This window comes from Shinella sp. WSJ-2, from assembly GCF_003432075.1.
In the GTDB taxonomy this organism is placed as follows: domain Bacteria; phylum Pseudomonadota; class Alphaproteobacteria; order Rhizobiales; family Rhizobiaceae; genus Shinella.
Genome location: NZ_QWBU01000012.1, coordinates 55,350 through 113,020, shown reverse-complemented (window position 1 = coordinate 113,020; position 57,671 = coordinate 55,350). Strand labels below are relative to the sequence as shown.

The window sequence follows — 57,671 nt, the reverse complement described above, 5'->3', positions numbered from 1 at the left end:
GTGAATTGCGCATAGACACGGACAGCGACGAGATTGGAGCGATGGCGATGTACGAATGCCTTTTGCGCGTTGATCTAATGTCCCTGCTCGACATCCTGAATTTTCCGGAAGACGGCTATCGTCGGCTGCTCGTCTCAAAGAAGATGATCGGTCTGGTTGTCGATTAGCGTGGGGAGATAGCGCGTTGGCAAAGGCTGAACCGACAAAGCGATTGCACGCACTAATCGACTATCTCGACACTGTGCAATTCCGCCGCTGTCCTACCGGGGTTGGGCTGAAGACCGCGATCCGTGCCCGGGATTTAGGCCTTGTGGAATTTGATGACGATGAGGCCGACCGCTGGACGTATCGTCTGACCGATAAAGGTGCCGAGTATCGCGGCGCTCTGGCGGCAAGCTCTTCGCGATCCACCGGAATTGTGCGGCTGCACGGCTGGCAGAAGACGCCAAGCTGAAGGTCTGGCAGGAGAGTGCCAAGCGTCGGTGCATCGCTGCCAAGCAGGCCTTCGTAGGACAGCCATTCGCATTCCGGAACAGACATGGTTCCTATTATGTTCCGCGTGGAATTGGAGTCAACCGCTTGAAAATCGTACTCGACTGCGTACACTGAAAACCGTCGCCAATGGGATGGCGCAGTCCAAAGGTACCCCTTGCACCCGGTTCTTCAGAGCCGGGTTCTTTTTTGCGCGCTCGATTAGCGATGTCGCATATAGGAAAATTTGTCGCGGCGAGAACAAATCATGGACTTGTCGCACGGAGCGCGTATCGTGCATCTAACGGCAGCTTTTTCTGGTCAGGGCGCTGCCTCTGGAGTTTGACACCTTCGCCCGATGCGAGGTTCGGCAGTGCGGCTCAACTCAATCATTATGTTCGAAGAAAACGAAGAGTGGATCGTTGTCCTTGTTGAAGGCGGCGAACAGATGCGTCGTTCGTTTAAAAACGAGCGCTTTGCGCGCAACTGGTATGATGGGCAGCGAGCGCGCCTCGGACTTTCGATTGTGGATGACGCTTGACCAAAAGTGGCGGCTTCCTATCTTCGCTTCAGGAAGCCCCCTCCAAGGTTTCCGGGGATGAGGGCGCGCAATTGCTGGAGCGGTTGCGCGCCTTTTTCGTACGCTAGCGCACGTGTTGATCCTGTAATGTACAGGCGTTCGCCTCTTGTCGCCGTTTACAGGCGCACTATCTCAGCTTTGTCGCGGTTGTGTTCCCCCAGAATCTCCTTCCGCGACATGAGCCGGGGTGGTGAGTTGCAACACGCCCCGGCTTTCGCATTTTCTGATTGGACAAAGAAAAACCCGGCACCTTTCGGGAACCGGGTTTTTTCTGTGATTAGTAATCGCTCTCAGTCAAATAGTGAGAACCGTTGACGAAGCCTATTCAAGTTTTCCATGTGGTCTGTCGCCATTTCACGAAAACCTTTCTTCAGCATCGTCATGATGTCGTGATGGTATCCGTTTAGAAAATCGTTGCGCGCTTCCTTATCTGCGTACATTTGATCGATGATGTTATGCATTTACGGGTGTTTTACTCTCTCGTGGTGTGAGCTTTCTTTTCTTGTGTCTAATTTTTTGCGGTGTGTAGTCTACTTCTATCGTTTCGCCTCTCTCCTGTAATTTTTGCAGCGCCTTTGCTTGGCATTCCGCGATGTATTTCATTGCATTTTCAATGGCTTTGTACCGGTTCTCCAGCACGAGACCGTTGCCGTACCAGCCGTCTATTCCTTGCGTGTGACCCATTATTTCGGACCGGACGCTGTCTTGTGCATGTGAGTTGCGTAGGGCGTCTTCAAAGTAGTGTCGGAATGAATTCCACGACCTATCAATCTGCACCGCCTTCAGCATGCGGTTGACTTCGCCGCGCGCTTCTTCGTCACCCTTGTCATGCCGGCATTCGGGGAAGCCTTCAGGATGGCGTTTCATCGCCTCTAATGCTGGTCCCCAAAGTGGCAGCGCGCGGGGGCGATTGTCATTTTTCAAAGCCGCCCTGAAGCGGTTAGGGCGCAAGATGATGTGCGGGTACTCGTGATCGAGGAAAATGTCCTCCGCTGCCAGACCGAGCAATTCGGTCATACCGGCACCAGTGCACAGTGTTAGGTCCATCAAGTCGCGCGTAACTTGGTAGCGCGGCTGTAGCTGGTTCACGACAAGCATTTGCTCGTCTGTGAAGGGCTTTGTGCTCTTCTCGTGCTTGGGTTTGGCTTTGATCGTGACCTTATGAAAAGGGTCTTCGTCAATGTTGTAGACCTTATGGAGAAGGTCAACGACGATCATGGAGACCTGATACAGCTTCATTCGAGCCGTTTCGATGGTCATTTCCTTCTTGTCAGCCCGTTCCACCAGCCAGTTCATGAAGTTGTTGGCGTGTGCTCTGGTGATGGTCCGGATGTCGAGATCACCAACGCGATTGATGAAATCGAGCATGGATAGTTCCCAACGGCGCTTTTTCCGCTCACGCGCATGGGGTTTCAGGTCCAAGAACTTTGCACGGTTTTCTGCCGCGTACCGTTCGGTTGCTTCTGACACCAGAATGCCATTGGGGTCGGTCGCGCCATAAACTGCCGCGATGACCTCTTTCGGTGGATCGGGGAAATCTTTGATGAAGCCGTGCGCTTTCATGACCATCAGCACCGAGTCTTCGAACTCAGCGTGGAGGAAGTCCTTGCTGGAAACGTGAGGCAAGCCAAGGTCGGTCTGCACCTTCGCGACAGCCTTCGGTTCCTTCGTTTCCATCAGATCGGCAGGCGACAGGCGGCGATCCGAGCGGAACAACAAATCGTATTTGTTACGGATGGGTTCGACGCGTTTCACCGCTTCAGCAAGATCATCTGTGCCGAGAGAAAGCCAGATTTGCGTACAGCCAACCTGATCGATGCGGGATTTTGGTACGGCTTTGAGAAAATACCACATGTGACCTTCAGCACATTTACGCATGTGCAAATTTTTCACCTTAACATTTGCCATTTCGTCTTCGTCCAATATTGAATTTTGCATGATTAATGACGGCTGTTTGCCGGTCCTCGAAAGTTTATTCGTGATGGGGATTTGATGGGTCGCCACGGCAGCGCCAAAAAAGCGCGGCTTGAAAAGGCGAACTAATGCTTGTACAAGCACAAAAATCCGAATATTCTTTAGCAGAGCCATCGTCAAGCAATATTTTCGCTCCGGCGTGTAAAAAACCGTTTCTCCAAAGTTTGAAATCAAATCAAATTCTGCATTTTGCGATTTTTTCCACAATTTGTTCTCAAAACAAGTTTTCACTTTCGGAAGTAATCTGATGCTTAGTTTGCGCTCTTTAGCGCGAAATTTAGCACGAAAACCCCTATTTTGCATGTATCTCGTTGAAAAGGCTGAGAAAATTGGCACGTATCGCTCTCATAGATATTGAACGATCACTGTAAATGCGAACGGCCAGGCTGCCGGCATTATTCTTTGTTTTTCGGCGCCCATTTCAGGGTGGGGTGAATTCCCCCTGCATAACGGTCCCCTTTGGCCTGCAAGCATTGACCCCGAAGAGGGGGGAGGCGATTGTCCGGCCATGCCTTTCCGCTTCATCCACACCGCAGACCTGCATCTCGATTCGCCGCTTTCGTCGCTGGCCCTGCGCAATGCCGAGCTCGGCGACCTCGTGCGCGGCGCGACACGCAAGGCGCTCTCGCGCATCGTCGATCTCGCCATCGGCGAGGCGGTGGATGCCGTCCTGATCGCCGGCGATCTTTATGACGGCGCGCAGACCTCGATGGCCACCGCGCTCTTTCTGATGGGCGAGATGCGGCGGCTGGACGCGGCCGGCATCCGCGTCTTTCTCATTCGCGGCAACCACGATGCGCAGTCGCAGATCACCCGCGAGCTGACCTTTCCGCCCAACGTGCATCTCTTCGACGGACGCGGCAAACCGGCCAAGGCCGGTGCGCTGGCAAACGGCCGGGAAATCCACGTGCATGGCGTCAGCTTCGCCCAGCCGCACGCGCCCACCTCGCTGCTGCCGACGTTTCGCGCACCCGTCGCGGATGCCGTGAATATCGGCATGCTGCATACGAGCCTTGCCGGCGGCAGCCGCCATGATCCCTATGCGCCGACAAGCGTCGCGGAGCTTGCCGCCCACGGCTTCGATTATTGGGCGCTCGGCCACATCCACCAGCGCCGCGTCCATCAGGAGCGGCCTTGGATCGTCATGCCCGGCAACCCCCAGGGTCGCGATATCAATGAAGGCGGCGGCAAAGGCGTGACGCTCGCCACGATCGGCGAGGATGGCGTCATCACCTGCGAGGAGCGTCCCGTAGCCGTCGCCGTGTTTGAGCGGCTATCCGTCGATCTCTCCGGTATTGATGACTGGTCGGGCATGCTCGATTGCACGGAAGCCGTGCTCGCCAAGGCCCGCGAGGCCGCAAACGGTGCCCATCTCGTCGCGCGTCTCGCCATGACGGGAGCCACCCCGCTCGCCTGGCGTTTGCGACGCGATGAAGACCTGCTGCTCGGTGAGGTGCAGAACATCGCGGCTTCGCTGGGCGAATGCTGGATCGAGGCCGTCGAACTTGCCGTGTCCGCGCCGCTCGTCGAGGCCGGTATCGATGCCGGACCGGTCACGGAACTCGCCCGGCTGATTCGGGAGGATGTCGTTTCGACACACGCCTATCGCGCGGAGCTGCGCGAGACGCTGGCGGACATGCTGCGCCAGTTGCCCAAGGAGGCGCGCAGCCTGCTGGCAGGAGATGAAGCGGCGGAAGAGGCCTTGCTCTCCGAGCTCGCGCTGGAGGGATCGGATGCCGTGTTGGCACGCCTTAGCGGCGAAGGCGAGAGGGCCTGATGCGTCTCGACCGTCTCGATCTCACCCGCTACGGCAAGTTCACCGAGCGCAGACTTGATTTTGGCGCCGCGCAACCCGGCAAGCCGGATTTCCACCTCGTTTACGGCCCCAACGAGGCCGGCAAGTCGACGCTGTTTTCCGCCTATCTGGATGTGCTCTTCGGCATCGAGCGCACCAGCGCCTACGGCTTCCTGCACCCCTATCCCCTGATGCGTGTCGGCGGTCGCTTCTCCATTGGCGCGGAGCATCACGAGGCCTATCGCCTGAAGCGCAATCAGGCCTCGCTCGTCACCGCCGATGACCGGCCCTTGCCGGATACGCTTTTCGGCGCCGTGCTGGGCGGCATGGACCGCAATGCCTATCGCACGATGTTCTCGCTCGACGACGAGAGCATCGAAAAAGGCGGCGAGGATATTCTGAAGAGCGAGGGCGAACTCGGCGCCATGCTCTTCTCCGCCAGCTCCGGCCTCTCCGACATGGCGTCCAGCCTTGCCGCGCTGAAGGCCCAGGCCGATGAATTCTACCGCCCCTCCGGTCGCCGGCATGGGCTCTCCACCTTAAAAGCGGAAATCGAGGCGCTTGCCGCCGAACGCAAGGCGCTCGATATCGCGGCGCGCGACTACGGCATTCTCGTGCGTGAGCGGGACGCCGCCGCCGAACGCCATGATACGGCGACGGCCGCCCGGGCCGCGGTGCGCGCGTCCCTCCAGCAGGCCGAACGCTATCTCACCGCGCTGCCGTCCCTTGCACGCCTGCGGGCACTGCGCACGGAGTTGGGTACTTTCGACCTCGGTGAAACGCCGCCTACGGCGTGGCGAGGGCTGGTGGGCGAGCTTGCCCGCGAGGAGGCGGAGATCGCAGCACGCGCGGCGCGGGTGTCCGGCGAGCGCGAGCGCTGCATGGCGGAACGGGCAGGGCTTGCGCAAGACGATGCGGTCTTTGCCGTTGAGGCAGATTTCGCCGCGCTCTCCGGCTCCGCACTGGAGGCGCGGTTCCGCACGGCGACGCTCGATCTCGCTTCCCGCATTGCCGACCGCGACAGGCTCGTCGCGATGATCGCGGCAAATATCCAGGCTCTCGATCTTCCTGCGCAGACGGACCCCGCCGATATCCTGCTGCCCGCCGGTCTTGCCGAGCGGCTGACCGGGCTGCTTTCCCGCCGCGCAGCACTTGCCGAGCGGCGCGAGATTGCCCGGCGCGAGTTGAAGGACGCTGAGGAGGCGCGGGAGGCTGTTCGCCAAAAGGTGGTAGCCTTTGCCGGGGCAGAGGCTGATAGCGACGACGAAACGCAAGCCGCGCTCTCCGGCGCCCTGCGTGCCGCCCGCTCCGGCGATCTTCCGGCCCGCCTGCGCGAAAGCCGCCGCCTCGTCGCGCTGGCACGGCGGGACGCTGACATCGCAAGGACGCGCCTTGCACCATGGTCCGGCACGGATGCTGCGTTGGAAGGCATGACCGCGCCGACCGCATCGGTGCTTGAGGACCTGCGCCGGCGTCAGGAAGCTGCGGCGGAGGCGCTTCGTCGGCATAGTGAGCAGGTTGTGACGGCCGAGCGCGAGGCCATGTCAGCCAAGACCATGCTGGCCGCGCTGGTGACGGCGACGGGGGCGACGGGCGACGAGCATGCCGGCCAACTCCGGGACCTGCGCGATGCGGCCTGGCAGGCCCATCTCGCCCGTCTCGACCGTGAGACGGCGGCTGCCTTCGAGGCGCGTATGCAGGACGACGACCGCGCTCGCGAGGCACGGATGCGCAATGCCGACCGCCTCTCCGAAATCCGTCTGCTGGAGCGCTCCGTCGCAGAAGGGAGCGCGCGGCTCGATCTTCTTATGCGCGAAACGGCGCGGCTCGCGCAGGCCTTGGCGGATGTCGAGGCAGAGGTTGCCGCCCGTGTCGAAAGCATGGGTCTTCCGGCTGAGTATACATTGCAGGACCTTTCCAGCTGGCTGGAGCGGTGTGCGCTCGCGCTGGAAAAGGCCGCTGCTCTGGAGCGCCAGATGGTCGAAGCCGGGCTCATCGAGAATGAGGCCCGCGATGTCGCGGCCCGGCTTGCGCAATTCCTGCCGGACGGCGTGGCGCAGGGCACGAGCTTCGAGGAAATGCTGTTCCTCGCAGAAGACCGGCAGGATGCCCTGAAGGTGGCGCAGACGCAGCGGCTCGCCGCAACTGACCGGCTGGCCCGAGCGACGGCGGATGTCGAGGCGCGAGGCAGGGCAGCGGAGGAGGCGGCAGCCGCCGACGCCGCATGGCTGGAGACATGGCATCAGGCAATCGCCGGCACCTGGCTCGCGACGCGCGCCGCTCCCGCGGAGCCCGAGCGCATCGGCGCTCTGCTGCCCGGATTGCAGACTCTCGCACAGAATGTCGAGCGCCGCGCCGAATTGGATCACCGCATCGCGGCGATGCAACGGGATCAACAGGACTACGGCGATCACGCAAGGCGTCTCGCCGCTGCGCTCGCCCAGCCTTTCGACGCGGATGATCCGCTCGCCTCCGTTGCCGCCGTCGGTCGCCGGCTCGCCGAGGCGAAGACGGTACGTGACAAGGCCAAGACCATCGAAGACACGGTGGTCAGGCTGGATGAGGAGGAGAGGGCACTCGACGAGCGCCGTGCCGTGCTGACCGCGCGGCTGGGCGAAGTCTTCGCGTTCCTAGGCTGTGACAGCCTCGCGGAAGCCGAAGTCCTGCTCGAAGCCCATCGGCAGCGCGACGAACTTCGCGGCCGCATCGCCGACGTCGGGCGCGACCTCGTCCAGCAGATGCGTGTCGCCACCATCGACGAGGCCGAGGCGCTTCTGACTGTTGTCGACGAAGCCGAGCTTGTGGCGGAAAAGGTCGATCTCGCAACGCGGCTCGATGGTCTCGACAAGGAGGTTGAAGGGCAGCATGTTGCGCGGGCGCGGGCCGAGGAAGCCATGGCAAAGGTCGCCAGTAGCGATGCGGCGGCGGTGCTTGAGGAGCGACGGCGCACGGCCTTGGTGGATCTGGCGGAAAAATCGCGGCGCTACATGGCGACACGCGCGGGCATTCTGGCGGCTGAACAGGCCTTGCGTCTCTACCGCGAGCGCCACCGCAGCGCCATGATGGAGCGGGCGTCGAAGACATTTCGCGACATCACCGGCGGCGAATATGCCGGCCTTTCGACGATGCTGGAGAAAGAAGGCGAATTCCTCGTCGCCAATGCGGCCTCCGGCGCCTCCAAACTGGCAAAGGATCTCTCGAAGGGCACGCGCTTCCAGCTCTATCTCGCCCTACGTGTCGCGGGGTATCACGAGATTGCCGCCAGCCGCGAGATCGTGCCCTTCATCGCCGACGATATCATGGAGACCTTCGACGACGGCCGTGCCCTCAATGCGCTCAGGGTGATGGGAGGCATGGCGACGGGCGGACAGGTGATCTACCTCACGCACCACCAGCATCTCTGCGATCTCGCGCGCGAGGCCTGCCCCGAGGTCACGATCCATCATCTCTGAGGGCTGAAACGTTAGACACGGCAAGGAAGCATTAACCGCTGAACTTGACTTGGCAGGGCGTAAATGGTTCTTGGCGCACCATCGGCATTGCTGCGAACCCTGCTTCGCGCCGTGCTCCGCCTTCGAAGAAACGGATGGGAATGACTGGTAGAACCGGCAAAGAGGCGAGGATGTGGGAGCGGGGTTTTGCACCCCTCAGCTTCCTCGTGCTGCTCTTCACCGTGTTTCTCTCGCAGTTTCCTCTGCCAGGAGATGCTCCGCGCCATCCACAGCGTACGGCCGCCGAGGGCGGTGTCGCGCCATCGCCGCTCTCGGCGGCCGGCGACGAGTTGTGGTTCCCGGCCAATGGTCATGCCGAACGGCGGATTGCCAAGGCGAAGACCGGTCCGCCGGAAGGCGAGGGCGCCGGCAAGGCGCTCACTCCCGGTGTCGGCCTGCTGCTTTACCCTTTCGAAGTCGCCTCGAATGTGGCCGCAGTCGTTGTCGATGACAGCGCGCCGGCCGCGGATCATCCCGCATCCTTCCGCAGCCGTGCGCCCCCGGCCTTTGCTGCCTGAGGCCTTGTGGCGCTGACGTGCTGCGCCATTCTTTTGAAATTCCGATCCCATGGAGGGCGCCGGCTTGTGGTCGCGCCTTTCCCGCAGTTGAAATGGAACAACCCCATGAAAACCTCCAAATGGGCATTGTTTGTCTCCGCCGCCATCATCCTCTTCGGGATGCTCGCGGCCGTGCCGAACGTGCTGACGCCTGAGCAGCAGGCGAAATACGGGCGTTATCTGCCCGCCAACCCCGTCACCCTCGGCCTCGACCTGAAGGGCGGCTCGCACCTCGTGCTCGAAGTGGATTCCGCGGCACTGCGCAAGGCGCGCATGGATTCGCTGTTGAACGACACGCGCGCCATCCTGCGCACCGCCGGCGAGCGTGCCTCGGCCGCCCGCCTCAACGGCGCGACCCTGACGATCACGCTGCCTGACCAGGCGGCCCTCGACAAGGTTCTGCCGGAAGTGCGCAAGCTCGCCGCGCCGACCTCGACGCTCGGTTTCGGCGGCGGCTCCTCGGATATCGACGTCACCAACACCGATCTCGTGATCAATGTCACGCTGACGGAAGCCGGCATCAACGAGCGCATGTCGGCCGCCGTCGAGCAGAGCCTTGAAATCATCCGTCGCCGCGTCGACCAGGTCGGCGTTGCCGAACCGCTCATCCAGCGCGTCGGCGGCGACCGTATCCTCGTGCAGCTGCCGGGCCTTCAGGACCCGACGCGTCTGCGCCAGCTGCTCGGTTCGACCGCGCAGATGAGCTTCCACATGGTCGACCAGACCGTGGACCCGAACGGCGTCGCCCCGCGCGGCGTGCTCATCCTGCCCGGCGCCAACGACAACAACAAATATGCTGTCGAAGAGCGCGTCGCGATCTCCGGCGACCGTCTGGCCGACGCCAAGGCCGGCTTCGACCAGCGCACGAGCGAGCCGATCGTCTCGTTCAGCTTCGATTCGACCGGTGCGCGCCAGTTCGCGGAAATTACGCAAGCCAATGTCGGCAAGCCTTTCGCCATCGTACTCGACGGCAAGGTGTTGACCGCGCCCGTCATCCGCGAGCCGATCATCGGCGGCCAGGGCCAGATCTCAGGCAACTTCAACCCGCAGGAAGCGACCGTCCTTTCGGCGCTCTTGCGCTCCGGCGCCCTGCCGGCGCCGCTCACCATCATCGAAGAGCGCACCGTCGGCCCGAACCTCGGCTCGGACTCGATCCGCATGGGCCTCTATACCGGTCTTGCCGGCCTAGCCGCCGTCGTGGTGCTGATGCAGGTGCTCTACGGCTCCTGGGGTCTTATCGCAAACCTCGGTCTCGTGCTGCACACGATCCTGACGATCGGCCTGCTCGGCATCTTGGGCTCGACGCTGACGCTGCCGGGTATTGCCGGTATCATCCTCGGCATCGGCATGGCCGTGGATGCCAACATCCTCATCAACGCCCGTATCCGGGAAGAGACGGCGGGCGGGGCAGGCGCCATGAAGGCGCTCGATGTCGGCTTCAACAAGGCCTATGCGACCATCGTCGACGGCAACATGACGACCATGGTCGGCATGATCCTGCTCTTCATGTTCGGCTCCGGTCCGGTGCGCGGCTTCGCGATCACCATGATCATCGGTCTTGCGATCTCGATGTTCACCTCCATCACCTTCGTGCGCTTCCTGATGCGCGAAGCCGTGATCCTCAGAAAGATGAAGAAGATCGAGATTCATTCGATCTTCGGTCAGGTCTGGAACATTCCGACCTTCTCCTTCATGCGCGGCCGCTATATCGCGATTGCAATGTCGGCCTTCATCTCGACGAGCTCGATCATCCTGTTCTTCACGCCGGGCCTCAACTACGGCATCGACTTCGTCGGCGGTATCCAGGTGGAGGCGACATCCAAGACGCCGATCGACCTCGGCCCGCTGCGCGAGAAGATGGAAGGCCTCAATCTCGGCGAAGTGGCGCTGCAGGAATTCGGCCAGGGCACGTCCGTACTGGTGCGCGTCCAGCGCCAGCCGGGCGGCGAAGAGGTGCAGACCGCAGCGCTCCAGAAGATCCGCGACGGTGTTGCGGAAGTGATCCCGGATGCGAGCTTCGAGCGTACCGAAGTGGTCGGCCCGACGGTTTCCACTGAACTTGCACGCTCCGGCTTCCTCGCCGTCGGCCTCGGCATGGTGGCGATCCTGATCTACATCTGGTGGCGCTTCGAATGGCACTTCGCGGTGGGCGCCATTGCGACGCTGATCCTCGATATCACCAAGATGATCGGCTTCTTCTCGCTGATGCAGATCGACTTCAACCTGACGGCCATTGCTGCCGTGCTGACGCTGATCGGCTACTCGGTCAACGACAAGGTGGTCGTTTACGACCGCATGCGCGAGAACATGCGCAAGTACAAGTCGATGCCCTTCTCGGAATTGATCGATCTGTCGATCAACCAGGTGGTCATGCGATGCATCTTCACCTCGGTTGCCGTTGCAGCGTCGCTGCTGCCCATGGCGATCTGGGGTGGCGATACGGTCAAGCCCTTTGCCTGGCCGATGCTGTTCGGCGTCATCGTTGCGACGACCTCGTCGATCTATATTGGTGGCCCGATCCTGCTTTTCCTCAACCGGTACTGGAAGGATCGCAGCGCAACGCGCCCGGCCGGGACGCCGGCAGCGGAAGCTTGAAACAAGAACGGGCGCCCTTGAGGCGCCCGTTTCGTTTCAGGGGAAGCGTGCAGGACTGAAGGTGTCTGCCCCGATACCCTCGCGGGCCAGCGGCTCGGGCGTGGGGCTTTCCGTGAGAAGGGCGGCGGCAAGGCTGCCGAGGGCGGGCGAGGTGAGGATGCCGTAGCCGCCCTGGCCGGCGAGCCAGAAAAAGTTTTCGGCATCTTTCGCCGGGCCGATGACGGGCAGGCGGTCCGCGGAAAAACTGCGCAGGCCCGCCCAACTCTTGAAGATGCGGCGCACATTGAGCGTCGTTGCCTCCTCGACATAGTGGGCGGCATAGGCGACGTCGAGCTCTTCCGGCTGCACGTCGGCGGCTTCGCAGGGCGTGGCATCGGCGGGTGACGCGAGCAGGCGGCCGCCCTCCGGCTTGAAGTAGAAGGTATCTTCGATCTCGTTGATTTCGGGCACGCGGCTGGCGTCGACGCCGTCAGGCAAGTCGACGGTGATGGCGGTGCGCCGGTGCGGCACGATCCCCATGGGAGTGACGCCGCAGAGCTCGGCAACCGAATCCGCCCAGCCGCCGGCGGCATTCACCACCCTGCCGGCGCCGATCGTTTCCTCGTTCGTCTCGATGAGCCATCGATCCCCGACGCGTCGGGCACCGGTCAGCTGCCGCTTTTCGAGAATTTGCGCGCCGTGGCGGCGGGCATGGCGGGCATAGGCTTGCAGCAGGGCATCCACCTCGATGTCCCAATAGTCGGGGTCGAAGTAGGCGGCGGCGGCATAGCTGGGCTTCAACATCGGCGCACGGGCCAGCATCGCCGCCTCGTCCAGCCATTCGACGGCAATGCCTTGCGCCTTTGTCTGCTCGAAGCGGGCACGCACCAGCGCCGCCTTGTCCTCGGTACCGAGAATGATGCTGCCGCGCTCGATGAGCAGCGGCACATCGGCGAACCCTGCGGGCGGTTCCATCAGGAAGGCATGGCTGGCGCGGGCGAGCGCATTCACGAGAGGCGGATTGTCCCGCAGGGTGAACTCCGCCGCCGAGCGGCCGGTGCTGTGATAGCCGAGCGCATCTTCCCGTTCCAGCACCACGACCGAGCGATGCGGGCTTAGGAAATAGGCGAGCGAGATACCGGCAATGCCGCCGCCGATGATCGCGATGTCGAAAGTCTGCATGGCCCCCTCCGGTGTCTTGAAGGAAATAGGCCTAAGCAAGCCGTCGACATTTTTCAAATTTATAGCAATGACGGTCGATATTAGTTCGATTGATGTGGATCGCCCCAGCGCCACGGCGGCACGTCGGCGATATGCGTGAGAAAGGCACGCTCGGCAGGATTGAGCGCCGAGCCTGGATTGGTGATGCGAAAGGTTTCCGTCACCGGCAGGTCGTCATAGGGCGGCAATTGCCACAGTTCCCCGGCAGCAAGCGCAGCCCCCGTCAGGTGCGCCGGCAGCATGCCGATGCCGGCATTGGCGACGACGAGGCGCAGCACTTCTTCCACATTGAACGCAAGCGCGCGGACCTGCTGGCCAAAGGAGCCGATCGCCCGCACGGCCGTTACCGGCCCCATATGCGGCCCGCCCAACACATCGGCGAGGAAGCTGACATAGGGCTCGCCGCGCAAGTCCTCGAGCTTGGCGTCTACCGCGCCGAAGAGACGGTGTCCGCGCCCGCAATAGAGCGCGTAGCGCTCGTAGCAGAAGGGCGCCTTGTCCAAACCTTCGGGAATGATTCCGTCGGAGAGGCCGAGCGTCGCCACGCCACGCTCTACCGAGCGGATGACGTCCGTCGTCGTCTCGACGGTCACGCCCACGGTGACGCGCGGATGCAGCCGGAAGAAATCGGCGATGGCCCGGTCCCATCCCGGGTTCATGGCATGGCTGACCGCATGGATAGTGATATGGCCGGCGACGTCCTCACCGGAGGGCTCCATCGCCTCCGGCAGGCGTACGATGGCGGAAAAAATATCGTGGCAGAGCGCATGCAGCCGCTCGCCCGCTTCGGTGAGCTGGAAACGGCCGGGGCTGCGGTCGATGAGCCTGTGGCCGACGGATTGTTCCAGCCGCTTCAGCGCCATGCTGACGGCGGGCTGCTGCAGAAGCAGGCGGTTCGCCGCGCGCGTGATCGAGCCTTCCTCCACCAGTACAACAAAGGTGCGCAGCAGGTTCCAGTCGAGGTTGTGGGCAAAGCGTTCAAGGCGATTTATCGGCATGCGTGTAGTTAGGATGACAGCGCAATGAGAGGCAAGCGAAGCTTGGGTTGCGCGGCCAAAGAATGTGATCGGCGGCCTTGTTTTTTCCCGGAACCAATTCCGTTTCCGGCGCATTGAGCACCCCGAGGAAGGGGAAATGCCATATGTGGGAACGGTTTAGCACCAGCGGGCTCGCAGGGTCCTATGTGGATGACCTGCTGGCGACAGGCGTAGAAGCACGCATGGATTTTCGGCCACGACGGGCACTCGACCCGTTTCCTTTCCTTGTCAGTCCGATTGGCGATGACGAGGCCGATCCATTCATATCGGCCGCCTACTGCATGACGGAGAACGTAGGAAACGCCCAGCCGGGTCCGTGAGGCCGGAAAAGAAAAGGGACGGCCGAAGCCGCCCCAAAATCCTTACTTCATCGTGTAGATATCGATGGAGAAGTACTTGTCGTTGATCTTCTTGTATGTGCCGTCCTCGCGGATTTCCTTCAGGGCGGCGTTCAGCTTTTCGCGAAGATCGTTGTCTTCCTGGCGCACGGCAATGCCCACGCCTTCGCCGACGAACTTCTTGTCGGTGATCGGCTCGCCGATCAGTTCGCAGCAGGCCTTGCCGTCGTCGTTCTTGGTGACCCAGTCGAGCAGCGGGATCATGTCGCCGACCTGCAGGTCGAGACGGCCGTTTGCCATGTCGAGGTTCACTTCATCCTGCGTCGGATAGAGCTTGATATCGGCATCGGGATAAACGGCGGCGGCATAGTCGGCCTGCGTCGTGCCGCCCTGGGCGCCGATCGTCTTGCCCTTCATGCCTTCATTGGTGAAATCCGTAATGCCGGAATTTTTCGGCGCGGCATGGGTCATGGCGGCGAGATAGTAGGGGTCGGTGAAGTTGACCTGCTTCTTGCGCTCTTCGGTGATGAACATCGAGGCGATGATCATGTCGTATTTCTTGGCGAGAAGGCCGGGAATGATTCCGTCCCAATCCTGGCCGACGACTTCGCATTCCACCTTCATCTTCTCGCAGAGCGCAAGGCCGATTTCCACGTCGAAGCCACCGAGCTTGCCGTTGGAATCTTGGAAGTTGAAGGGCGGGTAGGCGCCCTCCGTGCCGATCTTCAGCGTTTCGGCGGAAGCGGCTGCGGAAAGGAGGGTGGAGCCTGCCAGCGCCAGTGCGAGCAGCATTTTCTTCATGGTCGTTCCCCTGTTGTTGTCGTGACCGATGGGGAACGGTAACGCGAGGCTGCGCATAAACGAAATAGATAGACCTGATGTCGGCTATCATTTCCGTTTATGCGCTCGCTTTGATTTACCAGCGATGCTGAACATGCGGCGCGACGAGGCGGTAATAGATCTCGCGCGTCGCTTCCATGACGTCTTCCGGGATCGCGGGCAGGCCGGCGGCCTTGGCATTGGCCTCGGCCTGCTCAGCATTGCGGGCACCGGGAATGACGACGCTGACGGCATCTGCCATCAGGATCCAGCGCAGCGCGAAGGCCGCCATGGTCTGACTTGCCGGCACCAGCGCGCGGATTTCCTCGACGGCCTGCAGGCCGGTCTCGAAGGGCACGCCGGCAAAGGTCTCGCCGACATCGAAGGCATCGCCGTTGCGGTTGAAGTTGCGGTGGTCATCGGCGGCAAAGGCCGTTTCGCGGGTGATCTTGCCGGAGAGCAGACCGCTTGCCAGCGGCACGCGGGCGATGACGGCGACCTGGCGCCGGGCGGCTTCCTTGAAGAACAGCGCCGCCGGGCGCTGGCGGAAGATGTTGTAGATGATCTGCACGCTGACGACGCCGGGATATTCGATCGCCTTCAGCGCTTCCTCGACCTTCTCGACGCTGACGCCGTAATTGGCGATCTTGCCGGCGGCCTTGATCTCGTCCAGCGCCTGGAAGACCTCGGGGCGGTAATAGACGTCGGTCGGCGGGCAATGCAGCTGCACGAGGTCGAGGCGCTCGACGCCGAGGTTTTTCAGGCTGCGGTCGATGAAGCCTTCGAGATTGGCCTTGGTGTAGCCGTCGGCGACATGCGGCGAGAGCCGGCGGCCGGCCTTGGTGGCGACCATCGGGCGCTGGCCGCCGCGATCCTTTAGCACATCGGCGATGATCTTTTCCGAGCGGCCGTCGCCATAGACGTCGGCGGTATCGATGAAGCTCATGCCGGCGTCGAGCGCGGCATTGAGGGCGGCGCGGCCGTCGGTCTCGCTGACGTCACCCCAGGCGCCGCCGATCTGCCAGGCGCCGAAACCGATATCCGTGGTGGTAAAACCCGTGCGGCCGAATTTGCGATGTCTCATCAAAATATCTCCCGGCAAAAATTGATGTGCCGGGAGGTAGCACTCCACAGAAGTGCGGACAAGGAAATCGCTTGCGCCGATGGCTCAGGCGGGAGTGATTTCTACCAGATAGAACGCGCTGCGTTCGCCAGCGGCCAGCACGTCGGCCTTCTCCGAGCCGCCGAGCACCAGAGCATCGAGCGGCTGGAGGCCGATCAGGCCTTCCGCGGTGGACACGCCGAGTGGTTCGAGCGCCAGCAGCAGGCGTTCGCCTGACGATGCCGGAAGCGCCGTCGAGCCCGTGACGACATGATGCGTGAGCGTATGACCGAAGACACCGCGCCGTGTCATCACGTTGAGATCGGTGATCGGGCCGTGGGTCAGGCGCGCCGTGGTGGGTGCATCGGCGGGGAAGGGCAGCGGGGCGGAAGCCGGCGTCAGCAGCCGGTCACCCAGGCCCTCGATGGAGAGATCCATGCCCTCGCCGGAGAGCACCGCCAGCGTGCGGTCGATGCCGGGAAAGACCGAGAACGGCCCGTCGCTCGCCACAGTCGCCATGCTGACGCGCCAGCAGAAATCCGAAAGGCTCGCGCCTTCCGGATGGACGATCACCTCGACCGTCTCGCCGCCGCCGTTCTTCCACGGCATGCGGCGATGGTCGGCGTTGCGAAGGAGCTTCGCCATCAGTTGCCGAGGATGCCCGGCAGGCGCAGGCCCTTTTCCTTCGCGCAATCAAGCGCGATGTCGTAGCCCGCATCGGCGTGGCGCATGACGCCGGTTGCCGGGTCATTCCACAGCACGCGGCTGAGGCGCTCGGCTGCCGCATCCGTGCCGTCGGCGCAGATGACGACGCCCGAATGCTGCGAGAAGCCCATGCCGACGCCGCCGCCGTGGTGGAGCGACACCCAGGTCGCGCCCGAGGCAGTGTTGAGCAGCGCGTTGAGCAGCGGCCAGTCGGACACGGCGTCCGAACCGTCCTTCATCGCTTCCGTTTCGCGGTTCGGCGAGGCGACGGAGCCCGAATCGAGGTGGTCGCGGCCGATGACGATCGGCGCCTTGAGCTCGCCATTCTTGACCATCTCGTTGAAGGCGAGGCCGAGGCGGTGACGATCACCGAGGCCGACCCAGCAAATGCGCGCCGGAAGGCCCTGGAAGGCGATGCGCTCCTGCGCCATGTCGAGCCAGTTGTGCAGGTGCTTGTTGTCGGGCAGCAGTTCCTTCACCTTGGCGTCGGTCTTGCGGATATCCTCCGGATCGCCGGACAGGGCCGCCCAGCGGAACGGGCCGATGCCGCGGCAGAACAGCGGGCGGATATAGGCCGGCACGAAGCCCGGGAAAGCGAAGGCATTTTCCAGGCCCTCTTCCTTGGCGACCTGGCGGATGTTGTTGCCGTAGTCGAAGGTCGGGATGCCCATGTCTTGGAAGGCGATCATCGCTTCGACATGTTCGCGCATCGAGGCGCGTGCGGCCTTTTCGACGGCCTTCGGGTCGCTTTCGCGCTTTGCCTTCCACTCAGCCATCGTCCAGCCCTTGGGCAGGTAGCCGTTGATCGGGTCGTGCGCGGAGGTCTGGTCGGTCACCATGTCGGGGCGAATGCCGCGGCGAACCATTTCCGGCAGGATTTCGGCAGCGTTGCCGAGCAGGCCGACGGATTTGGCTTCACCGGCCTTCGTCCAGCGGTCGATCATCGCGAGCGCTTCGTCCAGCGTCTCGGCCTTTTCGTCGATATAGCGGGTGCGCAGGCGGAAATCGATCGAGTCGGGGTTGCACTCGACAGCAAGGCAGGAGGCGCCGGCCATCACGGCTGCGAGCGGCTGGGCTCCGCCCATGCCGCCGAGGCCACCGGTCAGCACCCACTTGCCCTTGAGGTCGCCGTTATAGTGCTGGCGGCCGGCTTCCACGAAGGTCTCGTAGGTGCCCTGAACGATACCCTGCGAGCCGATATAGATCCACGATCCGGCCGTCATCTGGCCGTACATGGCAAGACCCTTCTTATCCAGCTCGTTGAAGTGATCCCAGGTCGCCCAGTGCGGCACGAGGTTGGAATTGGCGATCAGCACGCGGGGCGCATCCTTGTGCGTGCGGAAAATGCCGACGGGCTTGCCGGACTGCACGACCAGCGTCTCGTTTTCTTCGAGATCGCGCAGCGACGCGACGATCTTGTCGAAATCGGCCCAGGTGCGGGCGGCGCGGCCGATGCCGCCGTAGACGACCAGCTCATGCGGGTTTTCCGCAACGTTCGGATCCAGGTTGTTCATCAGCATGCGCAGCGGCGCTTCGGTCATCCAGCTCTTGGCGGTCAGTTCGGTGCCGGTGGCGGCGCGCACGTCGCGGATGTTGTGGCGAGGATTGGCGGTCATTGGCTGTTCTCCCGGTTCAGCGTGTCAGGGTGGAGGCAAGCGCCTCGATGCGTTGCAGGATGTCTTTGAGAGGAATGCGGAGCTTTGCGGCCTTCGCCTCGTCGAGATCGAAGGGCGGGGCCTCCGTGGCAAGGTGGCTGACCTGTGCAAGCTCCATCTGGATGGCGTGCACGCCGGTCTCCGTCTTGCCATAGTGGCGTGTCGTCCAGCCGCCCTTGAAGCGGCCATTGAGGATGCTGGTATAACCTTCGGCCGAAGCGCAGACCTCGTAGGTCGCCATTTCGATCGCCTTGTCGCAGGTGCGGCCCATGTCGGTACCGACGTTGAAATCCGGCAGCCGGCCTTCGAACAGGAAGGGGATTAGCGAGCGGATCGAGTGGCAATCGTAAAGGATCGCCACGCCGTGGATCGCCTTCACGCGCTCGATTTCAGCAGCGAGGGCCGCGTGGTAGGGCGCGTGGAAATTGGCGAGCCGATAGGCGATATCGGCTTCGGTCGGCGCCTCGCCGTCCTTCCAGATCGGCGTGCCGTCGAAATCCGTTTCTGGAACGAGGCCTGTCGTGTTCTGGCCGGGATAGAGGCTGACGCCCGCGGGATCGCGGTTGGCGTCGATGACATAGCGGTGGAACGTGGCGCGCACGGTCGTCGCGCTCGCCAGCAGGCCGTCATAGAGGCGTTCGATGTGCCAGTCCGTATCGGCAAGGATGCGGCCGTTGTCATCAAGGCGCGCCCAGATATCGGCCGGGACATCCGTGCCGGTATGCGGGAAGGCGAGAATGACGGGCGAGGTGCCCTGATGGGTTTCGAAGACCGCCACCTTATGCCCCCAGCACCGGCAGGATGCCCTTGGAGACCGAAGCGGCCAGCGCAGCCGAGGTGACGAAGGTGCCGGCGGCGGCAAGGTCCGGCGCCATGTAGCGGTCTTCCTCCAGCGTGGCGACGACGGTGCGCAGCGCCGCGATGACCTTCTGCAACTCCGGGCTGGTGACGAGCGGCGCGCGGAACTCGATGCCCTGGGCTGCGGCGAGCGCTTCGATGCCGACGATGGCGGAGAGGTTTTCCGTCATGCGCAGCAGGCGGCGGGCGCCGTGGCAGGCCATGGAGACGTGGTCTTCCTGGTTGGCGGAGGTCGGCGTCGAATCGACCGAGGCCGGATGCGCCATCTGCTTGTTTTCGCTCATCAGCGCGGCCGAGGTGACTTCTGCGATCATCAGGCCGGAATTGAGGCCCGGCTTCTTGGCAAGGAAGGCCGGCAGGCCGAAGGACAGGGCCGGATCGACCAGCAGCGCGATGCGGCGCTGGGCGATCGCACCGACTTCGCAGACGGCGATGGCGATCTGGTCGGCGGCGAAGGCGACCGGCTCGGCGTGGAAGTTGCCGCCCGAGACGACGCTGTTGTCGGAGAGGACGAGCGGGTTATCGGTGACGGCATTGGCTTCGATTTCGAGCGTGCGGGCGGCCGAGCGCAGGAGATCGAGGCAGGCACCGTCGACCTGCGGCTGGCAGCGGATGCAATAGGGATCCTGCACGCGCTCGTCGCCGGTGATGTGGCTTTCGCGGATGACGGAGCCGGACAGTAGTGCGCGCAGCGAAGCGGCGGCGTCGATCTGGCCCTGGTGGCCGCGCAGCGTGTGGATATCGGGATGGAACGGTGCGGAGGAGCCCATCGCGGCATCGGTGGAGAGCGCGCCGGTGACGAGGGCGGCCTGGGCGGCGCGGTGCGCACGGAAGAGGCCGGCGAGCGCCAGCGCGGTGGAAACCTGCGTACCGTTGATTAGGGCAAGGCCTTCCTTGGCGGCGAGAATGACGGGTTTAAGGCCGGCCTTGGCGAGGGCTTCGCCGCCACGCAGACGTTCGCCGGCATAGAAGGCTTCCCCTTCGCCGAGCATCGCCGCCGCCATATGGGCGAGCGGTGCGAGATCGCCGGAGGCGCCGACGGAGCCCTGTTCCGGAATGACCGGGATGACGCCCCTGGCCTGCATGGCCTCGAGAAGGCGGACGATCTCGATGCGCACGCCGGAGGCGCCGCGGCCGAGCGAGATCAGTTTCAGCGCCATGACGAGGCGCACGATGTTTTCCGACAGCGGTTTACCGACGCCGCAGCAATGCGACAGGATCAGGTTGCGCTGGAGCGTGGCGACATCGGCCGGCGCGATCTTGATCGAGGCGAGTTTGCCGAAACCGGTGTTGATGCCGTAGACCGGCGCGTCGCCGGCGGCGATTTCCGCGATCCGGGCGGCGGCCTTCTCGATGCCGGCGTCGAAGGAGGCGTCGAGCCTGGTGGCCTCGCCGGTCCAGTAGATGGTTTCAAGGGTTTTCAGGGGCACGGAGCCCGGGTGAAGCGTGATCGTCATGTTTATTCCCCGATGCAGCTCTCGGCTGCGCAAAGAGTGATCAATGTCCGCTGCGGATACGGGCAAACATGGGGTTGAAGCCCATGCGATAGACCAGTTCCGCCGGCCGGCCGATGTCCCAGAGGACGAAATCGGCCCATTTTCCAGCCTCCAGCGTCCCCACTTCATCGACCAGGCCCAGCGCACGCGCGGCTTCGCGCGTCGTGCCGGCGATGCATTCCTCGACGGTCATGCCGAAGAGGGTTGCGGCCATGTTCATGGTAAGGAGGAGGGAGGTCAGCGGCGAGGTGCCGGGATTGCTGTCGGTGGCCACGGCCATCTTGACGCCGTGCTTGCGGAAGAGATCGATCGGCGGCTTCTTGGTTTCACGGATGAAATAGAAGGCGCCGGGCAGGATGACGGCGACGGTGCCGGCTTTCGCCATGGCGGCCGCACCCGCATCGTCGGTATATTCGAGGTGATCGGCCGAAAGCGCGCCATAGTCGGCGGCAAGCGCTGCACCGTGCAGGTTGGAAAGCTGGTCGGCATGCAGCTTTACCGGCAGGCCATGCGCCTTGGCGGCATCGAAGACCCGCTTCATCTCGTCCGTCGAGAAGGCGATGCCCTCGCAGAAGCCATCGACGGCGTCGGCAAGACCCTCGGCAGCGACGGCCGGCAGCATCTCGTTCACCACCTTGTCGATGTAGGCGGTCTTGTCGCCCTTCATTTCCGGCGGCAGCGCATGCGCCCCGAGGAAGGTGGTGCGCACGGTGATGTCGCGCTCATCGGCGACACGGCGGGCGGCACGCAGCGACTTCACTTCGTTTTCCGTATCGAGGCCGTAGCCGGATTTCAGCTCGACCGTCGTCACGCCTTCGGCGATCAGTGCATCAAGGCGCGGCAGCGTCTGGCGCACGAGATCGTCCACGCTCGCGTCCCGCAAGGCCTTGACGGAGGAGACGATGCCGCCGCCGGCCCGCGCGATCTCTTCATAGGAAGCGCCGGCAAGACGCAGCTCGAATTCATGGGCGCGGTCGCCGGCATGGACGAGGTGGGTGTGGCAATCGACGAGGCCGGGGGTGATCCAGCGGCCTTCGCAATCGACGCTTTCGGCCGCGGCAAATTCGGCGGGAAGATCGGCCTCGGGGCCGGCATAGGCGATGCGGCCGTCCACCACGGCGATGGCGCCGTTCTCGACGATACCGAGACCCGGTAGGCTTTCCTTGAGCGTCGCGAGCCGTGCATTGCGCCAGACGCGGGCCGTGTCCTTTTCCGTTGCCGTCATGGTGATTGCCTCTTCCCTGTGATGGATATAATGTATATACATAATCATCAGGGGCGCAAGAGGCATTTTGCCGGTTGGGCGTCAGGCAGGGACAATCGGGAAGGGAGGGACGGGCAATGGCCGTCATTCATGCAAGGCAGGCGCTGCTCGCCAGTGGCTGGGCAAAGGATGTTCGGATCGCCGTCGAAAGCGGTCGTATCGCATCCGTCGAGACCGGTGTTTCATCCGTTGCAAGCGACGAGCGCCACGACACGGTGGTCGCGGGCATGCCGAACCTTCATAGCCACGCTTTCCAGCGCGGTATGGCGGGCCTTGCGGAAATGCGCGGCCCCGGCAGCGATTCGTTCTGGAGCTGGCGCAATGTCATGTACCGCTTTGCACTGTCCATGACGCCCGACGACGTCGAGGCCGTCGCCGGCCAGCTCTATGTGGAAATGCTCGAAGCCGGTTTCACCCGCGTCGGCGAGTTCCACTATCTGCATCATGACAAGGATGGCGGTCACTATGGCGATATCGCCGAGATGGCCGCGCGCATCGCATCGGCCGCGTCGGCGACGGGGATCGCGCTGACGCTGCTGCCGGTCTTCTACGCCCATGCCGGCTTCGGCGGTAGGGCGCCGGGCGAGGGGCAGCGCCGCTTCATCAACGACCGCCAATCCTACGGCCGCCTGCTGGAGCGCTGCCGGTCGCTAACGAATGCGCTGCCGGAAGGCATCACGGGTGTCGCGCCGCACAGCCTGCGTGCCGTCACGCCGGATGAGCTGACCGACGTCGTCGCCATGGCGGGCGACAAGCCGGTTCACATCCACATTTCCGAACAGATGAAGGAAGTGGAGGACAGCATCGCCTGGTCCGGCCGCCGCCCGGTGGAATGGCTGCTGGACAACCAGGCGGTCGATGGCCGCTGGTGCTTCATCCATGCCACGCATATGACGGAGGCCGAAACGCGCGGCATGGCGGAAGCCGGCGCCATTGCCGGCCTTTGCCCGATCACCGAAGCCAATCTCGGCGATGGTACCTTCCCCGCGCCCGACTTCTTCGCCGCCGGTGGCCGCTATGGCGTCGGCTCCGATTCGAATGTGCTGATCGGCCTGCCGGATGAGTTGCGCCAGCTCGAATATTCGCAGCGCCTCTTCCACCGCGCCCGCAATGTACTGGCGGTACCCGGTGGTTCCACCGGACGCGCGCTGTTCGATGGCGCACTGATCGGCGGTGCCGCTGCCCTCGGCGCCGAATCGGGCATTGCGGCTGGAAAGGCCGCCGATTTCGTCAGCGTGAAGACCCGCCACGGCCTCGATCTCGACGGCGATGCGCTGCTTGACGGCTGGATCTTCGCCAATGGCGCCGAGGTCGATTGCGTCTGGGTCCATGGCCGCAAGCAGGTCAAAGGTGGCCGCCATGTGGCGCGCGAGGCGATCGGCCGGCACTTCACCGCGACCATGCGGGCACTGGCCGAGGCTTGAGCCCGCCTTGAAAGGCGTTATGACTTTGCCACCGGGCGATTCCGCGCCCGGCAAGCCGGAGGCGACCATTTCCATCGATGAGGACAGAAGCGTGGTCGAGGCCAAGGAGCCCTCGCTGCACCGCCGCATCCTGGAGGATGTAGAGGGCAAGATCCTGTCGGGCGAATGGCCGCCGGGCCACCGCATTCCCTTCGAGCACGAGCTGACCGAGCAGTATCAATGCTCGCGTATGACGGTGAACAAGGCGATCACCGAGCTCGTCAAACGTGGCCTCATCGAGCGGCGCCGCAAATCCGGCAGCTATGTCACGCATCCGCATGCCCAGTCCGCCGTGCTGGAAATCCACGATATTCGCCTCGAGGTCGAATCGCTCGGCTTGCCTTATCGCTATGAGCGGCGCGCGCGGCTAAGCCGCGCCGCCAAGGCGGCCGACCGCCGTCTGATGGAGCTCGCCGAACAGGCCCGCCTCGTCGAGATTTCCGCCCTGCATTACGCCGGTGCCCAACCCTTCTGCCTGGAGGAGCGCCTCATCAACCTTGCTGCGGTGCCGGAGGCGATAAACGAGAGCTTCGAGGCCACGGCGCCGGGGGCCTGGCTGATCAGCCAGGTGCCGTGGAGTGCTGCCGAACATCGCATCCGCGCCGTCGGTGCCGATGCCCGCACCGCCGAGCTTCTGGCCATCGCGCCCGGGACGCCGTGTCTGGTCGTCGAGCGCCGCACCTGGAGCGGCGGTGTCTACATCACCCATGTGCGGCTGACCTATCCCGGCGAAAAACACGAACTCGTCGCCGAATTCGCCCCGAGCCATCCCAAGCAGGCCCTCTGAGCCTCACGCGCCGCCAGCAAATTGCGCCGCGCGGATCGTCTCATAGTAGGGCGCGAGCACGGGGCTTGCCTCCGAAAGCGCATCGAAGGCCGCGTCGTCAGCCGTCAGGCGGCCGGCATATTTATCCGCGATGAAGCGGGCATGCGTGGCTTTCGCCGCCTCCGGCAGGCTACGCACGGCGGTGAAGACGGGCGCGGCGGCAGTCCGGCCTTTCACCGTGATGCGGTCGAGTTCGAGCACGGCAAAATGTTCATCGGCAAGCTCCGCTGTGCGCTCGCCGATGAGCAACGGCACGCCATAGGTTTTTGACGCGCCCTCGAGACGGGAGGCAAGGTTGACCGCGTCGCCCAGCACCGAATAGTCGAAGCGCTGCGAAGAGCCCATATTGCCCACCACGCAGTCACCCGTATTGATGCCGATGCCGATACGCAGCATGTGATAGGGCGTCCCGGTAGACTGCGCTTCCGCGCTAAGTTCGGCATTGAGCGTTGCCATCGCGTCCAGCATGTCGAGCGCCGCGACCACCGCATGGCGGGCATGCTCGCCATCGTCTAGCGGCGCGTTCCAGAAGGCCATCAGACAATCGCCGATATATTTGTCGATGGTGCCGCCATGTTTCAGCACGATATCGGAGAGGGGGGTGAGCAGCCGGTTGATCAGCGTCGTCAGCTGCTCCGGATCGTCCTTCAGCGCCTCCGCAATGGTGGTGAAGCCGCGCACGTCGCAAAACAGGATCGACAGCGTGCGCCGCTCGCCGCCGAGTTTCAGCTGCGAGGGATCGCGCGCCAGCCGCTCGACGAGGGCAGGGGACAGATATTGCGAGAAGGCGCGCACGATCTCGCGCCGCTGCCGGCGTTCCTCGGCATAGTCGAAGGCGGTCTGGCCAATGGCGACGAAAAGCAGGGCGAGCGTGGGGCCGACGGGCGAAATGAAGAGGTGCGCCTCGCGGAGGAGTACGAAGCTGAGGAAGCCGATGAGCAGCGTGGCGAAAAAGCTGAGCGCGGCCGTCTCCCAGCGCGTCGCGCGGCGCACGAAGATTGCCGAGACAAGGGCAGCAAGGGCGATAGCCGCGATCGCGAAGGGCGTACCGGCTTGCCGGATGGCTGCGCCCGCTGTCAGGTTGTCGAAAATCGTCGCCTGGATCTCCGCGCCCGGCACAAGGCGGCCGGTATGCACTGTATAGGAGGTGGCGAAGGCGTCCGCGCCGCCCGAATTGATCACAGGCGCGTTCTGCAGGCTGAGCCCGACGATCACCACCCGGCCCTTGAATGTGTCCTGCGGCAGCATGTTTTCAGGGTCGAGCGCCTGGTAGTAGGAGACCGTCGGATAGCTGCGCGAAGGGCCGAAGGATTGTAGCAGCCGGCCATCCGGCGACACGCTCTTTCGGCCGGCCACGCGGGCGAGCGACATCGCAAAGCCGTCTTCATAGCGGGGAAGATCACGGAAAACGCCGTCACCGCCGAGCGCTATGGAGGCGATGCCGGTCACGGCTCCCGCTTCGGTGAAGGCCGGCAACGGCGTCGTGCGCAGCAGCTGGTCGGCCTGCGGCGTGACGATCACGCTTTCATCCCCCGCCAGAACGACATCCGGGCCAAGTGCTTTTGCCAGCGCCGCATCGGAGGCCGGGTTGGAGGGCTCGGCGAAGATGATGTCGACGCCGATGGCGACCGCACCGGCCCTGCGCAGGCTTTCGATGAGGCGCGCATGCAGCTCGCGCGGCCAGGGCCATTGCGCGTTGATCTCGGCCAGCGACGGCTCGTCGATTGCCACGATGATCGGGCCGTCTGGAGGCGGGCTCGGCGTGTCGATCGTCGAGAGATAGTCGAAGGCACGCAGATCCGCGAGCGCCCAGCCAGGCAGCTGCGCCAGTGTCGAGACAAGGGCCGCGACCGCAAATGTCAGCAGCGCCAGCCGCTTCGAGCGCCGCGACCAAAGACCGGGATGGCGAAAGGCGCGGCTCATACTGCGCTCCCGGCCGGGCAATTGAGGAAGGCAGTGAATGATGGTCCGTGGCAGCATGGGCGATTGTGCATGACCGCCAGCACTCGTGATCCCCCCGAAAAAGTCAAGCCGGACCGCATTGCAATCCGGAGGCGCTTCGCTATCACGTTGAAGCAAGGCAAGGATGAAGACATGGCAAAACCCGATGAACGCGCGGCAATCCTGCAACCGGTGGTCGACGGCACCGAAGGCATAGCACTCGAACATTTCGACCATATCCGCCGCGTCAACGATGTCTTCTACGACCAGGTGAAGCTTTCCGACCAGAAGGCCGCCTATATCTTCACCTTCATGCTGGCGCTGCTGGTGACCTCGACGGAAAGCCGCGCCGTCTTCACCTGGTCGCGCTACGCCGAGGGTGACTGGACCTCGGACATCTTCTCCGGCCTCCTGGCGCTCGCGCTTGTCTTTTCCATCGTCTCGGCGATCCTCGTCGTGCTGCCTCGCCGCGTCGACAATTCGACGTCGCTATTCTGGGGCGCCTGGCCGCATCACCGCGAGGGGTTTCGCAAGGCCGCGCTCGCGCGTGACATTGACTATCTCTTTGAACAGTACATGCAGAACGCCGACGCGATGGCCTCGATCGCTCGCGAGAAATACCGTTTCGTCGGCTTCGCGTTCCGGGGTTTGCTGCTGACCGTGCTGGCTTATGTGGCGCTGCTCGCAACCCGCTGACGTCTCTATTAGCCGTTGCCGTCAAAGCGTGAGCGTGCCGTTTTCCTCGCCATCCCAATATTGCACGCGTTTGCCGCGCACCTGGATGAGGACAAGGCCGGGTGTGTCCACGCCCTCCGTGAACCAGCGCTCCAGATCGGGAACCCAATGGTCCCTGAACTGGGCCTTGTCCTTGCTGATGCGCGCCTCGCCTTCGATGGAAATGAAAATTCCGGGCTTGCCGAGTAGGCTCGGCGGCTCCGTAAAGGCCAGGGTGACCTGCGGGTCGCGGGTGATATCAGCGATCTTATTGGTGTCTTCAAAGGAGAAGAACCAGGAATCACCGTCATAATCGACGTCACCATTATTGCTCATTGGACGGTTTGTAATGGCGGACGATCCGCCATGCGTCGACATCATGCAAAAATCGATCTTCTTCAGTTTGCGCGCAATTTCGGGAAGCGTCATCGAAGACATGAGGCGTGACCTTTTTTAAGGGGCTACGTAATGAGACGGCCCGGACAGGTGAGGCACGCGACTGCCGCTTGTCGCCATGGTGAGAAACCGGAAAAACCACCATAATCTACATCCCTGTCGCGTCCGGTTGACACGGTCCGCAATCGCTAGGGGAATGTCGTTCGTTGGTGAAGGTTCCTTAGCGCAGTGCAAATGATGCGCTTACACAGGGTTAACCATGGAGTGCTGAAAAACGGAACTTCGCAATTCGCCACGAATTGCTTTTCGACAGGAGGTGAAGACGATGACGAAGCGATTCGACGAACTCTACATCCCGCGCGGTGAGCATCGGGAAGTCGTGTCCTTCTATCAGAAGGTCGTGGCGCATCTGTACCGGAAACTTCAGGAGATGAGGGCGGAGGCAGACGAACGGGCCTTGCATCGAGACGGTCCGACAATGCGCGATGCAAAGCCGCAGCTCGAATTCTTCAATGTCGTGAGGATCAATTTCGGTCCGCGCCGCTCGGGATGAACCACTATCTGCAGGCCGTTTTTGGCTCCATGGGCTTTGCCCAGGGTATGATCTAACGGGAGCCATTAAGCGGAATGAGATGGTGGGCGATGAGAGACTCGAACTCCCGACATCCTCGGTGTAAACGAGGCGCTCTACCAACTGAGCTAATCGCCCGCCGCGTTGGTGGCTGTGATCTATGCGGAACCGGATTGAACCGCAAGAGGCAATCGCAAAGTTTTTTGCATTTTTTTGAATGCCCCCATGGCGATCCAGAAGGGTGTGGAAACATTTCGCGCCGCGTCATTGTTTTGTCTTGAAACCTGCTTGACACCCAAACACGAACCCCGTAGTTAGCCGCTCATCGAACGGCGCAGGCCGCTCGGGACGGGTGTTTCGCCCGGACGCTTTCGAGGATGCGGGTGTAGCTCAGTCGGTTAGAGTGCCGGCCTGTCACGCCGGAGGTCGCGGGTTCGAGCCCCGTCACTCGCGCCACTCGAAAGGCCCAAGAAACATTCAGGACCGAAAGGTCCACAAGATGCGCGGGTGTAGCTCAGTCGGTTAGAGTGCCGGCCTGTCACGCCGGAGGTCGCGGGTTCGAGCCCCGTCACTCGCGCCATTCTTTCTTCTCCTCCAAGCAATTGTCGGTTTTTGCTCGCGTAAGACTTTACGTGCCGATTTTCGTTGTTTGCGCCGAATGTTTGCAGCGCTTCCTCCGTCTTCGTATAGCCTGCCCGATCGAAGAAGAGGATTCGCATGCGTTATGTCACGATGGCTCTGTCCGGTTTTGCCGCACTTGTTGCGCTCAGCATTCTCTTTGGGTCGTGGTTCACCATTGATCAGGGCGAGCGCGGCGTGATTTTGCGCTATGGTGCCGTTGCGGGCACGGCGGATCCCGGTCTCGGCTTCAAATTGCCCTTGATTGATTCTGTCGTGCGGATTTTCGTGCAATCAAAGGCCGTGGTCTATGAAAAGATGGAGGCCTATAGCCGCGACCAGCAGCCGGCCGATATCCGTCTTTCCGTGAATTACCGGATCCCCGCCGATCGCGTCGAGGCCGTCTATGCCAATTACGGCGGCGAGGATGGGCTGCTTTCCCGCCTGATCGAGCGCAAGGTTTTTGAAGAGACAAAGACGGTTTTTGGCCGCTTCAATGCGGTGACGGCGATTCAGGAGCGTGGCCGGCTGAATTCCGAGGTCGCGGCGGCGATCCAGGAGGGCATTGCCGGGCCGGTGCTGATCGAAAGCGTCCAGATCGAAAACATCGATTTTTCCGAAGCCTATGAGGCGAGCATCGAGCAGCGCATGCTGGCCGAGGTGGAGGTGCAGCGGCTGCGCCAGAATGCCGAACGCGAAAAGGTGCAGGCGGAAATCACGGTGACGCAGGCGCGCGCCCAGGCCGATGCCCGCCGCGCGGAAGCCCAGGCGCAGGCCGATGCGGTGCGTCTGGCGGCCCAGGCCGAATCGGAGGCGATCAAGCTCAGGGGTGAGGCGGAAGCCGAAGCGATCAAGGCGCGCGGTGACGCGCTGAAGGACAATCCTGGCCTTGTCTCGCTGACCCAGGCGGAAAAATGGGATGGGCAATTGCCGCGCACCATGCTGCCGGGCGGATCGATCCCGATGCTCAATCTGAACGCAAATTAACCAGGAGGGGCGACCCGCCACGGCTTTTCCGCCGCATCCGCGATGAAAATCGTGTCATAAAGGCGAAACACGCTTCATAAAATCGTAACGATTTAAATGGACACGCCGGCTGCCTTTCGAGGTGGCCGGTAAAAGAACACAATGATTGCGGCGAAAGCCGGACAAAGCCTTGCGCCGACACGCTCGCTGCGCTAACGACATGGCGTTGCAACATACTTTCTCGGCTTGCAGGTCTTGGACCAACAGGCGTCTCTCCGGCGCCGACAGCAGGCAGGATGGACGCCAATGACTGAACTTCTCGGTTCCTATCTCCCGATCGCCATCTTCATCGGTATCGCGCTCGTTATCGGCATTGCACTGCTGGTCGCGCCGTTTGCCGTCGCATACAAGGCGCCTGATTCGGAAAAGCTTTCCGCTTACGAGTGCGGCTTCAATGCGTTTGACGATGCGCGCATGAAATTCGACATCCGCTTCTATCTGGTGTCGATCCTCTTCATCATCTTCGACCTCGAAGTGGCTTTCTTGTTCCCGTGGGCGGTGTCCTTCGGTGAGCTCGGTTGGTTCGGTTTCTGGTCCATGATGGTCTTCCTCGGTGTCCTGACCATCGGCTTTATCTATGAATGGAAGAAGGGAGCACTCGAATGGGAGTAGCTCATACCAGCAGCACGCTCGTTGCCCAGCAGCCTAAGGGGATCATCGATCCCAATACCGGCAAGCCCATCGGCAGCAATGATGCGTATTTCGGCGAGATCAACAACGAGCTCGCCGACAAGGGTTTTCTGGTCACGTCCACGGACGAACTCATCACCTGGGCCCGCACCGGCTCGCTGATGTGGATGACCTTCGGTCTCGCCTGCTGCGCCGTGGAAATGATGCAGCTGTCGATGCCGCGTTACGACGTCGAGCGTTTCGGCTTTGCGCCGCGCGCTAGCCCGCGCCAGTCCGACGTTATGATCGTCGCCGGCACGCTGACCAACAAGATGGCACCCGCGCTCCGCAAGGTCTATGACCAGATGCCCGAGCCGCGTTACGTCATTTCGATGGGCTCCTGCGCCAATGGCGGCGGCTACTATCATTATTCCTATTCGGTGGTACGCGGCTGTGACCGCGTGGTGCCGGTCGACATCTACGTACCAGGCTGTCCTCCCACGGCGGAAGCGCTCCTTTATGGTGTGCTCCTGCTGCAGAAGAAGATCCGCCGGACCGGTACGATCGAGCGTTAAGGGCAGGGGACTTTAGACATGAGCGAAGCCCTCCAGGAGCTTTCCTCCTATATCGGCGAAGCGGCCGGCGGTCTGGTGACCGCCTCCGACATCGCCTATGGCGAACTCACCCTGAAGACGGACGGTGCGCGCATCCTCGATCTTCTGACCTTCCTGCGCGACGACGTGCAGTGCGGTTTCGTCAATCTCATCGACGTCTGCGGCGTTGATTGGCCGGCCCGTGCCGAGCGTTTCGACGTGGTCTACCATCTGCTGTCGCCGCGCCAGAACCAGCGCATCCGCGTCAAGGTCGCGACCGGCGAGGACGTGCCCGTTCCCTCGGCCTTCTCGGTCTATCCGGGCGCCGACTGGTTCGAGCGTGAAGCCTACGACATGTACGGCATTCTCTTCACCGGCCATCCGGACCTGCGCCGCATCCTCACCGACTACGGCTTCGAGGGGCACCCGCTGCGCAAGGATTTTCCGACGACCGGCTTCGTGGAAGTGCGTTACGACGACGAGGTCAAGCGCGTCGTGTATGAGCCCGTCGAACTGAAGCAGGAATTCCGCAACTTCGACTTCCTCTCTCCCTGGGAAGGCACAGAGTACGTGCTGCCGGGCGACGAGAAGGCGAAGACGAACTGATTTTGGGTCGGGCGACCCGCTAGGGCGCCGGCCTCTGGAGCAAGCGGCATGAACGAGCACAACGTTCGCAATTTCAATATCAACTTCGGCCCGCAGCATCCTGCGGCGCACGGGGTTCTCCGTCTGGTTCTGGAGTTGGACGGTGAAATCGTCGAACGCGTCGATCCGCATATCGGCCTGCTGCATCGCGGCACCGAAAAGCTGATCGAGACGAAGACGTATCTTCAGGCTGTTCCTTACTTCGACCGCCTCGACTACGTGGCGCCTATGAACCAGGAGCATGCTTTCGCGCTTGCCGTCGAAAAGCTGACGGGCACGGAAGTGCCGATCCGCGGCCAGCTGATCCGCGTGCTCTATTCGGAAATCGGTCGTATCCTGTCACACCTGCTCAATGTCACGACCCAGGCCATGGACGTCGGCGCGCTGACGCCACCGCTCTGGGGCTTCGAAGAGCGTGAAAAGCTGATGGTGTTCTATGAGCGCGCCTGCGGCGCGCGCATGCACTCAGCCTATATCCGTCCGGGCGGCGTGCATCAGGACCTGCCGCACGAGCTGGTGGAAGACATCGGCAAGTGGATCGATCCGTTCCTGAAGACCGTCGATGATATCGACGAGCTCCTGACCGGCAACCGCATCTTCAAGCAGCGCAACGTCGATATCGGCGTGGTGAAGCTGGAAGATTGCTGGGCCTGGGGCTTCTCGGGCGTCATGGTGCGCGGTTCGGGCGCAGCCTGGGACCTGCGCCGCTCGCAGCCCTACGAGTGCTATTCCGACCTCGACTTCGACATTCCGATCGGCAAGAACGGCGACTGCTACGACCGTTACGTCATCCGCATGATCGAGATGCGCGAAGCGGCCAAGATCATGCGCCAGTGCGTCAATCGCCTGCTCGGGGACGCCAAGGTCGGCCCGGTCTCCTCGATCGACGGCAAGATGGTTCCGCCGAAGCGTGGTCAGATGAAGCGTTCGATGGAAGCACTCATCCATCACTTCAAGCTCTATACGGAAGGCTATCACGTGCCGGCCGGTGAGGTGTACGCAGCCGTCGAGGCGCCGAAGGGCGAATTCGGCGTCTATCTCGTCGCGGATGGCACCAACAAACCCTACCGCTGCAAGATCCGCGCGCCGGGCTATGCCCACCTGCAGGCGATGGATTTCATCTGTCGCGGCCACCAGCTCGCAGACGTCTCGGCGATCCTCGGCTCGCTCGACATCGTGTTCGGCGAGGTTGACCGCTGATGCCGAAAGTCGTCTTCGCCGCCATCGCTCTTCTCGCTGCCACCGCTGCCCATGCGCAGGACGCGGAGACGGGCAGCGCTGCCAAGACGATGGGCCAGCTGGCGAGCGAAGGCTACGAAATCAAGGCGGCGGCGCCGAACGGCAGCCGCTACGTCATCTTCATGCAGAATGACCAGTCGGCCTATGCCTGCGAATTCGTCAATACGGCGAATACGCAGTGCAGGTCGATCAACTGAGACAAGGCGTTACAGAATGTCCGTTCGTCGACTAGCCGATGACAGTGTCCAGCCCGCCAGCTTCACCTTTACCAAGGAGAATGCGGCCTGGGCCCAGGCAACCATCAACAAGTATCCGAAGGGCCGTCAGCAGTCTGCGGTGATCCCACTTCTCATGCGGGCGCAGGAGCAGGACGGCTGGGTCACCAAGGCGGCGATCGAATCCGTCGCCGACATGCTGGATATGGCCTATATCCGCGTGCTCGAAGTCGCGACCTTCTACACCCAGTTCCAACTGTTGCCGATCGGCACGCGCGCCCATATCCAGGTCTGCGGCACCACGCCTTGCATGCTGCGCGGCTCGGAAGACCTGATCAACGTCTGCAAGAAGCGCATCCACCCGGAGCCCTTCCACCGCAACGAGAGCGGCACGCTCTCCTGGGAAGAGGTCGAGTGTCAGGGCGCCTGCGTCAACGCGCCGATGGTCATGATCTTCAAGGACAGTTTTGAAGACCTGACGCCGACGCAGCTCGAGCACATCATCGATCGCTTCGATGCCGGCAAGGGCGCGACCGTCGAGCCGGGTCCGCAGATCGAACGCGTCTTCTCCGCGCCGGCCGGTGGTCTCACCAGTCTGAATGAGCCGGAAGCCGCCGCCAAAAAGCCCTCTGCCCGCGCCAAGAAGGCCGGCGAGGAGAGTGTCAGCGTTCCTCCGTCGAATGCCGCGCGCGCCAAGACGGATGCGGATGAAACCGACGCCAAACTGAAGACCCCGGCCAATGCCAAGGCCGAAGCGGCAGCCAATGCCAAGGCGAAGGGCGACACCCGCGCGGAAGGTGGCGATGCCGCCGTCAAGCAGCCGGTCGCTGCCGCTGTGGGCAAGCCGTCGCTGGACGACAAGAACCGTCCCGCCGGCATCGAACGTCCTGCAACGCCTGACGACCTGAAACTCATCTCTGGCGTCGGCCCGAAGATCGAAGGCATTCTGCATGACCTCGGCATCTTCACCTTCGCGCAGGTTGCGTCGTGGACGCCGGAACAGCGCGAGTGGGCCGACGGCTATCTGAATTTCAAGGGCCGCATCGAGCGCGACGACTGGGTCAGGCAGGCCGAGGCGCTCGCCAAGGGCGGTGAAGCGGAATACATCCGCGTTTTCGGCAAGAAGCCGCGGTAAAGAGGTGAATCATGCTTAAAGATCAGGATCGCATCTTCACCAACATCTACGGCACCAAGGACAAGTCGCTGAAGGGCGCCATGGCCCGCGGCCATTGGGACGGCACCAAGCAGTTGCTCGAAAAGGGCCGCGACTGGATCGTCAACGAGGTCAAGGCGTCCGGCCTGCGCGGCCGCGGCGGCGCCGGCTTCCCGACCGGTCTCAAGTGGTCCTTCATGCCGAAGGAATCCGACGGCCGTCCGCACTACCTCGTGGTGAACGCCGACGAATCCGAGCCCGGCACCTGTAAGGACCGCGATATCCTGCGCCACGATCCGCACACGCTGATCGAGGGCTGCGTCGTCGCGTCCTTCGCCATGGGCGCCCATGCCGCCTATATCTACGTACGCGGCGAGTTTATCCGCGAGCGTGAAGCGCTGCAGGCGGCCATCGACGAGTGCTATGACGCCGGTCTCCTCGGCAAGAACAACAAGCTCGGCTACGACATCGACATCTATGTCCACCACGGCGCCGGCGCTTACATCTGCGGCGAAGAGACTGCGCTGCTCGAAAGCCTCGAGGGCAAGAAGGGCCAGCCGCGCCTGAAGCCGCCGTTCCCGGCCAATATGGGCCTCTACGGCTGCCCGACGACCGTCAACAACGTCGAATCCATCGCGGTTACCCCGACGATCCTGCGCCGCGGCGCCGGCTGGTTCTCCTCGTTCGGTCGTCCGAACAATGTCGGCACCAAGCTGTTCATGATGTCGGGCCACGTCAACACGCCCTGCACCGTCGAGGAAACGATGGGTATCTCCTTCAAGGAGATGGTCGAGAAGCACGGCGGCGGCATTCGCGGCGGCTGGGACAACCTGCTCGCCGTCATCCCCGGCGGCGCATCCTGCCCGGTGGTGAAGGCCGAGGACATGATGAACGTCACGCTCGACTTCGACGGCCTGCGTGACGTGAAGTCGTCCTTCGGCACCGGCGGCATGATCATCATGGATCGCTCCACCGACATCATCAAGGCGATCTGGCGCATCTCGGCCTTCTTCAAGCATGAGAGCTGCGGCCAGTGCACGCCGTGCCGCGAAGGCACCGGCTGGATGATGCGCGTCATGGAACGAATGGTGAAGGGCAACGCCCAGAAGCGTGAAATCGACATGCTGTTCGACGTCACCAAGCAGATCGAAGGTCATACGATCTGCGCGCTCGGCGACGCCGCCGCCTGGCCGATCCAGGGCCTCATTCGCAATTTCCGCCCGGAGATCGAGAAGCGTATTGACCAGTACACCGCCAACGCCATGGACCATGGCGCAGTGCTGGAAGCAGCGGAGTAAGACGATGAAGAAGCCGGCAGGACAGGATGCGAATGCGACCAATGTCCCGCCGGCTGAAGCCTCCGGCGCCGATCCCTTTGGGTTCTCGCCATGGCTGAAGCAAATGCCGGATATGTCGCGGCACCCGCTGATGGCAAATCCGGTGACGGCGATTGCAGCGACCACCGCGCTCGGGTTCAGCATTGCGGGCCAGATGGCCGGGATGATGCTGAGCGTCATGCAGACGGCGGCGGAGCAGGTAAAGGCGGCGATCGATGAAGCGGCCGAACAGGCCGCTAAGACCGAGGCTGAAGAGGCAAAGGCCGCGCCCGTCAAGGCGAAGCCGGAGCTGAGGGTGGTTCCCAGCGAGCCGGTGATCAAGGCGGAAACGCCGGTTGCCGAGCCCAAGGTGAAGGTGGCGCGAGAGAAAAACGCGACGCCGAAGGCGACGGAAGCCAAGCCGGTGCGCAAGGCGCCGGCGGCGAAGGCCGCCAAGACCGATGACCTGAAGGTGATTTCAGGCATCGGGCCGAAGCTGGAGCAGGTGCTGAATGGCATGGGTTTCAGGCGTTACGCCGATATCGCGGCCCTCAAGGCCGAGGATGTGGCAAGGATCGAAGCCGAACTCGGGTTCAGCGGGCGCATCGCCCGCGATGGCTGGGTAGAGCAGGCAAAGACGCTGGCGAAGGGCAGGGGCTGACCCCACCGGATCCGGCAGACGGAACAAAGGCGAACGGGAAGGGCGAGAGCCCGAACGGACGCTGGAGAAAAGGCGCTGGCGAGACGCGAGCTTCGTGTCAAAGCGGGAATTGAGATATGGCAAAGCTGAAAGTCGACGGAAAAGAAATCGAAGTCCCGGATCACTTCACGCTGCTTCAGGCGTGCGAGGAGGCTGGCGCCGAAGTTCCGCGCTTCTGTTTCCACGAGCGGTTGTCGGTTGCCGGCAACTGCCGCATGTGCCTCGTTGAGGTAAAGGGTGGGCCGCCGAAGCCGGCAGCCTCCTGCGCCATGGGCGTGCGCGACCTGCGCCCCGGCCCGAACGGCGAAGCGCCGGAAGTCTTCACGACCACGCCGATGGTCAAGAAGGCGCGCGAAGGCGTCATGGAATTCCTGCTGATCAACCACCCGCTGGATTGCCCGATCTGCGACCAGGGCGGCGAATGCGACCTGCAGGACCAGGCGATGGCCTTCGGCATCGACAGTTCGCGCTATTCCGAGAACAAGCGCGCGGTCGAGGACAAGTATATCGGCCCGCTCGTCAAGACGATCATGAACCGCTGCATTCACTGCACGCGCTGCGTTCGTTTCACGACCGAGGTCGCCGGCATCACCGAGCTTGGCCTGATCGGCCGTGGTGAGGACGCCGAGATTACCACCTATCTCGAGCAGGCGATGACGTCGGAGCTTCAGGGCAACGTGGTCGACCTCTGCCCGGTCGGTGCGCTCACCTCCAAGCCTTTCGCCTTCACGGCCCGCCCGTGGGAGCTGAACAAGACCGAATCGATCGACGTCATGGACGCCGTCGGCTCGGCCATCCGCGTCGATACGCGCGGCCGCGAAGTCATGCGCATCCTGCCGCGCATCAATGAAGAGATCAACGAAGAGTGGATCTCCGACAAGACGCGCTTCATCTGGGACGGCCTGAAGACCCAGCGCCTGGATCGTCCGTACGTCCGCAAGGACGGCCGTTTGCAGCCGGCAACATGGGCTGAGGCTTTCGGCGCGATCCAGACCGCTGTTGCCGGCACCTCGGGCGACCGCATCGGCGCGATTGCCGGCGATCTTGCGTCCGTCGAGGAAATGTTTGCGCTTCGCGAACTGATGACGTCGCTCGGCTCGAAGAATATCGACTGCCGCCAGGACGGTTCGCAGCTCGATCCGGCGCTCGGCCGCGCCAGCTACCTGTTCAACCCGACCATCGAAGGCATCGAGCAGGCCGATGCGCTCCTCATCGTGGGCGCCAACCCGCGCCTCGAAGCCGCCGTGCTCAACGCCCGCATTCGCAAGCGCTGGCGCGTGGACAACTTCCCGATCGGCGTGATCGGCGAACAGGCCGAGCTGCGCTACGGCTACGAGTATCTCGGCGCCGGCACGGACACGCTGTCTGCCCTTATCGAAGGCTCCCTCTCCTTTGCCGAAAAGCTGAAGACGGCAGCCCGCCCGATGATCATTGTCGGCCAGGGCGCGCTGTCGCGGGCCGATGGCCTCGCCATTCTCTCGGCCGTCTCGGCGCTTGCCGACAAGGTGGGTGCGGTCAAGGCGGATTGGAACGGCCTGGCCGTGCTGCACACCGCAGCCTCGCGCGTGGGCGGTCTCGACCTCGGCTTCGTGCCGGGCGAGGGCGGCAAGACAGCGGCCGACATGCTTTCGGGCACGGACGTGTTGTTCCTGCTCGGCGCAGACGAAATGGACTTCGCCAAGAAGTCCGCCTTTACGGTCTATATCGGCTCGCACGGCGACAACGCGGCGCATGTCGCCGACGTCATCCTGCCGGGCGCGACCTATACCGAGAAGTCTGGCACCTGGGTCAACACCGAAGGCCGCGTCCAGATGGGCAACCGCGCCGGCTTCGCACCGGGCGATGCCCGCGAGGACTGGGCGATCCTGCGTGCGCTTTCCGACGTGCTCGGGAAGAAGCTGCCGTTTGATTCGCTGCTCCAGCTGCGCGCAAAACTCTATGCCGCACACCCGCATTTCGCCGCGATCGACGAGATTGCATCAGGCGAAGTCGCCGATCTCTCGGCCCTTGCGAAAAAAGGCGGGACGATGGCGAATTCCGGGTTTGCGTCTCCGATCAAAGACTTCTATTTGACGAACCCGATAGCGCGCGCCTCCGCGGTCATGGCCGAATGCTCGGCGCTTGCCCGCAACAATTTCAAAGCCGCGGCGGAATGAGCGCGAAGGAATAAGACGTTATGGACGCTTTCATTTCGACCTACGTTTGGCCCGGCCTGATCATGGTGGCGCAGTCGCTGCTGCTGCTGGTCGCGCTTCTGGTCTTCATCGCCTATATCCTTCTGGCCGACCGCAAGATCTGGGCCGCCGTTCAGCTGCGCCGCGGCCCGAACGTCGTCGGTCCCTGGGGTCTCTTCCAGTCCTTCGCCGACCTCTTGAAGTTCGTTTTCAAGGAACCGGTCATTCCGGCGACGGCCAACAAGGTGATCTTCCTTCTGGCCCCGCTCGTCTCCGTGACGCTGGCGCTTGCCACCTGGGCTGTCGTGCCGCTCAACAACGGCTGGGTCATCGCCAACATCAATGTCGGCATCCTCTACATCTTCGCGATCTCGTCGCTTGAAGTGTACGGCATCATCATGGGCGGCTGGGCTTCGAACTCGAAGTACCCGTTCCTCGGCGCGCTACGCTCCGCAGCACAGATGGTGTCCTATGAGGTGTCGATCGGCTTCGTCATCGTCACCGTCCTGCTCTGCGTCGGTTCGCTGAACCTGACGGATATCGTCATGTCGCAGAGCGATGGCCTCGGCACGCGCCTCGGCCTGCCGCCGTCGTTCCTCGACTGGCATTGGCTGGCGCTGTTCCCGATGTTCATCATCTTCTTCATCTCGGCGCTCGCCGAGACGAACCGCCCGCCCTTCGACCTTCCGGAAGCGGAATCCGAACTCGTCGCCGGTTTCATGGTCGAGTACGGCTCGACCCCGTACATGATGTTCATGCTCGGCGAATATGCCGCCATCTGCCTGATGTGCGCGCTGACGACGATCCTCTTCCTCGGCGGCTGGTTGCCTCCGGTAGACGTCTGGTTCCTCAACTGGGTTCCCGGCATCATCTGGTTCGTGCTGAAAGCCTCCTTCGTCTTCTTCATGTTCGCGATGGTGAAGGCCTTCGTGCCGCGCTACCGCTACGACCAGCTCATGCGCCTCGGCTGGAAGGTCTTCCTTCCCCTGTCGCTCGCCATGGTGGTCATCGTTGCATTCGTGCTGAAGCTCACGGGCTGGTCCGCATGACCGCCCTGAACAACAGCAGCATTGGAGCTTGAAATGGCTAGTCTCTCACAAGCCGTAAACTCGCTGTTCCTCAAGGAATTCGTCGGCGCCTTCTTCCTGTCGATGCGCTACTTCTTCCGCCCGAAGGCGACGGTGAACTATCCTTTCGAAAAGGGCCCGGTCTCTCCGCGCTTCCGCGGCGAGCATGCGCTGCGCCGTTACCCGAACGGTGAAGAGCGCTGCATCGCCTGCAAGCTGTGCGAAGCGATCTGTCCTGCTCAGGCCATCACCATCGAGGCGGGTCCCCGCCGCAACGACGGCACGCGCCGCACGGTGCGTTACGATATCGACATGGTGAAGTGCATCTATTGCGGCTTCTGCCAGGAAGCCTGCCCGGTCGACGCCATCGTCGAAGGTCCGAACTTCGAGTTCTCGACCGAGACGCGCGAAGAGCTCTACTACGACAAGCAGAAGCTCCTCGAGAACGGCGATCGCTGGGAGCGGGAAATCGCCCGCAACATCGCGATGGACTCGCCTTACCGCTGATCGGCGGAAGGCATACTGAATTTCAAGTGCCTGACGAGTGCGTTCGTCAGGCTTCGACGGGGAGGGGGGACCTTCTCCGGGGAAGACGAAAAGGCACCAAAATGGGTCTGCAGGCTCTATTCTTCTATATCTTCGCCTTCGTGGCGGTGGCGTCCGCCTTCATGGTGATCGCGTCCAGGAACCCGGTTTATTCCGTGCTGTTCCTGATCCTCACCTTCTTCAATTCGGCGGGCCTGTTCCTTCTGACGGGCGCCGAGTTCCTGGCGATGATCCTGCTGGTCGTCTATGTCGGCGCCGTCGCGGTTCTCTTCCTCTTCGTCGTCATGATGCTCGACATCGATTTCGCCGAATTGAGGGCAGGGGCTCTCGAATATGCGCCGGTTGGCGCGCTGATCGGTATCATCCTGGCCATCGAGCTTGTCGTCGTTGTCGGCGGCTCGACGCTCTCGCCGGAGATCGCCAGCAGCGTTTCGATGCCGATCCCGCCGGTCGCGCAGCGTGAAAACACCGCCGCCCTCGGCGACGTGCTCTATACGAACTACGTCTACTTCTTCCAGATTGCCGGCCTCGTGCTGCTGGTCGCCATGATCGGTGCGATCGTGCTGACGCTGCGCCACAAGCCGCATATCAAGCGCCAGAACATCTCGCAGCAGGTTGCCCGCACGCCGGAAACCGCCGTCGAGGTGGTCAAGGTGAAGCCCGGTCAGGGCATCTGAGGCAGCGCGAGACAAGGAAAAGAAAAATGGAAATCGGTATTTCCCACTATCTCACGGTCAGCGCCATCGTCTTCACCCTGGGCGTCTTCGGGATCTTCCTGAACCGGAAGAACGTCATCGTCATCCTGATGTCGATCGAACTGATCCTGCTGTCGGTCAACATCAACATGGTGGCATTCTCGCATTTCCTGAACGACATCGTCGGCCAGGTCTTCGCGCTGTTCATTCTGACCGTCGCGGCTGCGGAAGCGGCCATCGGTCTTGCAATTCTCGTCGTCTTCTACCGCAACCGCGGTTCGATCGCCGTCGAAGACGTCAATATGATGAAGGGCTGATCGGGTCATGGATACCATCATCAAGGCAATCGTCTTCCTTCCGCTCACCGGCTTCCTGATCGCCGGCATCGGCGGCAATACGATCGGCGCCAAGGCGTCCGAATATGTCACCTCCGGCTTCATGATCATCGCGGCCGTTCTGTCCTGGATCGTCTTCTTCGACGTCGCGTTGGGCGAAACGGAGATGCTCAAGGTCAGCGTTCTGCGCTGGATCCAGTCCGGCGGCTTCGATGTCGAATGGGCGTTCCGCGTCGATACACTGACGGCCGTCATGCTCGTCGTCGTCAACTCCGTCTCGACGCTCGTGCATATCTATTCGATCGGCTACATGCATCACGACCCGCATCGGCCGCGCTTCTTCGCCTATCTCTCGCTCTTCACCTTTGCCATGCTCATGCTGGTGACGTCGGACAATCTCTTGCAGATGTTCTTCGGCTGGGAAGGCGTGGGTCTGGCGTCCTATCTGCTGATCGGCTTCTGGTACAAGAAGCCTTCGGCCTGCGCCGCCGCCATGAAGGCCTTCATCGTCAACCGCGTCGGCGACTTCGGCTTCGCGCTCGGCATCTTCTCGGTCTTCGTGCTGTTCGGCTCGATCAACTTCGAGACAATCTTCGCCACCGCCGCCACCTACCTGCCGGCTGAAGGCGCTGCGGATGCCGCCGAGCCTGTCATCAACCTCTTCGGCATGACGCTCGACAAGTCGCAGGCGCTGACCGCCACCTGCCTGCTGCTCTTCATGGGCGCGATGGGCAAGTCGGCACAGTTCCTGCTGCACACTTGGCTGCCGGATGCTATGGAAGGCCCGACCCCGGTTTCGGCCCTCATCCATGCCGCGACCATGGTCACCGCCGGCGTTTTCCTGGTCGCCCGCATGTCGCCGATTTTCGAACTGTCGCACACCGCGCTTCTGGTCGTGACGCTGGTCGGCGCCATCACCGCCTTCTTCGCGGCCACCGTCGGCCTCGTGCAGAACGACATCAAGCGCGTCATCGCCTATTCGACCTGCTCGCAGCTCGGCTACATGTTCGTGGCGCTTGGCATCGGCGCCTATGGTGCGGCGATCTTCCACCTCTTCACGCACGCCTTCTTCAAGGCCCTGCTGTTCCTGGGGGCCGGCTCCGTCATCCATGCCGTCGATGGCGAGCAGGACATGCGCTACATGGGTGGTCTCAGGAAGCACATCCCCGTGACTTTCTGGATGATGACGATCGGCACGCTGGCGCTGACCGGCGTGGGCATTCCGGGCACCGTCATCGGCTTTGCCGGCTTCTTCTCGAAGGATGCGATCATCGAATCGACCTTCGCGTCGCATAGCCCGCTTGCCGGCTTCGCCTTCACGCTGCTGGTCATCGCCGCTCTCTTCACGAGCTTCTACTCGTGGCGCCTGGCCTTCATGACCTTCTTCGGCAAGCCGCGCGCCTCCGCAGACGTCATGCACCATGTGCATGAATCGCCTGCCGTCATGCTGATCCCGCTCTACTTGCTGGCTGCCGGCGCGGTTGCCGCGGGCGTGGTCTTCGTGGAATATTTCTACGGCCACCACTATGCCGAATTCTGGCAGGGCGCTCTCTTCACGCTGCCGGAAAACGAGCTGGTCAACGAGTATCATCACGTCCCGCTCTGGGTGAAGTGGAGCCCGTTCGCCGCCATGGCAGTCGGCTTCGTCACCGCCTGGTATATGTACATCCGTTCGCCGGAAACCCCGAAATACCTCGCCGAGCAGCATCGTGGTCTCTACCAGTTCCTGCTCAACAAGTGGTACTTCGACGAACTCTACGACTTCCTCTTCGTGCGCCCGGCCATGTGGCTCGGCCGTACGCTGTGGAAGAAGGGTGACGGCGCCGTCATCGATGGTCTCGGCCCGAACGGCGTTGCCGCCCGCGTCGTCGACGTCACCGACCGCGTCGTGCGCCTGCAGACCGGTTACCTTTATCACTACGCATTCGCGATGCTGCTGGGTATTGCAGCACTCGTTACCTGGATGATGCTCGGGAGCTCCCTCTGATGACCGATTGGCCCATTCTTTCAGCGGTCACCTTCCTCCCGCTCGTCGGCGTGGCGCTCCTGCTCTTGACGCGGGAAGACAGCCCGTACGGCCGCCGCAACATCCTGAACGTCGCGATGCTGACGACGATCGTCACCTTCCTGCTTTCGCTCTTCATCTGGATCGGCTTCGATTATTCGAACCCCGGTTTCCAGATGACGGAAAAGCATGAATGGCTCGGCACCGGCATTTCCTATCATCTCGGCGTCGACGGCATTTCCATGCTGTTCGTCATCCTCTCGACCTTCCTGATGCCGTTCTGCGTGCTTGCAAGCTGGCATTCGGTCGAGAAGCGCCTGAAGGAATACATGATCGCCTTCCTGCTTCTGGAAGTGTTCATGGTCGGCGTCTTCGTCTCGCTCGACATCGTTCTCTTCTACGTCTTCTTCGAAGCAGGCCTCATTCCGATGTTCATCATCATCGGCGTGTGGGGCGGAAAGGATCGCGTCTACGCATCCTACAAGTTCTTCCTCTACACGCTGCTCGGCTCGGTCCTGATGCTGCTCGCCATCATGGCGATGTACTGGCAGGCCGGCACGACCGACATCACGGAACTGCTCGCCTATAACTTCCCGGCCCATATGCAGACCTGGCTGTGGCTCGCCTTCTTCGCGTCCTTCGCGGTGAAGATGCCCATGTGGCCGGTCCATACCTGGCTTCCCGACGCGCACGTTCAGGCGCCGACGGCAGGTTCGGTCATCCTGGCCGGCGTGCTCCTGAAGCTTGGCGGCTACGGTTTCATCCGTTTCTCGCTCGCCATGTTCCCGCTGGCGTCCGACTATTTCGCGCCCTTCGTCTTCACGCTGTCGGTCATCGCCATCATCTACACCTCGCTGGTGGCGCTGATGCAGGACGACATCAAGAAGCTGATCGCCTATTCGTCGGTCGCCCACATGGGCTACGTCACCATGGGTATCTTCGCGGCGAACATGCAGGGCCTGCAGGGCGCCATCTTCCAGATGCTGTCGCACGGCATCGTCTCCGGCGCGCTCTTCCTCTGCGTCGGCGTGGTCTATGACCGGCTGCACACCCGCGAAATCGCGGCCTATGGCGGCCTCGTCAACAATATGCCGAAATACGCCGTCGCCTTCATGATCTTCACCATGGCCAATGTCGGCCTTCCCGGCACGTCCGGTTTCGTCGGCGAAATCATGACGCTGGTCGGCGCCTTCCAGGCAAACACCTGGGTCGCCTTCTTCGCCACGACGGGCGTCATCCTCTCCGCCTCCTACGCGCTGTGGCTCTACCGCCGCGTGATCTTCGGTGCGCTGGAGAAGGAAAGCTTGAAGTCGCTGCTCGACCTGTCGGGCCGGGAGAAGGCGCTTCTCTACCCGCTGGTGATCCTGACGATCTTCTTCGGTGTCTATCCGGCACCGGTCTTCGACGTGACGGCGGCTTCGGTCGACGCACTTCTCAATCAATACTCCGCGGCTCTGCAAGCAGCGCAATCCGTTGCGCTCACGGCGAACTGAGGACGGGACCAAGACATGACCGCTGATACTCTCCTTGCCAGCCTTCAGCTCTCGACGCCCGAGATCATTCTCGCCGTCGGCGCCCTGGTCCTGCTGATGATCGGTGTGTTCTCGGGCGAGCGCTCGGGCACCACCGTGATCGGCCTTGCCGTCGCCGTCCTCATCATCGCCGGCCTCTGGCTGGTGCTTTCGACCGGCGAAGGCCAGGCCTATGGCGGCGCCTTCGTGTCGGATGCCTTCGCCAAGTTCATGAAGGTTCTGGCGCTGATCGGCTCCATCACCGCCATGGTGATGACCGTCGGCCACGCCCGCTCGCAGCAGCTCGACCGCTTCGAGTTCCCGGTGCTGATCGTGCTCTCGACGCTCGGCATGCTGCTGATGATCTCGGCCAACAGCCTGTTGTCGCTGTACCTCGCGCTGGAACTCCAGTCGCTCGCCCTCTACGTGGTCGCCGCGATCAATCGCGACAGCCTGCGTTCGACGGAAGCCGGCCTGAAGTATTTCGTGCTCGGCGCGCTCTCCTCCGGCATGCTGCTTTACGGCATGTCGCTGGTCTATGGCTTCACCGGCCATATCGGCTTCCAGGACATCGCTGCCGCGCTCACCGCCGAGGGGCGTTCGCTCGGCCTCGTCTTCGGCCTGGTGTTCATCCTTGCCGGCCTTGCCTTCAAGATCTCGGCCGTGCCCTTCCACATGTGGACGCCGGACGTTTATGAAGGTGCGCCGACCCCGGTCACCGCGTTCTTTGCCGCGGCCCCGAAGGTCGCCGCCATGGCCATGCTGGTGCGTATCGTCATCGAGGCCTTCCAGCCCGTCGTCGCCGACTGGCAGCAGGTCATCGTCTTCATCTCGATCGCCTCCATGCTGCTCGGTTCCTTCGCGGCCATCGGCCAGACGAACATCAAGCGCCTGATGGCCTATTCGTCGATCGGTCATATGGGCTATGCGCTCGTCGGCCTCGCCTCCGGCTCCATGGCCGGCGTGCGCGGCGTGGCGCTCTATATGCTGATCTACATGGTCATGACGCTCGGCACCTTCGCCATCATCCTCGCGATGCGCCGCAAGGATGGCGAGAATGTCGAAGAGATCAGCGATCTTGCTGGCCTCTCCTCGACCAATCCCTTCATGGCAACCGTCCTGACGATCCTGATGTTCTCGCTCGCCGGCATCCCGCCGATGGCAGGCTTCTTCGCCAAGTACTTCGTCTTCATGGCGGCCATCGAGGCGCAGCTTTATGCGTTGGCCATTATCGGCGTGCTCTCCTCGGTTGTCGGTGCCTACTATTACCTCCGTGTCGTCAAGGTGATGTGGTTCGATGAGGCGACCGGCGAATTCGCTCGCACGGCCGGCGAACTGAAACTGGTCTTCGGCCTCTCGGGTCTCTTCGTTCTCGGCTACGTGCTGATCGGTGGCCCGATCGGCAACGCGGCCGAAGCTGCGGCACGGACCTTCTTTTGATTAGGTCCGATAGCGCTGGCCTTATGTCGCTTGACGACTTCAGGCACGAGGCGCTGGCCGAAGTCGGCTCGACCAATACGGAATGCCTGGAGCGCGCCCGAAAGGGCGCGCTTTCCGGTCTTTGGATCACTGCCGATCGCCAGACGGGCGGGCGCGGCCGGCGCGGGCGCGCATGGTTCTCCGAACCCGGCAATCTCTACGCCTCGTTGCTGTTGATCGATGCCGCCCCGATGGAACGACTCGGCTCGCTGCCGCTGGCTGTCGCGGTGGCCGTGCAGGATGCCGTCAGCCGCGTCATGCCGCTCAACGCGCCGGACGTCCTGGTCAAATGGCCGAATGATATCCTCATCGAGCGCCGGAAGATCTGCGGCATCCTGATCGAGGGCGAGACGCTGCCCGATGGCCGGCACGGTCTCGTCATCGGTATCGGAATCAATGTGTCCGTGGCGCCGGATGCTGGCCTCTATCCCGTTGCGACGCTGCGCGATTTCGGCGTCTCGGCTTCCCCCGACGAGCTTTTCGCCTATCTCTTCCAGTCGATGGCCGAGACGTTGACGCTGTGGAACCGCGGACGCGGCATCGCCGCCGTCATGGAGCGCTGGAAACGGGTGGCCGGCGGCATCGGGGAAAACATCACGGTCAATCTTCCCGACCGTTCTATTTCCGGGCGCTTCGCCGGAATTGATGATACAGGTCTCCTCAAGCTGGAGACGGATGACGGCGGCACGCGACTGATCGCGGCCGGCGACGTATTTTTTGGATAGGAATTTTTGAACCCGATGGCAAAAGAAGACGAACTGGTGTTCCTGCCGCTTGGCGGCGTCGGCGAAATCGGCATGAACCTGGCGCTTTATGGCTACGGCCCGAAGGCCAACCGCCAGTGGATCATGGTCGATTGCGGCGTCACCTTTCCGGGACCGGACCTGCCGGGCGTCGATCTGGTGCTGCCCGATATCCGCTTCCTCGCCAAGGAGCGCGAGAAGCTGAAGGGCATCATCATCACGCATGCGCACGAGGACCACTACGGCGCGCTGAACGATCTCTGGCCGGGCCTCAACGTGCCGGTCTATGCCTCGCCCTTCACGGCCGGCATGCTGGAAGCCAAGCGCGACTACGAGAAGAGCCGCGTCGATATTCCGGTGACGATTTTCAAGCAGGGCGACCGCATCAATGTCGGGCCCTTCGAGATTGAAGCGATCGGCGTCAACCACTCCATTCCCGAACCCATGTCGCTGGCGATCAAGACGCCGCTCGGCACCGTCATCCATACCGGCGACTGGAAGATCGACCTCGATCCGTCGCTCGGCCCGCTGACCGACGAAGCGCGCTTCCGCAAGCTCGGCGATGACGGCGTTCTGGCGCTGATCTGCGACAGCACCAACGCGGTGCGTGATGGCGTCTCGCCCTCCGAGCATGAAGTGTCGGAAAGCCTGACCAAGATCATCGAAAGCGCCGAGGGCAGGGTGGGCATCACCACCTTCTCGTCGAATGTCGGCCGCATCCGCTCCATCGCGCAGGCTGCCGAAGCCGCGGGTCGTGAAGTGCTGCTGCTCGGGAGCTCCATGAAGCGCGTGACGAATGTCGCGCGCGACATCGGCCTGATGGAAGGTTTGAAGCCGTTCATCGAGGAAGACGAGTTCGGCTATATCCCGCGCGACAAGGTCGTGGTCATCCTGACGGGCAGCCAGGGCGAGCCGCGTGCGGCCCTTGCCAAGATCGCCCGTGATGAGATGCGCAACGTCGCCTTCACGGATGGCGATACGATCATCTTCTCCTCGCGTGCCATTCCCGGCAACGAGAAGGCGATCAACGACATCAAGAACGGCTTGATCGAGCAGGGAATCAACGTTGTCACCGATGCCGAGGCGCTGGTGCACGTCTCCGGCCATCCGCGCCGCAACGAGCTGCAGCAGATGTACGCCTGGACGCGCCCGAAAATGGTCGTTCCCGTTCATGGCGAGGCCGCGCATCTGGTGGCCCATGCCGAGCTGGCCGAACAGTCCGGCATTGGTGAGGTGCCGCGCGTGCGCAACGGCGATGTGCTGAAGCTGGCACCGGGTGAGCCGGAAGTGGTGGATCACGCGCCCTTCGGCCGTATCTTCAAGGACGGCAACCTCATCGGCGACTATGACGAAATGGGCATCGGCGACCGCCGCAAGCTCGCCTTCGTTGGCCATGTCGCCGTCAGCATACTGCTCGACAGCCGCTACGACTTCCAGGGCGATCCGGAAGTGGAACCCTTCGGTCTGCCGCAGTTCGACGACGAGGGCGAGGATATGGGCGACACGCTCTATGACGCCGTGCTTGGAGCCGTCGAAAGCATTCCGCGCGCCCGCCGCAAGGATCTTGAAATGGTGCGCGAGGCCGTGCGTCGCGCCGTGCGCTCCACCGCCAACGAGATCTGGGGCAAGAAACCCGTCGTCACGGTGTTTTTGACGAAGGTCTGATCCTTACCGCGCGTGCCAGGCCGGTAAGGCGCGGCCCGCGTGAACTTGGTTGCAGCAATTCCGGGCCCGGCGCGTAGCGCGCCGGGCCCTCCTTCATCTTGCATAGACGCGTCGGAGATGAAGAGGTGTGACAGCACGCCGCCATCCGGCCGTTTGAACTTCGCGAGCAAGCGGCGTAAAAGACCCGCTGTCGCACGAGGGCCTGTCCATGCAGCTGTTTTCCATTTTCGCCGTCTACTTCATCGTCTGGTGGCTGACGCTCTTCGCCGTCTTGCCGTTCGGCTTGAAGACGCAAGCCGAGGCGAATGATGTGGTGCCCGGCTCGGTGGAAAGCGCGCCTGCCCGCTTTCGCGGCGGCCGTATCGTGCTGATCACCACGCTCGTCTCAGCCGTGATCTATAGCGCGTGGTACGTGCTGTCCGTACGCCTCGGCTACGGACTGGATTCGCTGCCGCAGTTCTACCCGAACTACGAATAGCGTCGCCATAAAGGTTAACGGCCGTGAATGGCGGATGGGTAAGCGATTTCGCCCTTCCGGCCTTTGACGGAAAAGTCTTTCGTTTGTGTTTCGTCAAAAAACTTGTTCAACAATCCGCTTTGGCCTGTCTGGCAACCGGAAATAGGCTGATTTCCCCCGAGTGAACCTGGCGTAACGTGAGGCGCAGTGTCGCAGGGGACTTGCGTGCCGATTTCCGTCGCTCGGAAATAATAGGAACGTGCACGGCGGAGCGCGGAAGTTCAGCAAAAGGCAAAAAAAAACAAGGCTGAAAGCCTTGTTTTGCAGGTATCGCGTGATCTTTATCCGTTGTGCGGTGGCAGCGTCTACGCGCGCCTAAGATCTGATCCTCCCAAGACTTGACCGCGAAAATGGCTGGAATTTGCACTTCCTGCCTGTTTTGTGGCCTGAAACTAGCCCAAACGTTAGGCGTTGTCATCCGCTTTTTTTGCATTTTTGCTACACTGGAATAAATTTTTTCGATTGACAACACGTGCGCAATTTCTGTTATTGGCGCCCTCATTTTTCCGCCACAATCGCCGGTCCCGCCAAGAGCGGTGGACAGTTTTTCGTGCTGCGATGCCGGCTTGGCCTGCCGGGTTTCTTTCCGCCCGCGAAGCGTTTATGAACGCGTGAAAATCAACGTCATTTTGCCCGATTCCCGGAATAGGGCGGATCAGTCACACCGGAAACCGATATGCGCCTTTCCCGCTTCTTTCTGCCCATCCTCAAGGAAAACCCCAAGGAAGCCGAAATCGTCTCGCACCGCCTTATGCTGCGTGCGGGCATGGTCAAGCAACAGTCCCAGGGCATTTATACCTGGCTGCCGCTGGGGAAGCGCGTTCTCGACAAGGTCAACGCCATCATCCGCGAGGAGCAGAACCGCTCCGGCGCGATCGAGCTTTTGATGCCGACGCTGCAATCCGCCGAACTCTGGCAGGAGAGCGGCCGCTACGACGCCTATGGCAAGGAAATGCTGCGCATCAAGGACCGCCAGGAGCGTCCGATGCTCTACGGTCCGACCAACGAGGAAATGATCACGGACGTCTTCCGTTCGTTCGTGAAGTCCTACAAGGACCTGCCGCTCAACCTCTATCACATCCAGCTGAAGTTCCGTGACGAGATCCGCCCGCGCTTCGGCACCATGCGCTCGCGCGAATTCCTGATGAAGGACGCCTATTCCTTCGACCTGAACCGTGAAGGCGCCGTGCATGCCTATAACCGCATGTTCGCGGCCTATCTGCGCACCTTCTCGCGCATGGGCCTGCGCGCCATCCCGATGCGTGCCGATACCGGCCCGATCGGCGGCGACCTCAGCCACGAATTCATCATTCTTGCCGATACCGGTGAGTCGGAAGTCTTCTGCCACAAGGACTTCCTGAACTTCGACATTCCCGGCATCGATACGAACTTCGATGACGTTGCCGGCCTCAAGGGCATTTTCGACAAGTGGACCTCACGCTACGCCGCCACGTCGGAAATGCACGACGCGCCGGCTTTCGAGGCGATCCCGGAAGGCGAGCGTCTGTCGGCGCGTGGCATCGAAGTTGGCCACATCTTCTATTTTGGCACGAAATATTCCGAAGCCATGGGCGCCAAGGTTCAGGGCCCCGACGGCAAGGAGCACACCGTGCATATGGGCTCCTACGGCATCGGCCCGACGCGCCTCGTGCCCGCCATCATCGAGGCCTCGCATGACGAGAACGGCATCATCTGGCCGAAGTCGGTGGCACCCTTCGAGGCAATCGTCATCAACATGAAGTCGGGCGATGCCGCCTGCGACGCCGCCTGCGAAACGATCTATGGCGCGCTTCTGAATGCCGGCGTCGACGTGCTCTATGACGACAAGGACGAGCGCGCCGGTGCGAAGTTCGCGACGGCTGACCTTATCGGGGCGCCGGTGCAGGTCATTGCAGGCCCGCGCGGCGTCGCCAGTGGCGAAGTCGAGATCAAGGACCGCAAGACCGGCGAACGCGAGACGCTGACCATCGAGGCGGCGATCAACCGCCTGACGTCCGGCAACTGATGTCGGCTTGAGCCGGGAAAACAGGGAGACAGCATGGCTGACGCAGCGAGCGGGGCGACAGAGGCCCAGGCCTTCAAGAAGAGCCGCCCGTTCTCCGCTTTCGAGCGGATGGTCGCCTGGCGCTACCTGCGCTCCCGGCGCAAGGAAGCCTTCATCTCGGTCATTGCCGGCTTCTCCTTCATCGGCATCATGCTGGGCGTGGCGACACTCATCATCGTCATGGCGGTGATGAACGGCTTCCGCACCGAGCTGATCTCGCGCATCCTCGGTATCAACGGGCACATGATCATCCAGCCGATCGACAGCCCGCTGAACGACTACGGCAAGCTCGCCGAACGTCTTGCCGCTGTTCCCGGCGTCACCATGGCCATTCCGCTCGTGGAAGGCCAGACGCTGGCGCAGGGCACGGCTGGCGGCGGCACGGGCGCTCTGGTCCGTGGCATCCGCGCCGACGATCTCGCCAAGATGAAGTCCGTCTCTGACCATATCAAGGAAGGCGACCTCGTCGGCTTTGCTTCCGGCGGCGGCGTTGCCATCGGCGCGCGCATGGCCGAGCAGCTCGGCCTCAGCGCCGGCGGCCAGATCACGCTCGTGGCGCCGGAAGGAGACGTCACGCCGCTCGGCGTCAATCCGCGCGTAAAAACCTATACCGTCTCGGCGATCTTCGAGATCGGCATGTCGGAATATGATGCTTCGATCATCTATATGCCGCTCGATGAGGCCCAGCTCTACTTCAATTCAGAAGGGGTTGTGCAGTCGATCGAGCTCTTCGTGTCCAATCCGGACCAGATTGACAGCTTGCGCCAGCCGATCGAGGCAGCGGCCGAGCGGCAGATTTTCATCACCGACTGGCGCCAGCGCAACCAGACTTTCTTTTCGGCCCTTCAGGTCGAGCGCAACGTCATGTTCATGATCCTGACGCTGATCGTGCTCGTCGCCGCACTCAACATCATCTCCGGCCTGATCATGCTTGTGAAGGACAAGGGCAGTGATATCGCTATCCTGCGCACCATGGGCGCCACGTCGGGCTCCATCATGCGTATCTTCTTCATGACGGGGGCAGCCATCGGCACGGTCGGCACTTTCGCCGGCGTGCTGCTTGGCGTCATCGTCTGTCTGAATGTCGAGTCGATCCGCCAGTTCTTCTCCTGGATCTCGGGCACGACGCTGTTCAACCCGGAACTCTATTTCCTTAGCCAGCTGCCGGCCGACATGAATGCCGGCGAGACTGTCACCGTCATTGTCATGGCGCTGGCGCTCTCCTTCCTCGCGACGATCTTCCCCGCCTGGCGTGCCTCCAAGCTCGATCCGGTTCAGGCTCTCAGGTACGAATAGGAATTCAGCATGGCAGCGCGCGTCGCTTTGGAACTGAAGGGTATCGAACGGCACTACGGTCAGGGCGAGACGGTCCTGTCGATCCTCAAGGGTGCCGATTTCACGCTGAGAAGTGGCGAGACCGTCGCGCTCGTCGCCCCATCGGGCACCGGCAAGTCGACGTTGCTGCATGTCGCGGGCCTGCTCGAAAAGCCAGATGCCGGTGAAGTCCTCGTCAACGGCCATTCCTGCGCGGAGCTTTCGGACGACCAGCGCACGGCGATCCGTCGCAGCGAGATCGGCTTTGTCTACCAGTTCCATCACCTGCTGCCGGAATTCACCGCGCTCGAAAACATCATGATGCCGCAGCTGATCGGCGGCCTTTCCAAGGCCGAGGCGGGCGAACGCGCCGCGCAGCTGCTCGATTATATGCGCATCGGCCACCGCGCCGATCACCGTCCCTCCGAGCTTTCCGGCGGTGAGCAGCAGCGTGTCGCCATTGCACGCGCGGTCGCCAACGCGCCGCTGCTGCTTCTCGCCGACGAGCCCACCGGCAATCTCGACCCGGAAACCGCCGGCTATGTCTTCGAGGCGCTGGAAGCGCTCGCCCGCCAGTCCGGCCTTGCCGCGATGATCGCCACGCACAACCACGAGCTCGCCGGTCTGATGGATCGCCGGGTGACGATCGAAGACGGGCTGGTCAAGGAACTGGTCTAAACGACCTGCCGTTCGATATCACGCCGCGAGCGTGACGGTTTCTGCCCTGCGCTCGACGAGCGCCCAGATGTGCCCGAACGGGTCGAAGATCGACGCGACGCGGCGGCCCAGCACATCCACCTGCACCACATCCCGCGTTACGGCGCCGGCTTCGATTGCTCGTTGCATCGCGCACTCGATGTCGCCGACGATCAGCGTGAAAATCGCGCTGACAGACCCGGCGGCTTTTGGGAAGAATGGTCCGCCATAGGACGGGTTCTCCTCACGCCGCGGGTTCGATCCCGCGACCGCGACCGGCATCGCGCCGAAGCGCATGGCAAAGCCCATCAGCACCCCGTCAAGACTGTAGGGCTCGACCACGATTGCGCCAAAGGCGGAACTGTAAAAATCCACGGCCTCCTGTTCGCGTCCGTGCTCGACGAACAGGGATATTTCAAAGCTGATGTCGTCGGTCATCGCGATTGCCCTTCCGTGTCGTCACCCTGCTATCAGTTATCCAACCCGCAGATGGAGCGGGCGGTCTCGTCCTTCCAGTCCTTAAGCAGCGCGAATTGTGCCTGTCCGGCAACCGGACCACCGCTGGTCTTGCCCTTGCCAGTCAGCACATTGAGGTCGCATTCGGCGCTGGCATTCGGGTCGAGCGTATCGTAGCTCGCATAAGTGTACCCCGCCACGATGAAATCGAAATTGCGGTAGGCGATGGTCAGCGACTGCCGCCAGCGGTCGCGTCCGACTGAATCGTTTTTGGTCGTGATCGTGAAGGAGCCGTTTGCGAGCGCGGCAAGCTCCGGTTCGCGACCGGACATGGTGAGGTCGCCCCAGACGCTGTTCGGCAGCGACAAGGCAAGCGTCAGACGGTTTTCGTCGGGATTGGCGAGGTAGATGTAGAGACCGTTGTCGTCACCGCCGTCATCGTCCGGCGTTGCGATCACGGCCAGGTCCGCCGTGCCGTCCTTGTTCCAGTCGCCGCTCGCCATGGCGACGATGCGGTCTGCCGGAAAGTCTGTAGCCATCGTTGCGGCGGGCAGAACAATCGAAAATGCGAGGGCGGCGGCAAGCGACTTCATCTGATTCCTCCATGGGTCGGGGCGACCTTATTGCGCTGGGCGGCGCCGGTCCAGAGGGTGACGGAAAGCCATTGACATGAGAACAATAATAGAACAAAATAAAAACATAAAAGGAAAGAGAGCCACAATGACCGATTTTCTTCGTGACTTTGCAGCATTCACCTCCATCGCCCTGTTCGTCGCCAGCTTCTCCGTTCTCCTGTTCGGAATCTGAAGGCACAACTCTATCCATTGATCATTTGCGCTTTCCGTGCGGCCTCGTCCGGTGGAAAGCGGGCGCAAAGCCAAGAACCGTCTGGACGAGACGGGTCCGAATCCGCTTAAGGTCTTTCTTCTGATCGGAAGGACGTTTGACATGGCGGAAGCGGCGGAAGTAACGGTTGGCGAGAAGATCGCCGAGACGCCCGAATTCGTGCATCTGCGCGTGCACTCGGCCTTCTCGCTGCTCGAAGGCGCTTTGCCGATCAAGAAGATCATCGGTAAGGCCGTATCCGATCATCAGCCGGCGATTGCCATAACCGATACGAACAATCTGTTCGCGGCGCTCGAATTTTCACAGAAGGCCGTCGGCGACGGCATCCAGCCCTTGATCGGCTGCCAGCTGTCGATCGACATGGAAGACGAGGGCGAGGGGGAAAGGCGCGGCGGACAGGCGCAACTTCAGAAACTGCCGTCGATCGTCGTTCTTGCCGCGAGCGACGCCGGCTATGCACGGCTCGTTGAACTCGTAAGCCGCGCCTATCTCGGCGGTGAAAGCGGGCAGGCGGTTCGTATCGCCTACAGTTGGCTGGCAGCGGGCGGCGCGGATGGACTGATCGCGCTGACCGGCGCGCGGGGCGGTCCTGTCGACATGGCCTACCTTGCCGGGCAGCCTTCTATCGCAAAGGCGCGGCTCGATGCGCTGAAGACAGTGTTCGGCGATCGACTTTATATCGAGTTGCAGCGCCATGGGCGTTACGACAAGTCGCATGAACGGCGCATGGTCGAGCTCGCCTATGCGCAAGACGTGCCGCTGGTCGCGACCAACGAGCCGTTCTTCCCGTCGCCGGACGATTACGATGCGCATGACGCGCTGATGGCGGTGGCGCACAATGCGATGGTGTCGGACGACAACCGCTTCCGTCTGTCGCCGGATCACTACCTCAAGAGCCGCAAGGACATGGCAAAACTCTTTGCCGACCTGCCGGAGGCGCTCGAGAACACGGTCGAGATCGCCAAACGCTGCTCCTTCGTGCTGAAGACGCGCGGGCCGATCCTGCCGCGCTTCACCGGCGCGACGGACGATCCGGAAGAGGCGGAACGCGCGGAATCGGCAGAGCTGCGCCGCCAGTCGGTGGAAGGTCTCGAGAACCGCATGGCGCTGCTCGGCCTATCGCCGGGTTATACGGAGCAGGATTACCGCGAGCGGCTGGATTTCGAGCTCAGCGTCATCGAGCGCATGAAGTTCCCCGGCTACTTCCTGATCGTTGCCGACTTCATCAAATGGGCCAAGCAGCACAATATTCCTGTCGGTCCGGGCCGCGGCTCCGGTGCGGGCTCGCTGGTGGCCTATGCGCTCACCATCACCGACGTTGATCCGCTGCGCTTCTCGCTGCTCTTCGAACGCTTCCTCAACCCGGAACGCGTCTCGATGCCCGACTTCGACATCGACTTCTGCCAGGATCGCCGCGAAGAGGTGATCCGCTACGTGCAGCAGAAATACGGTCGCGAGCAGGTGGCGCAGATCATCACCTTCGGTTCGCTGCAGGCCCGCGCGGCGTTGCGCGACGTCGGCCGCGTTCTCGAAATGCCCTATGGCCAGGTCGACAAGATCTGCAAGCTCGTGCCGAACAATCCAGCCAATCCGACACCGCTCTACAAGGCGATCGAGGAAGAGCCGAAGCTGCAAGAGGAGGCGGAGAAGGAGCCGGTCGTCGCCCGCCTGCTCGATATCGCCCAGAAGATCGAAGGCCTCTACCGCCACGCCTCCACGCATGCCGCCGGCATCGTGATCGGCGACCGACCGCTGTCTCAGCTGGTGCCGATGTACCGCGATCCGCGCTCCGACATGCCGGTCACGCAGTTCAATATGAAATGGGTGGAACAGGCCGGCCTCGTGAAGTTCGACTTCCTTGGCCTGAAGACGCTCACCGTCCTGAAGACCGCCGTGGATTTCATCCGCAAGCGCAATATCGAGGTCCATCTCGAAAGCCTGCCGCTGGACGACCAGCTGACCTATGAGATGCTGTCGCGGGGCGAGACGGTCGGCGTGTTCCAGGTGGAAAGCGCCGGCATGCGCAAGGCGCTGATCGGCATGCGGCCCGACTGCATCGAGGACATCATCGCGCTGGTCGCGCTCTACCGTCCCGGCCCGATGGAGAACATTCCGGTCTACAACGCCCGCAAGCACGGCGAGGAGGAGATCGAATCGATCCATCCGACGATCGATCATCTGCTCAAGGAAACCCAGGGCGTTATCGTCTACCAGGAACAGGTGATGCAGATCGCCCAGGTGCTGTCGGGCTATTCACTCGGCGAGGCCGATCTCTTGCGCCGTGCCATGGGCAAGAAGATCAAGGAGGAGATGGACAAGCAGCGCGCCCGCTTCGTCGACGGCGCGGTGAAGAACGGCGTGTCGAAGCCGCAGGCCGACCTCATTTTCGACCTGCTTGCCAAATTCGCCAACTACGGCTTCAACAAGTCGCACGCCGCGGCCTACGCCATCGTCTCCTACCAGACGGCCTATCTGAAGGCGCATTACCCGGTCGAGTTCCTCGCCGCGTCGATGACCTACGATATGTCCAACACGGACAAGCTGAACGATTTCCGGCAGGACGCCGGCCGCCTCGGCATCGCCGTCATCCCGCCGTCGGTGCAGACGTCATTCGCGCATTTCGAAACCGGCGAGAACCGCATCTATTACGCGCTCGCCGCCATCAAGGGCGTCGGCGAGGCGGCGGTGCAGCATATTGTCGAGGTGCGCGGCGACAAGCCGTTCAAGAGCCTCGAGGATTTCTGCACGCGCATCGATCCGAAATTCGTCAACCGCCGCGTCTTCGAAAGCCTGATCGTCGCCGGCGCCTTCGACTGCTTCGGTCACGACCGCGCCGCCATGATCGCCGGCCTCGACCGTCTGTTGGGTGCTGCCCAGCGCGCGCAGGAAAACAAGACGAGCGGGCAGGGCGACATTTTCGGCATGGGCGCGGCGACCGGGCCGGAGGTCATCACGCTGCCGGCCTACACGCCCTGGCTCGCCTCTGAAAAACTGCACCGCGAGTTCCAGGTGCTCGGCTTCTTCCTCTCCGCCCATCCGCTCGATACCTATGCGCCGCTGCTGGCGAAAATGCGCGTGCAGACTTTCGGCGATTTTTCCGCTGCCGTGAAGCGCGGTGCGACGGCCGGCCGCCTGGCCGGCACGGTCACCTCCAAACAGGAGCGCAAGACGCGCACCGGCAACAAGATGGGCATCGTCGCCTTCTCGGATTCGTCCGGCCAGTTCGAGGCCGTGCTGTTTTCCGAAATGCTCAACCAGTATCGCGACCTGCTGGAGCCCGGCAAATCACTGGTCATGACGGTGCAGGCGGAAGAGCGCCCGGAAGGTATCGGCTTGCGTATCCAGACCCTTCGCTCGTTGGAGGAGGAGTCGCTCCAGACCCAGAAAGCGTTGCGCGTCTATGTCCGCGACAGTGGCCCGCTGCGCTCCATCGCCGCCCATCTCAACACGAAAGGCGACGGCCTCGTTTCGTTCATCGTTATCAAGGACAACGGCCAGCGCGAGATCGAGGTGGAGCTGAACGAACGCTTCCGCATCTCCCCCGAAATCGCCGCCGCCCTGCGTTCGGCGCCGGGTGTGCTGGATGTGGAGCTGGTCTAGCGGGCCGGCTCAAAGC

At 62.4% G+C, this 57,671-nt stretch carries 49 protein-coding genes and 3 tRNA genes (1 of these 52 only partly in view); 37 read left to right on the top strand and 15 right to left on the bottom strand.

Annotated elements, in window-relative coordinates; translation table 11 throughout:
• The 3 genes from D0Y60_RS20890 to D0Y60_RS24800 all read left to right on the top strand — a co-directional run.
• Positions 1-167, top strand: partial view of a hypothetical protein gene (locus D0Y60_RS20890; RefSeq protein ID WP_117371880.1) — the 3' portion only. The gene continues 103 nt to the left of window position 1, outside the view; 167 of the gene's 270 nt are visible here — the last part of the coding sequence; its start codon lies beyond the left edge, outside the window; it ends in the stop codon at positions 165-167.
• Positions 168-184: 17 nt separating this feature from the next.
• Positions 185-454 carry a hypothetical protein gene (locus D0Y60_RS24645; protein ID WP_147324549.1) on the top strand — a complete coding sequence of 90 codons (270 nt, stop codon included), beginning with the start codon at positions 185-187 and terminating at the stop codon, positions 452-454.
• A 390-nt stretch (positions 455-844) separates the two neighbouring features.
• Positions 845-1,012, top strand: coding sequence for a hypothetical protein (locus D0Y60_RS24800; RefSeq protein ID WP_158565531.1), 168 nt, complete (start codon positions 845-847; stop codon positions 1,010-1,012).
• A 492-nt stretch (positions 1,013-1,504) separates the two neighbouring features.
• Here the strand turns inward: D0Y60_RS24800 and D0Y60_RS20885 are convergent, their stop codons facing one another.
• Complete coding sequence (locus D0Y60_RS20885; protein WP_147324548.1) at positions 1,505-3,328, bottom strand: DUF6538 domain-containing protein; 1,824 nt, start codon at positions 3,326-3,328, stop codon at positions 1,505-1,507.
• Between the two features lie 205 nt (positions 3,329-3,533).
• Here D0Y60_RS20885 and D0Y60_RS20880 point away from each other — a divergent pair, with 205 nt between their 5' ends.
• From D0Y60_RS20880 to secD, 4 genes are all read left to right on the top strand, one after another.
• A complete protein-coding gene (locus D0Y60_RS20880; protein WP_117371878.1) occupies positions 3,534-4,802 on the top strand; it encodes a DNA repair exonuclease in 1,269 nt (422 codons plus the stop codon).
• Positions 4,802-8,272, top strand: coding sequence for an AAA family ATPase (locus D0Y60_RS20875; RefSeq protein ID WP_117371877.1), 3,471 nt, complete (start codon positions 4,802-4,804; stop codon positions 8,270-8,272). The genes D0Y60_RS20880 and D0Y60_RS20875 overlap by 1 nt, the downstream gene beginning before the upstream one ends.
• Before the next feature lie 140 nt (positions 8,273-8,412).
• A complete protein-coding gene (locus D0Y60_RS20870; protein ID WP_147324547.1) occupies positions 8,413-8,829 on the top strand; it encodes a hypothetical protein in 417 nt (138 codons plus the stop codon).
• 105 nt (positions 8,830-8,934) lie between these two features.
• Complete coding sequence (gene secD, locus D0Y60_RS20865) at positions 8,935-11,463, top strand: protein translocase subunit SecD (RefSeq protein ID WP_117371875.1); 2,529 nt, start codon at positions 8,935-8,937, stop codon at positions 11,461-11,463.
• A 36-nt stretch (positions 11,464-11,499) separates the two neighbouring features.
• Here secD and D0Y60_RS20860 read toward each other — a convergent pair whose 3' ends face one another.
• The 9 genes from D0Y60_RS20860 to hutI form a co-directional block, all read right to left on the bottom strand.
• The gene (locus D0Y60_RS20860; protein WP_117371874.1) at positions 11,500-12,624 is read right to left on the bottom strand and encodes an FAD-dependent oxidoreductase; all 1,125 of its coding nucleotides are present in this window, start codon (positions 12,622-12,624) and stop codon (positions 11,500-11,502) included.
• Between the two features lie 80 nt (positions 12,625-12,704).
• The gene (locus D0Y60_RS20855) at positions 12,705-13,661 is read right to left on the bottom strand and encodes a LysR family transcriptional regulator (protein ID WP_117371873.1); all 957 of its coding nucleotides are present in this window, start codon (positions 13,659-13,661) and stop codon (positions 12,705-12,707) included.
• A gap of 401 nt (positions 13,662-14,062) precedes the next feature.
• Positions 14,063-14,839 (bottom strand): ABC transporter substrate-binding protein, encoded by a 777-nt coding sequence (locus tag D0Y60_RS20845; protein ID WP_117371871.1) that lies wholly within the window; start codon positions 14,837-14,839, stop codon positions 14,063-14,065.
• 115 nt (positions 14,840-14,954) lie between these two features.
• Positions 14,955-15,941 carry an aldo/keto reductase gene (locus tag D0Y60_RS20840; protein WP_117371870.1) on the bottom strand — a complete coding sequence of 329 codons (987 nt, stop codon included), beginning with the start codon at positions 15,939-15,941 and terminating at the stop codon, positions 14,955-14,957.
• 84 nt (positions 15,942-16,025) lie between these two features.
• On the bottom strand, positions 16,026-16,604 hold the full coding sequence (locus D0Y60_RS20835) for a HutD family protein (RefSeq protein ID WP_117371869.1): 579 nt from the start codon (positions 16,602-16,604) through the stop codon (positions 16,026-16,028).
• On the bottom strand, positions 16,604-18,280 hold the full coding sequence (gene hutU, locus D0Y60_RS20830) for a urocanate hydratase (RefSeq protein WP_117371868.1): 1,677 nt from the start codon (positions 18,278-18,280) through the stop codon (positions 16,604-16,606). Before hutU ends, D0Y60_RS20835 begins: the two co-directional genes overlap by 1 nt.
• 16 nt (positions 18,281-18,296) lie before the next feature.
• Complete coding sequence (hutG, locus tag D0Y60_RS20825) at positions 18,297-19,097, bottom strand: N-formylglutamate deformylase (RefSeq protein ID WP_117371867.1); 801 nt, start codon at positions 19,095-19,097, stop codon at positions 18,297-18,299.
• A 1-nt stretch (position 19,098) separates the two neighbouring features.
• A complete protein-coding gene (gene hutH, locus D0Y60_RS20820) occupies positions 19,099-20,634 on the bottom strand; it encodes a histidine ammonia-lyase (RefSeq protein ID WP_117371866.1) in 1,536 nt (511 codons plus the stop codon).
• Between the two features lie 40 nt (positions 20,635-20,674).
• Positions 20,675-21,898: an imidazolonepropionase gene (gene hutI, locus D0Y60_RS20815; RefSeq protein WP_117371865.1), complete on the bottom strand. Its 1,224-nt coding sequence runs from the start codon at positions 21,896-21,898 to the stop codon at positions 20,675-20,677.
• A 116-nt stretch (positions 21,899-22,014) separates the two neighbouring features.
• On the opposite strand from hutI, the gene D0Y60_RS20810 reads away from it, so the two are divergent.
• Entirely contained in the window at positions 22,015-23,361 is a 1,347-nt protein-coding gene (locus D0Y60_RS20810) for a formimidoylglutamate deiminase (RefSeq protein WP_117371864.1), read from the top strand.
• 91 nt (positions 23,362-23,452) lie between these two features.
• Entirely contained in the window at positions 23,453-24,187 is a 735-nt protein-coding gene (hutC, locus tag D0Y60_RS20805; RefSeq protein WP_117371886.1) for a histidine utilization repressor, read from the top strand.
• 3 nt (positions 24,188-24,190) lie between these two features.
• Here the strand turns inward: hutC and D0Y60_RS20800 are convergent, their stop codons facing one another.
• Positions 24,191-26,149 (bottom strand): CHASE2 domain-containing protein, encoded by a 1,959-nt coding sequence (locus D0Y60_RS20800; RefSeq protein WP_117371863.1) that lies wholly within the window; start codon positions 26,147-26,149, stop codon positions 24,191-24,193.
• A gap of 171 nt (positions 26,150-26,320) precedes the next feature.
• Here D0Y60_RS20800 and D0Y60_RS20795 point away from each other — a divergent pair, with 171 nt between their 5' ends.
• The gene (locus tag D0Y60_RS20795) at positions 26,321-26,863 is read left to right on the top strand and encodes a Pycsar system effector family protein (RefSeq protein WP_117371885.1); all 543 of its coding nucleotides are present in this window, start codon (positions 26,321-26,323) and stop codon (positions 26,861-26,863) included.
• A gap of 21 nt (positions 26,864-26,884) precedes the next feature.
• Here the strand turns inward: D0Y60_RS20795 and D0Y60_RS20790 are convergent, their stop codons facing one another.
• A complete protein-coding gene (locus tag D0Y60_RS20790) occupies positions 26,885-27,319 on the bottom strand; it encodes a pyridoxamine 5'-phosphate oxidase family protein (protein WP_117371862.1) in 435 nt (144 codons plus the stop codon).
• Between the two features lie 283 nt (positions 27,320-27,602).
• On the opposite strand from D0Y60_RS20790, the gene D0Y60_RS20785 reads away from it, so the two are divergent.
• Positions 27,603-27,830, top strand: a complete 228-nt coding sequence (locus D0Y60_RS20785) for a hypothetical protein (protein WP_117371861.1) — start codon at positions 27,603-27,605, stop codon at positions 27,828-27,830.
• Between the two features lie 80 nt (positions 27,831-27,910).
• Here D0Y60_RS20785 and D0Y60_RS20780 read toward each other — a convergent pair.
• Positions 27,911-27,986, bottom strand: a tRNA-Val gene (locus tag D0Y60_RS20780).
• A gap of 241 nt (positions 27,987-28,227) precedes the next feature.
• Here D0Y60_RS20780 and D0Y60_RS20775 point away from each other — a divergent pair.
• From D0Y60_RS20775 to D0Y60_RS20655, 25 genes are all read left to right on the top strand, one after another.
• Positions 28,228-28,304 (top strand) — tRNA-Asp (locus D0Y60_RS20775).
• Positions 28,305-28,351: 47 nt separating this feature from the next.
• Positions 28,352-28,428: transfer RNA gene (locus D0Y60_RS20770), tRNA-Asp, on the top strand.
• 137 nt (positions 28,429-28,565) lie between these two features.
• Positions 28,566-29,453 carry a prohibitin family protein gene (locus D0Y60_RS20765; RefSeq protein WP_117371860.1) on the top strand — a complete coding sequence of 296 codons (888 nt, stop codon included), beginning with the start codon at positions 28,566-28,568 and terminating at the stop codon, positions 29,451-29,453.
• Between the two features lie 285 nt (positions 29,454-29,738).
• Positions 29,739-30,104, top strand: a complete 366-nt coding sequence (locus D0Y60_RS20760) for an NADH-quinone oxidoreductase subunit A (protein WP_117371859.1) — start codon at positions 29,739-29,741, stop codon at positions 30,102-30,104.
• The gene (locus D0Y60_RS20755; RefSeq protein WP_117371858.1) at positions 30,095-30,676 is read left to right on the top strand and encodes an NADH-quinone oxidoreductase subunit B; all 582 of its coding nucleotides are present in this window, start codon (positions 30,095-30,097) and stop codon (positions 30,674-30,676) included. Before D0Y60_RS20760 ends, D0Y60_RS20755 begins: the two co-directional genes overlap by 10 nt.
• Before the next feature lie 18 nt (positions 30,677-30,694).
• Positions 30,695-31,300 (top strand): NADH-quinone oxidoreductase subunit C, encoded by a 606-nt coding sequence (locus D0Y60_RS20750; RefSeq protein WP_117371857.1) that lies wholly within the window; start codon positions 30,695-30,697, stop codon positions 31,298-31,300.
• A gap of 48 nt (positions 31,301-31,348) precedes the next feature.
• Entirely contained in the window at positions 31,349-32,539 is a 1,191-nt protein-coding gene (locus D0Y60_RS20745) for an NADH-quinone oxidoreductase subunit D (protein ID WP_117371856.1), read from the top strand.
• The gene (locus D0Y60_RS20740; RefSeq protein WP_117371855.1) at positions 32,539-32,775 is read left to right on the top strand and encodes a hypothetical protein; all 237 of its coding nucleotides are present in this window, start codon (positions 32,539-32,541) and stop codon (positions 32,773-32,775) included. The genes D0Y60_RS20745 and D0Y60_RS20740 overlap by 1 nt, the downstream gene beginning before the upstream one ends.
• A gap of 16 nt (positions 32,776-32,791) precedes the next feature.
• Positions 32,792-33,928, top strand: a complete 1,137-nt coding sequence (locus D0Y60_RS20735; protein ID WP_117371854.1) for an NADH-quinone oxidoreductase subunit E — start codon at positions 32,792-32,794, stop codon at positions 33,926-33,928.
• An 11-nt stretch (positions 33,929-33,939) separates the two neighbouring features.
• Entirely contained in the window at positions 33,940-35,244 is a 1,305-nt protein-coding gene (gene nuoF, locus D0Y60_RS20730) for an NADH-quinone oxidoreductase subunit NuoF (RefSeq protein ID WP_117371853.1), read from the top strand.
• Between the two features lie 4 nt (positions 35,245-35,248).
• The gene (locus tag D0Y60_RS20725) at positions 35,249-35,923 is read left to right on the top strand and encodes an NADH:ubiquinone oxidoreductase (protein ID WP_199564240.1); all 675 of its coding nucleotides are present in this window, start codon (positions 35,249-35,251) and stop codon (positions 35,921-35,923) included.
• Positions 35,924-36,039: 116 nt separating this feature from the next.
• Positions 36,040-38,118 carry an NADH-quinone oxidoreductase subunit NuoG gene (gene nuoG / locus D0Y60_RS20720; RefSeq protein WP_117371852.1) on the top strand — a complete coding sequence of 693 codons (2,079 nt, stop codon included), beginning with the start codon at positions 36,040-36,042 and terminating at the stop codon, positions 38,116-38,118.
• 20 nt (positions 38,119-38,138) lie between these two features.
• Positions 38,139-39,185: an NADH-quinone oxidoreductase subunit NuoH gene (nuoH, locus tag D0Y60_RS20715; protein WP_117371851.1), complete on the top strand. Its 1,047-nt coding sequence runs from the start codon at positions 38,139-38,141 to the stop codon at positions 39,183-39,185.
• 33 nt (positions 39,186-39,218) lie between these two features.
• A complete protein-coding gene (nuoI, locus tag D0Y60_RS20710; RefSeq protein ID WP_023513863.1) occupies positions 39,219-39,710 on the top strand; it encodes an NADH-quinone oxidoreductase subunit NuoI in 492 nt (163 codons plus the stop codon).
• Between the two features lie 101 nt (positions 39,711-39,811).
• A complete protein-coding gene (locus D0Y60_RS20705; RefSeq protein WP_117371850.1) occupies positions 39,812-40,426 on the top strand; it encodes an NADH-quinone oxidoreductase subunit J in 615 nt (204 codons plus the stop codon).
• A 26-nt stretch (positions 40,427-40,452) separates the two neighbouring features.
• Positions 40,453-40,761: an NADH-quinone oxidoreductase subunit NuoK gene (nuoK, locus tag D0Y60_RS20700; protein WP_117371849.1), complete on the top strand. Its 309-nt coding sequence runs from the start codon at positions 40,453-40,455 to the stop codon at positions 40,759-40,761.
• Between the two features lie 7 nt (positions 40,762-40,768).
• Complete coding sequence (gene nuoL / locus D0Y60_RS20695) at positions 40,769-42,766, top strand: NADH-quinone oxidoreductase subunit L (RefSeq protein ID WP_117371848.1); 1,998 nt, start codon at positions 40,769-40,771, stop codon at positions 42,764-42,766.
• Entirely contained in the window at positions 42,766-44,277 is a 1,512-nt protein-coding gene (locus D0Y60_RS20690; RefSeq protein WP_117371847.1) for an NADH-quinone oxidoreductase subunit M, read from the top strand. Before nuoL ends, D0Y60_RS20690 begins: the two co-directional genes overlap by 1 nt.
• Positions 44,278-44,292: 15 nt before the next feature.
• Positions 44,293-45,735, top strand: coding sequence for an NADH-quinone oxidoreductase subunit NuoN (gene nuoN, locus D0Y60_RS20685; RefSeq protein ID WP_117371846.1), 1,443 nt, complete (start codon positions 44,293-44,295; stop codon positions 45,733-45,735).
• A gap of 23 nt (positions 45,736-45,758) precedes the next feature.
• Positions 45,759-46,499 (top strand): biotin--[acetyl-CoA-carboxylase] ligase, encoded by a 741-nt coding sequence (locus D0Y60_RS20680; protein WP_117371845.1) that lies wholly within the window; start codon positions 45,759-45,761, stop codon positions 46,497-46,499.
• 15 nt (positions 46,500-46,514) lie between these two features.
• A complete protein-coding gene (locus D0Y60_RS20675) occupies positions 46,515-48,182 on the top strand; it encodes a ribonuclease J (RefSeq protein ID WP_117371844.1) in 1,668 nt (555 codons plus the stop codon).
• 208 nt (positions 48,183-48,390) lie between these two features.
• Complete coding sequence (locus D0Y60_RS20670) at positions 48,391-48,660, top strand: DUF1467 family protein (protein ID WP_117371843.1); 270 nt, start codon at positions 48,391-48,393, stop codon at positions 48,658-48,660.
• Between the two features lie 715 nt (positions 48,661-49,375).
• The gene (gene proS, locus D0Y60_RS20665) at positions 49,376-50,704 is read left to right on the top strand and encodes a proline--tRNA ligase (RefSeq protein WP_117371842.1); all 1,329 of its coding nucleotides are present in this window, start codon (positions 49,376-49,378) and stop codon (positions 50,702-50,704) included.
• Between the two features lie 33 nt (positions 50,705-50,737).
• Positions 50,738-52,039, top strand: coding sequence for a lipoprotein-releasing ABC transporter permease subunit (locus D0Y60_RS20660; RefSeq protein ID WP_117371841.1), 1,302 nt, complete (start codon positions 50,738-50,740; stop codon positions 52,037-52,039).
• 9 nt (positions 52,040-52,048) lie between these two features.
• On the top strand, positions 52,049-52,735 hold the full coding sequence (locus D0Y60_RS20655) for an ABC transporter ATP-binding protein (protein ID WP_117371840.1): 687 nt from the start codon (positions 52,049-52,051) through the stop codon (positions 52,733-52,735).
• 18 nt (positions 52,736-52,753) lie between these two features.
• Here D0Y60_RS20655 and D0Y60_RS20650 read toward each other — a convergent pair whose 3' ends face one another.
• Together D0Y60_RS20650 and D0Y60_RS20645 are read right to left on the bottom strand one after the other, a co-directional pair.
• The gene (locus D0Y60_RS20650; protein WP_117371839.1) at positions 52,754-53,191 is read right to left on the bottom strand and encodes a VOC family protein; all 438 of its coding nucleotides are present in this window, start codon (positions 53,189-53,191) and stop codon (positions 52,754-52,756) included.
• Between the two features lie 32 nt (positions 53,192-53,223).
• The gene (locus tag D0Y60_RS20645; RefSeq protein ID WP_117371838.1) at positions 53,224-53,802 is read right to left on the bottom strand and encodes a hypothetical protein; all 579 of its coding nucleotides are present in this window, start codon (positions 53,800-53,802) and stop codon (positions 53,224-53,226) included.
• 355 nt (positions 53,803-54,157) lie between these two features.
• On the opposite strand from D0Y60_RS20645, the gene dnaE reads away from it, so the two are divergent.
• Positions 54,158-57,655, top strand: a complete 3,498-nt coding sequence (gene dnaE, locus D0Y60_RS20640; protein ID WP_117371884.1) for a DNA polymerase III subunit alpha — start codon at positions 54,158-54,160, stop codon at positions 57,653-57,655.
• The last annotated feature ends 16 nt before the right edge of the window (positions 57,656-57,671 follow it).

Excerpts from the sequence above, each read along its gene's own strand:
- nuoG (WP_117371852.1), top strand. The coding sequence starts at position 36,040 with ATGGCAAAGCTGAAAGTCGACGGAAAAGAAATCGAAGTCCCGGATCAC.
- nuoF (WP_117371853.1), top strand. The coding sequence starts at position 33,940 with ATGCTTAAAGATCAGGATCGCATCTTCACCAACATCTACGGCACCAAG.
- D0Y60_RS20760 (WP_117371859.1), top strand. The coding sequence starts at position 29,739 with ATGACTGAACTTCTCGGTTCCTATCTCCCGATCGCCATCTTCATCGGT.
- D0Y60_RS20725 (WP_199564240.1), top strand. The coding sequence starts at position 35,249 with ATGAAGAAGCCGGCAGGACAGGATGCGAATGCGACCAATGTCCCGCCG.
- D0Y60_RS20885 (WP_147324548.1), bottom strand. The coding sequence starts at position 3,328 with ATGCAAAATAGGGGTTTTCGTGCTAAATTTCGCGCTAAAGAGCGCAAA.
- D0Y60_RS20875 (WP_117371877.1), top strand. The coding sequence starts at position 4,802 with ATGCGTCTCGACCGTCTCGATCTCACCCGCTACGGCAAGTTCACCGAG.
- D0Y60_RS20740 (WP_117371855.1), top strand. The coding sequence starts at position 32,539 with ATGCCGAAAGTCGTCTTCGCCGCCATCGCTCTTCTCGCTGCCACCGCT.
- D0Y60_RS20645 (WP_117371838.1), bottom strand. The coding sequence starts at position 53,802 with ATGAAGTCGCTTGCCGCCGCCCTCGCATTTTCGATTGTTCTGCCCGCC.
- D0Y60_RS20855 (WP_117371873.1), bottom strand. The coding sequence starts at position 13,661 with ATGCCGATAAATCGCCTTGAACGCTTTGCCCACAACCTCGACTGGAAC.
- proS (WP_117371842.1), top strand. The coding sequence starts at position 49,376 with ATGCGCCTTTCCCGCTTCTTTCTGCCCATCCTCAAGGAAAACCCCAAG.
- D0Y60_RS20845 (WP_117371871.1), bottom strand. The coding sequence starts at position 14,839 with ATGAAGAAAATGCTGCTCGCACTGGCGCTGGCAGGCTCCACCCTCCTT.
- D0Y60_RS20800 (WP_117371863.1), bottom strand. The coding sequence starts at position 26,149 with ATGAGCCGCGCCTTTCGCCATCCCGGTCTTTGGTCGCGGCGCTCGAAG.
- D0Y60_RS20785 (WP_117371861.1), top strand. The coding sequence starts at position 27,603 with ATGACGAAGCGATTCGACGAACTCTACATCCCGCGCGGTGAGCATCGG.
- secD (WP_117371875.1), top strand. The coding sequence starts at position 8,935 with ATGAAAACCTCCAAATGGGCATTGTTTGTCTCCGCCGCCATCATCCTC.
- D0Y60_RS20655 (WP_117371840.1), top strand. The coding sequence starts at position 52,049 with ATGGCAGCGCGCGTCGCTTTGGAACTGAAGGGTATCGAACGGCACTAC.
- D0Y60_RS20680 (WP_117371845.1), top strand. The coding sequence starts at position 45,759 with ATGTCGCTTGACGACTTCAGGCACGAGGCGCTGGCCGAAGTCGGCTCG.
- D0Y60_RS20810 (WP_117371864.1), top strand. The coding sequence starts at position 22,015 with ATGGCCGTCATTCATGCAAGGCAGGCGCTGCTCGCCAGTGGCTGGGCA.
- D0Y60_RS20750 (WP_117371857.1), top strand. The coding sequence starts at position 30,695 with ATGAGCGAAGCCCTCCAGGAGCTTTCCTCCTATATCGGCGAAGCGGCC.
- D0Y60_RS20840 (WP_117371870.1), bottom strand. The coding sequence starts at position 15,941 with ATGAGACATCGCAAATTCGGCCGCACGGGTTTTACCACCACGGATATC.
- dnaE (WP_117371884.1), top strand. The coding sequence starts at position 54,158 with ATGGCGGAAGCGGCGGAAGTAACGGTTGGCGAGAAGATCGCCGAGACG.
- D0Y60_RS20690 (WP_117371847.1), top strand. The coding sequence starts at position 42,766 with ATGACCGATTGGCCCATTCTTTCAGCGGTCACCTTCCTCCCGCTCGTC.
- nuoI (WP_023513863.1), top strand. The coding sequence starts at position 39,219 with ATGGCTAGTCTCTCACAAGCCGTAAACTCGCTGTTCCTCAAGGAATTC.
- D0Y60_RS20650 (WP_117371839.1), bottom strand. The coding sequence starts at position 53,191 with ATGACCGACGACATCAGCTTTGAAATATCCCTGTTCGTCGAGCACGGA.
- hutI (WP_117371865.1), bottom strand. The coding sequence starts at position 21,898 with ATGACGGCAACGGAAAAGGACACGGCCCGCGTCTGGCGCAATGCACGG.
- D0Y60_RS20660 (WP_117371841.1), top strand. The coding sequence starts at position 50,738 with ATGGCTGACGCAGCGAGCGGGGCGACAGAGGCCCAGGCCTTCAAGAAG.
- hutH (WP_117371866.1), bottom strand. The coding sequence starts at position 20,634 with ATGACGATCACGCTTCACCCGGGCTCCGTGCCCCTGAAAACCCTTGAA.
- nuoK (WP_117371849.1), top strand. The coding sequence starts at position 40,453 with ATGGAAATCGGTATTTCCCACTATCTCACGGTCAGCGCCATCGTCTTC.
- nuoH (WP_117371851.1), top strand. The coding sequence starts at position 38,139 with ATGGACGCTTTCATTTCGACCTACGTTTGGCCCGGCCTGATCATGGTG.
- D0Y60_RS20835 (WP_117371869.1), bottom strand. The coding sequence starts at position 16,604 with ATGGCGAAGCTCCTTCGCAACGCCGACCATCGCCGCATGCCGTGGAAG.
- D0Y60_RS20880 (WP_117371878.1), top strand. The coding sequence starts at position 3,534 with ATGCCTTTCCGCTTCATCCACACCGCAGACCTGCATCTCGATTCGCCG.
- D0Y60_RS20860 (WP_117371874.1), bottom strand. The coding sequence starts at position 12,624 with ATGCAGACTTTCGACATCGCGATCATCGGCGGCGGCATTGCCGGTATC.
- D0Y60_RS20765 (WP_117371860.1), top strand. The coding sequence starts at position 28,566 with ATGCGTTATGTCACGATGGCTCTGTCCGGTTTTGCCGCACTTGTTGCG.
- D0Y60_RS20670 (WP_117371843.1), top strand. The coding sequence starts at position 48,391 with ATGCAGCTGTTTTCCATTTTCGCCGTCTACTTCATCGTCTGGTGGCTG.
- D0Y60_RS20745 (WP_117371856.1), top strand. The coding sequence starts at position 31,349 with ATGAACGAGCACAACGTTCGCAATTTCAATATCAACTTCGGCCCGCAG.
- hutU (WP_117371868.1), bottom strand. The coding sequence starts at position 18,280 with ATGACCGCCAATCCTCGCCACAACATCCGCGACGTGCGCGCCGCCACC.
- D0Y60_RS20675 (WP_117371844.1), top strand. The coding sequence starts at position 46,515 with ATGGCAAAAGAAGACGAACTGGTGTTCCTGCCGCTTGGCGGCGTCGGC.
- D0Y60_RS20735 (WP_117371854.1), top strand. The coding sequence starts at position 32,792 with ATGTCCGTTCGTCGACTAGCCGATGACAGTGTCCAGCCCGCCAGCTTC.
- nuoL (WP_117371848.1), top strand. The coding sequence starts at position 40,769 with ATGGATACCATCATCAAGGCAATCGTCTTCCTTCCGCTCACCGGCTTC.
- D0Y60_RS20755 (WP_117371858.1), top strand. The coding sequence starts at position 30,095 with ATGGGAGTAGCTCATACCAGCAGCACGCTCGTTGCCCAGCAGCCTAAG.
- D0Y60_RS20870 (WP_147324547.1), top strand. The coding sequence starts at position 8,413 with ATGACTGGTAGAACCGGCAAAGAGGCGAGGATGTGGGAGCGGGGTTTT.
- nuoN (WP_117371846.1), top strand. The coding sequence starts at position 44,293 with ATGACCGCTGATACTCTCCTTGCCAGCCTTCAGCTCTCGACGCCCGAG.
- D0Y60_RS20790 (WP_117371862.1), bottom strand. The coding sequence starts at position 27,319 with ATGTCTTCGATGACGCTTCCCGAAATTGCGCGCAAACTGAAGAAGATC.
- D0Y60_RS20795 (WP_117371885.1), top strand. The coding sequence starts at position 26,321 with ATGGCAAAACCCGATGAACGCGCGGCAATCCTGCAACCGGTGGTCGAC.
- D0Y60_RS20705 (WP_117371850.1), top strand. The coding sequence starts at position 39,812 with ATGGGTCTGCAGGCTCTATTCTTCTATATCTTCGCCTTCGTGGCGGTG.